The following is a 57,671-nucleotide window of genomic DNA, read 5'->3' on the forward strand; positions in this document are numbered from 1 at the left end:
GTCGAGATCTCCATCTCCGTAGGGTAAATGGAAATCTCATCGAGGTCATGGTGCTAATTCAGGGGAAAGGTCAACCGGAGAAAGTACGAGCGCATATCGAGCGCTTCGAAAAGCACATCGAACACTATCTTGCTCGGCTCGACCAAGCCGATGCCGCAGATTTTTACCGGGAAGACGAAGTCACTGTCGCTCAAAAGATTTCATGGATGAAACAGCGCATATCCGAACTAAGGATCATCGAAGATCAAGTCAATCGACACCCAGAAAAGCAGGTCTCAACGACAGACCCAGATTCTCGTCTACTGAAGACTGAAGGTATGACCCGACAGGTGTGTTACAACGTTCAGAGTGCCGTTGATACCAAGCATCATCTCATCGTCGCCCATGAGGTCACAAACACCAATGACCGAGGCCAACTCCCATGGCTGGCCCAATCGGCTCTTGCCAACAATGAAATTACAGTGATTGCCAACAAAGGTTATTACAGCCGCCAAGATATCAAAGAGGCTCAGGATACGGGCGTCAGCGCCCTGGTTCCCAAAGGGGATACTTCCGGGGCAGAGAAAAATGGCATTTTTAATAAATCGCTGTTCTGCTATGAACAGGAGCGGGATCTCTATATCTGCCCGGCGGGCCAGGAACTACAGTAGCGTTTCGAGTCCCTTGAAAAGGGACAGGCTTTGAAAGTGTATTTCAACAGCGCAGCGTGCGGGGACTGCTCGATCTGGGCCAAGTGCACACACTCAAAGAAAGAGCCGCGGAAAATGCGTCACTGGGCCCATGAAGATGAAATGGAGAGCATGAAGCGACGGCTTCAAGCGGCACCTGACACCATGTTGATACGAAAGAGTACCGTTGAGCACCCCTTCGGCACCATCAAGGTCTGGATGGGATCAACCCACTTCCTGACCAGACGATTTAAAAATGTCAGTACAGAGATGGGCGTGCACGTACTCGCGTATAACCTGAAGCGAATGCTCTCCATACTGGGACCGAAAAACTTGTTGATAGCGCTGAAAGAATAGCCGTTTCACCGGCTGTATAAGCGACGGGATGCCTCCAGGTACCATCTAACAGAACAAAGTAGATGCTAGCGGTATGTCATCTGCCGCATGAGACAGCAGCTATCGTGTCACACCGGCACTATCAGTCCCTTGCAGATGTGTTGTTTTCACACAGCCTGTGCGCTTGGTAGACCCTGCCCGATGTGTATTTGGTGACCTCTCTGTCTGATTTGGCAGCATCTGCGATGTTATGACCTACCACTACCTTTAACCGCTATCGAACGTCACTGGCATAGACGCTTGCAAAGGTTCAGTATCGAATGATTCAGGTATGTAAAAAACCATCCGGATCTAAAGTGTGCTCGATCAACTGAAAAAACGTGCGCGGCAACTTAAGTCTGAGACGTTTGCGCTTTACCTCGCCGCGCGCGACCCGAGAACACCCTGGTATACCAAACTGCTGGTGGCCAGTATCGTGGCCTACGCTCTCAGCCCGATTGACCTCATTCCCGACTTTATCCCCGTCATCGGATATGTCGATGATCTCTTCTTGTTACCTTTAGGTATCGCCTTGGCCATAAAACTGATCCCAAGCACGATATTGGAGGAGTGTCGCATGCAGGCACACTCAGCCTTCCAAAATGGAAAGCCTGTCAGCTGGATCGCGGGAGCGGTCGTTGCCATTATATGGCTGGTACTGACAGCCTTTTGCGCCATGTGGATATTTAAGGTGTTGGCGCGCAGCCCGTAAGCCTATCCAACATTTCCGACTCATATAGACAGTTGGACAAACCGCTTCAGGTTATGTCCGCCGCGCAGCCATTGTTGCGGCTTGCCCAAGGATCAACACGCCCGCGCCTCCGATAATGCCGGCAGCGATGCGGTTAAGCCTCACAAGCGTTCCGGATTGTGACATCAGACCCTGTGCCTTATAAGCGAGGATCGCATAGGGTGCGAGGGTCGCAAAGATCACGGTGATCGTGAGCAAGCACAGTGCCGACCATTGCGATAACCCAACAGCCGTCAAATCAAGTACCGTTGGCAGCAGTGCAAGATAGAACACCACGGTTTTCGGGTTGCCTAGTGTGACAGCAAAACCTGCCAGAAACGCCTTCAAGCCCCTACGGTTCTTCACATCATTCACACGGGTCAAACCTGCCTCGCTTGTCCAAAACTTGTAGGCGAGGTAGATGAGGTAGAGCCCACCAAGAACCTTCACGATAAGAAACGCGCCAGCAAAGAGTTGGGCTATCGCCGCGAGGCCTGCCACTGCTAACGAGAGATAAACAAGATCGCCTAAGGCTATCCCGGCCAAAAAGAACATTGATGCGCGCAACCCCGCCCCGAGGGATTGCCCGACCAGTGCAGCGATACCGGGGCCCGGGATGACAGCTGCAATGGATAGAGCGGCGGCATAAGCTAAAAGCGGTGAAATGGCGTCCATGTCAGTAATCTCGTAAGTAGGTCGATGTACATTTGGAATGCAAAAGGCAGTATACAGTTAACAACGCTGGATGATTCAAACGGGAGCCGCTATGAAAGTCATGATTGATCTCTGTGTAATACCGCTTGGCGTGGGTGTGTCGGTATCGGATTACGTCACCGCCTGCCAGCGGGTGCTTGAGGACGCAGGCCTTGAACATCAGATGCATGCCTACGGTACAAACATCGAGGGCGACTGGGATGAGGTGATGGCCGCCGTGAAGCGCTGTCACGAAGTGGTGCATGAGATGGGGGCGCCGCGCATCAGCTCCTCCATGCGCCTGGGTACCCGCACCGATCGGGAACAGAGCATGGACGATAAGATTCAGAGCGTTACAGCCAAGCTGGCCGCTGATTGAGGTATCGCACAATGGCTGTATCATGGCCGGCCCCGACTGATTCGGGCCTTTATGTAACAGCTGCCTTTTTAACCAAGCCGGACAGACGCGATGACTCAACAACAGCCCAACAACCCGCTACACGGTCTCACACTTGAGTCCATCCTGACGCGACTGGTCGAGCACTATGGCTGGGACGGCCTCTACGACAGGATCAATATCAATTGCTTTCACAATGATCCGTCGATCAAGTCGTCACTGAAGTTTCTGCGCAAAACCCAATGGGCAAGAGACAAGGTGGAAGCCTTGTATATCAAGACATTCGCCTGAGTGCCCGTCGGCTTGCGACATTACGCCTTGAGCCGATCCAGCAGTGCCTGACACTTGCCCGCCTGCACCTCCATGCCGGGCAGTGTCTCCAGCGCCTGTTTCATCAACGTGTAGGCATCCACCAGCCGTCCGTAGTCAGGAAACTGTTTGTGCAGGCCGCTGAGCAGTTGCACCGCTGTCTTGGCATCGCCACCACCGAAATACTCGTTGGCCAGATGGTATCGAATGTGCGGATACTCCGGCATGTAGTCCGGCAGCAACGTTTGCAGCCTGCGTGCATCCTTTAGCATGCGAAAGGTCTGCCCGCTCTCCAGCAGGTGGTGAAAGTATCGATCGGCGAGTTTGCGCAGGGTCGGTTTGTTTTCCAGCTTGCACAACACATCGAAGTATCGCTGCCACAGGCGGGTGTTTTTCGGATCACTCGCAACCGCGTGATGCAGAATACTGAACACCCGCGAGTACTCCCCCGCTTTCAGGCAGAGATTCACATGCGCCAGCGCCACACTCGCAGGGGTTGCAGCCCTTAGCAGCTTGTCCTCGGCATCGTGGGACGACAACCCTAAGCGCTCCTGATGCTGGTACAGCAGGTAGCCCATAAGATGAAACTCCACCATCGAGTAGTAGGAGGAGATGGAGGATTGCACGATAGCCGAGAGCGCATGCTGCTCATCACCGATGACGGCACTGAGCAGCGACACCGAGCTCACCATAATGAACAGGAAGATGATCAGCACCCAATAGCGCAGGCCCGTGGCTTTGATCAGGCCGAAAAAGTTAGCGGGATTGAGCGCCTCAACAAGGTTATCGGTCATAGCGAAGCTCATCAGGATGGCCGGCAGCACGACGATCAACGTCATGATCACCAGTATCGCCGCAATCGGGCCCAAAACACCGCCAAGCAGACTAAGACCAATACCGATCAACACGAACATGGCAAACAATCGGATCAGGATACTGAACGAGCCCTCCACCGCCTCACTCAGCGTCGGGGGCTCCATATGCCCCACCGATGTAGCCTTGAGGCAGAGGAAGCTGTAGTTCACGGCCACGCCGCTGCAAAACATCAAGGCGATGAACTGCAACAAGCCGCCAATCGGCAAGATCGACAGCACAGTCGTGATAACGCTCAAGCCGATGATAAAGCCGATAGCATTGCGATTAAGCGGGTAGATAAACGCCTTCTTAAGCCGTTTGGAGAGGGGCTCAACGCTGTCCGCCGGTATCCGGACTCTAAGCAGCCCGCCACACTGAAAGCAGCGCGCCTCACCCTCTACCGAGTGGTCGACACACTGGGTACAGAAATCATCCACACAGGCATCGCAGCGGAAGTTCGGCGATGTATCGGGGTGGTATTTACATGACTCCATTGTGACCATCCTTAGTCAGCTGGCTTGCATACTGCTGGTACTTCTGGGCGTTGCCCTTGTCGCGCAGCTCACCATATCGCGTCGCCAGACGCTGGCACAGCAGCAGAACTTCATTGGGCTTGTACCCGCTCTGGTACAGGTGCTCGGCAATGCTCGCAGCGCCCTTGAGATCATCCAACGTGGTGAAACGGAACGCCAGCTCAAGCTGATCAGCAGCCGGAAGCAGCTCACTGGCCTGCTCTTCCTGCTGCCATACATGGTTAAGATCACCAATCTCCGGCTGCGTGAGCCCTTTCTGCGTCATCAGTGCACAGAAGCTGGGAATGAACGGCTCGCCCCGTTTGATTTTGTCCAGGTTGTATCGAATGCGGGCTAGTAAGTAGTCCACACCCTCACGCTCGATAAGGCTGGCGAGCTGCTTATGGGCATCGTCAAAGCGTAGCAACTCGATCGCGCGGTAGATCTCCGCCAGTGTTTTGTTCCTGTGCGTCAGATCCTGATCCTGTTCGATATAGGCTTCGTTTACGGCGTTTTTGTTGAATAGCATCGCCAGCCCAATCAACACCGCGCCCGCTACAAAACCGCCGGCATGGGCCATGTAGGCCACGTTCGAGCCGTCCATGGAATAGTATTGATAGATCTCCTTGCCGATATACAACGGCAAGATCAGTAGCGCAGGGGCGCGGAAGTAACCGACAAAAAACAGCACCCAGTAGAAAAACTCGATGCGTCTGAGTCGAAAGATCGCCAGATACATCGCCATAACGCCCGAGATTGCGCCCGATGCACCGATCAGCGGGGCATCACTGCCCAATGTAAAGACCACCTGTGTGAGACCGGCCAAAGCGCCACCAATCAGGTAGAAAATCAGAAACCGCAGATGACCGAGCGCCGCTTCTACCGCAAAACCGAACAGCAGCAGAAACAGCATGTTGCCGAAGATATGGGCAAAGCTGCCGTGCAGAAACTGGTGGGTGATTAAAGTGACCGGCGACAGATCGGACGATCGCAGGCCATAGGCAAAGCTGCTGATGGAGTCGAAGGTGTTCTGGATCTCGGGCCGCACCTGTTGCCATCGCTCGTATAGGTCAGGCTCGAAAGCGTACGGTGCCTTGTTGGATATATGGCGGTAATAGCCGGTATCCATCAGCATCTGTTGCGCAATGCTGTACTGATCCCCCGCTTCTCTCGCCTGCTGCAACTCGCTCAGTTCGGCGTCGCGGTCTTCAAGCTCCATATAGCGCTTGAAGATCGGCCATTCATCGTCGATGTAGTGAGACTCGACAAAACCGCCGATCGCCTCCACCGCCTTGCGCTCATCGCCACTTTGATACAACAGGAACACCAGCAGATTCGCGATCAGAATCGCGATCAGCACAATCGGCGCGTTCTTCCATTCAAGCCGCTTCTCGGTGGGGACGATGATCATCGTTTTTAGCCCTTTTAAGTCCTTTTAGTGAGCATCACATCCATTTTTGCCAGCACCATCATGCAATTCCCACACGTTTGGGTCGAGCACTGACGGATACTTTCTTGACTCAGGCAGCGTTAACGCCGTTTAAACCTTACCAATTATGAACCAAGATCACCTGCGCCCAATGGAATGAAAGTTGCTTTGATTGAATTCAAAGCAAGGAATGTTTTCATAGGATATGGGTCATGATTCACAACATCTCATCCGGCACAGCCACAACACCTAGCAAATCCGGGCCCTCCAGAGCCCAGGGCGACAGTTTCCAGCAGTTGCTGGAGAAAGCGACCAGTCAAAGACAACCGGACGAGAACGTCCATCAGCGGCAAGACATTGCCACCGCTCAATCGGGCGACGATCAGAACGGCCAATCGGATACCGTCCAGTACAAGACGATCAACGGTATTGATGTGATTGTGGCGGGACACTCACTCGATAGTGACAAGACCGGAGGCTTAAGCTGGGACATCGACATGTCGGTACTAGCAGATCAGGAGGCACTGGAGCGCCAGCTCGCCGAACACCCTGAGTACAGCCAATACCGGTTAACCCAAATCTCGGTTGAACCGCTGGACGGCCCATTGGAGCGCTTGCGCTCAGTCGGCATGAGTGACGGCCTGTTCACTCTGCCTAGTGATGTATTTGAAAGGTCTATGCATTGGCAACGCACTATCGCAGAGCTTGCGGACCAGCTGGTGATTGAGCGTGAGCTTCAGCAAACCTATGGCGAGAAGGTGAAGCTGGCCTACAGCCAGGCAGAAGGTTCTTACATCATGCTTAAGCCAGGCGATGGTCGCTATGATGAGGTCACGACCGGGCAAGATGCGTTGGATAATCTGCGCGAAACACTCGCCCTCAGCGATACGAGCGAGCAGGACACACGCATGGTGCGCGAAATACTATCCGGCGCAGGTTTCTATCTTTAACCGCATCACTTTGGCCTGACGCACTCTTTTATATCGGCCTCGTTCACGTTCGATATGCTGCCGAGCGCTTCAAACTTTGCATCAGGATTGTTGGATCAATACGCGTCAGTGCATATAAGACCCTACATTGCACGAATTTGTTACTGAAAAAGCCTATTCAACGCCCCTGTTTAAATACTCCTGACCGATAACGTCAAACAGCTTGGCGATTCCTGTCATTGTCGAAATCCCGCCCTGCCCTAGACTTAGATCACCGGAACAACAAAAAACGGACGGCGTCTTCAATCGCCGCCCAACACTGCTACGGAGCCTGACCATGTTGATGGAAGGAAAAACGATTCACGTTGCAGCGGTAGAAGAGGGTTTGTATGAGCTGGTGTTCGCAAACGGTGAGCACAGCGTCAACACTCTGAACCGGGCTACTTTAGCCGAGCTGCAGGAGGCACTATCGGCCCTAAAAGCCGCACCGGATGTCACCGGGCTGCTGATTTCCAGTGCCAAGGAGAGCTTCATTGTCGGTGCCGATATCACCGAATTCATGGGCCTGTTCTCGGCCGGCGAGGCCGCCATCGTTGAGGGGCTTGGACAGATCAACACCCTGTTTACAGGCCTTGAGGAGCTTCCGTTCCCCACCGTAGCCGCAATCAATGGCCTTGCACTTGGCGGTGGCTTCGAGCTCTGCCTCACCTGTGATTACCGTGTCATGGCCCAAGGTGCCAAGGTTGGCTTGCCCGAAGTAAAGCTTGGGATCTATCCCGGCTGGGGCGGCACAGTGCGCCTGCCGCGACTGATCGGTGTGGATAATGCCAACGAGTGGATCTGCGGCGGTGCCGAAAACCGCGCCGACAAGGCATTGAAAGATGGTGCGGTGGATGCGGTTGTCGCCCCCGATCAGCTGCGAGACGCGGCACTGGACCTGCTGCGCCGTTGTGTTGAGAGCCAGTTCGACTACCGTGCCCGCCGAGCCGAAAAACGCAGCCCGATCAAGCTGAACCAGATCGAGATGATGATGGCATTCGAGTCTGCCAAGGGCGTCGTGGGTGCCAAGGCCGGCCCCCATTACCCGGCGCCGCTGGCGGCGATCAAGACGATGCAGAGCCACGCCACCAAAGGGCTCGATGAGGCACTGGCAATAGAATCCAAGGGCTTTGCCAAGCTGGCAACGAATGATGTTACACCGGCGCTGGTCGGGCTATTTCTGAAAGATCAGCAGATCAAGCGCATAAGCAAGAAGTACGAGGGTGACACGGCGCCGGTGAAACAGGCGGCCGTGCTCGGCGCAGGCATTATGGGCGGCGGTATCGCTTACCAGAGCGCATCACGCGGTACGCCGATTCTGATGAAAGATATCAATGAACAGGCGATCCAGCTCGGCCTTGATGAAGCGGCCAAGCTGCTCAACAAGCAGGTTGAACGCGGCAAGATCGATGCACCCAAGATGGCCAAGGCGCTTGGCCATATTCGCCCGACGCTGAGTTACGGTGACTTCGGCGCAGTCGATCTGGTAGTTGAAGCGGTGGTCGAAAATCCGAAGGTGAAGAAAGCAGTACTGGCCGAGGTGGAAGCAACACTGCCAGAGGGTGCGATTCTCGCATCCAACACCTCCACGATCTCGATCACCGAGCTGGCCACGGCGCTGAAAAAGCCAGAAAACTTCTGCGGCATGCACTTTTTCAACCCGGTGCACCGGATGCCGCTGGTCGAGGTTATCCGTGGTGAAAAAACGTCCGACGAAGCAGTGGCACGTACCGTTTCATATGCCAAGGCGCTGGGCAAGACCCCTATCGTGGTCAACGACTGCCCGGGCTTCCTGGTGAACCGCGTGCTCTTCCCCTACTTTGCCGGGTTCTCAGCCCTGCTGCGCGATGGCGCCGACTATCAGCAGATCGACAAGGTGATGGAGGGCTTCGGCTGGCCGATGGGCCCTGCTTATCTGCTTGATGTGGTGGGCATGGATACCGCCTGCCATGCCGATGGTGTGATGGCAGCGGGTTTCCCCGATCGTATGGCGCACGAGGGCGAAACGGCCATCGAGCGGCTGTACAGCCTTAACCGTCTGGGCCAGAAGAACGGCCAGGGCTTCTACCGCTACGAGGTGGACCGCAAGGGCAAGCCCAAAAAGCTGGTGGACGAGGATCTTGCGAAACTGCTCGAGGGTGCAGTAGGCGCACCGCGTGAATTCAGCAATGACGAGATCATCGCACGCATGATGATCCCGCTGTGTATTGAAACCGCCCGTTGCCTTGAAGAGGGCATCATCGGCTCGGCCGCCGAAGCGGATATGGCGCTGGTATACGGCATAGGCTTCCCGCCGTTCCGTGGCGGTGCGCTCTACTACATCGACCAGATGGGGCTGAGCGCGTTCTGCCAGCTTGCCGACCGCTTCAGCGCGTTGGGCAAGCTGTACCAACCCACCGACACCATGCGTGAGATGGCCGCCAACGGCCAGACCTATTTCGGATAAGGAGTGCAGAGCATGAGCCTGAAACCAACAGATGTCGTCATCGTTGATGGCGTACGTACCCCGATGGGGCGCTCGAAAGGCGGCTGCTTCCGTAATGTGCGCGCCGAAGAGCTCTCCGCCGCCACCATACGCGGTCTACTGGCCAGAAACCCGCAACTGGATCCGAATACAATTGAAGACGTAATCTGGGGCTGCGTAAACCAAACCCTCGAACAAGGCTTCAACGTGGCCAGAAACGCATCCCTTCTGGCAGGGCTACCCCACACGGTGGCCGGGCAGACCGTCAACCGCTTATGCGGCTCATCCATGTCGGCGTTGCATACCGCAGCGCAAGCGATTCAGACCGGCAACGGCGATATCTTCATCGTCGGCGGCGTCGAGCATATGGGTCATGTGGCGATGGATCACGGCGTGGATATCAACCCGTCCCTATCCAAACAGGTAGCCAAAGCGTCGATGATGATGGGCCTCACCGCCGAGATGCTCGGCAGAATGAACATGGTCTCCCGCGAGGAGCAGGACGCTTTCGGAGCCCGCTCACATCAATTGGCGCACAAAGCAGCATTGGAAGGCCGCTGGGCCAACGAGATACTCGCCGTCGAAGGACACGACGAACGCGGATTCAAGACACTGGTCGAGAGCGACGAGGTAATCCGCCCGGAAACCACCGTGGAAACCCTCTCCGCACTGAAGCCGGTGTTCGTGCCCAAGGTCGGCACCGTTACCGCCGGTACATCGTCTGCGATATCGGATGGCGCTTCAGCCATGCTGGTGATGTCGGCAGCCCGGGCCAATGAACTGGGGCTCAAGCCACGCGCCCGTATTCTGAGCATGGCGGTCGCTGGCTGTGATCCTTCGATCATGGGATACGGCCCGGTACCCGCCTCGCAGAAGGCACTGCAACGCGCAGGGCTGAGCGTCGCGGATCTGGATGTGGTTGAACTGAACGAAGCATTCGCCGCACAGGCGATCTCGGTGCTCAAGGGGCTTCGCCTGCTTGATGAGCTCGATACCAAAGTGAACCTGAACGGTGGTGCTATCGCGCTTGGTCACCCGCTTGGCTGCTCGGGTACACGTATCTCCACCACGTTGCTGAACGTGATGGAACAGCAAAAAGCCACCTTGGGTCTGGCCACCATGTGCATCGGCATGGGCCAGGGGATCGCCACTGTGTTTGAGCGTTTAAATTAATCCTCTCTGATTTGACTCTCACCCTTTTTAGCCGGGCCCATAAGCCCGGCTTTTTTATTCTGAGCGCCTTTCACGTCATTCGATTTCAATCGCACAAATTGTTGACTTAGCAAACGGTTGATTGGACCATTGTTTAGCACTATCTCAATATAATTGCGCAACCACGTCCTTGGTCAGCGCTTTATGCCGTTCAATGGGGCGGCTGGCCGAGACTGTATCCCTATAAATATAAATACTGAGGATCAGTACCATGGGTAACCAACAACCCTTTAGCCATCGACTCAGCAAAGTGAGTCTAGGCGCATTGCTGATAGCGGGCGCTTCTCAGTCTGCTTATGCCCAACTCTCCTGCAGTAACGTCAATACCGACACACTCGGCATTCCGGGTGTTCGGGTAGAATCCAGTCAACCGGTCGCCGAGAGCGCCAGCCTGCCGGCGCATTGCCAGATCAGAGCGGTCACAGCTGAGCGTGTAGGACAGGACGGGCACGACTATGCCATCCAGTTCGAGATGAACCTGCCCGACCAGTGGAATGGCAGTTTTGTACACCAGTTCAACGGCGGCAATGACGGCGAAGTCAAAGCCGCAACCGGGCCTCTACTAAGCGGAAACACCGACCGCACTGCACTTGGCGAGGGCTATGCTGTGCTCTCCTCCGATGCCGGTCACGATGGATCAACCTATCCCGAGGCGGGACTGGCAGGCGGATCACGCTTTGGGCTCGATCCGGAGGCACGCCTCTACTATGGCTATAAAACTGTTGAGACCCTGACGCCGATCGCTAAGCAGATCATCCATAACTTCTATGATCAGGAGCCTGAGTACTCCTACGGTGTGGGCTGCTCCAATGGTGGGCGTCATGCGATGGTAGCCGCGTCCCGACTGGGCGATGCATATGACGGTTTTCTCGTCGGGGCGCCCGGCTTCAACCTGCCAAAAGCGGCGGTTCAGCACGCGCTCGATGTTCAGCAGCTCAGCGCCATAAATGGCGATGTACGCACCTCGCTGACTGACGAAGACCGTGTGCTCGTCGCATCCGCAGTCATTCAGGCCTGCGATGCGCTTGATGGGCTGGAGGATCAGATGGTATCGGATATCGCGGCCTGTCAGGCCACGTTCGATATCGATAACTACGTATGCGCCGAAGGTCAGTCGGACGCCTGCATAGCACCTGCGAAAGCACAGGCACTCAAGACTATCTATGCTGGCCCCAAAGACCGTAAAGGTAACGCACTGTATAGCGACTGGGCCTGGGATCCGGGTATTGCCGGCGGGAACTGGAAGTTCTGGAAGATATCAAGCGGCATACCGCCCTGGGATAACCTTCCGCTCATCGGTGTGATGGGCTCGTCGTCTCTCGCGCAGATATTTACCACCCCGCCAACCGAGATCGCGGGCGATCCGGCCACACTTAATCAATTTCTGCTCGATTTCGATATCGCCAACGATGGTGACATGATCTATGCACGACGCGGCAAGTTCCATGAGTCAGCCATGTCGTTCATGACGCCGCCTGATGTGGATAACCCCAAGCTGAAGAAATTCAACCGCAGCGGTGGCAAGATGATTATCTTCCACGGGGTATCGGATCCGGTCTTCTCGTATCTGGATACCGAAAACTGGTACAAGCGGCTATCCGACAACTACCACGGCAAAGCGGACCGCTTCGTCAAACTCTATCCGGTTCCGGGCATGAACCACTGCTCAGGCGGCATGACCACCGACGATTTCAACCTGTTTGAGCAACTGGTGAACTGGGTTGAAAATGGCGAAGAGCCCGAGGCTGTAATGGCTAGCCACCGGGCCGGTGCCGAGAAGTTCTCAGGCTGGTCAGAGACGCGCACACGCAAACTCTGCCCCTACCCTCAGACCGCCAAATACACAGGTGGCGATCCTGAAAGCGCCGAGAGTTTCACCTGTGAATAACCGATAATCCGCTAGAGAAAGCCGGGCCTGATGGCCCGGCTTTTTTCGGTGTGTCAGTGGTCTGAATGCAGATCGATGGTATGTGCAGCCCCCCGCTCGAGACGGGCGGCCTCGATGCTCTTGCGCACCAGTGGCGCTATTGTCAGCCCCTGTACCACAATCGAGAAGATCACCACGGTATAGGTGATGACCAGCAGCAGGTTGTGAATATCGGTGCCATTCACCCACACCAAGCCACTGGGGATCGATGCGGCCATGGCCAGCGCCAGACCGCCCCGCAATCCGCCCCAGGTCAGTATTCTGACCGAGTTCACATCGTATCGGCGATAGCGCCTGAATACGCTGAACGGAATAGCGACACTGACCAATCGTGCAAGCAGCACCAGCGGCACAACAAGCAGCCCGATACCGATCTCGGCGAGGGTCACCGGCATACTCACCAGCATCAAGCCGATCAGCAGGAACAGTAAGGCGTTAAGGAAGCTGTCGGTTGCGTGCCAAAAGCTGTTCACATAGTAAGACCCCATCGGATCATCAGGGTTGGCCACCTTGGCGCGGGTGACGTTGCCAATGAAGATTCCGGCCACGACCATCGCCAGTGCGCCGGAGATCTCCATCATGTTGGCCAGCGCATAGCCCGCTGAGGGGATAGTCAGGGTAATCAGCAGGCGAAGGTGCGCGTCATCTTTAGAGTTGCACAGCAGAAAGTGGCCGAATAGCGCCAATACAAAGCCGAACAGGATACCGCCAACGGCATCACTCAGAAATAGCTCGGCCACACCGGACAGAGTCGGATCGGTGCCTGCAAACGCCACGGCAAAGATTGTGGTAAACACCACCAGACCAACACCGTCATTGAACAGCGATTCGCCCTCCACCTGTATGGAGATCCCTTTAGGCGCACGCATCTGCTTGATGATCGCCAGCACCGCTATCGGGTCGGTAGGGCTGATCAGTGCACCGAACAGCAGGCAGTAGATCAGCGGAACCGACCAGCCCAGCGCGGCCAGCAGCCAATACGACAGGTAGCCGACCATAAAGGTCGATGCGAGTGTCGAAAACAGCACCAGCACCGTAATCTCCCAACGCTGCTTTCGCAGCGCATGAAGATCGATCTCGAGGGCACCGGCAAACAGCAGAAACCCCAACATCCCCTTGAGGAGAAGTTGGTTGAAATCCAAAGCGCCAATCACCTCGGTAATACCCTTTGCCGTCTCGTCGTCCAGTAGCTTGACGGCCAGCATCAGCACCAGCGAGATCACTACGGAACCGGTTGTGATCGCGATGGTGGTTTGAAGCCGGAGGATATATTGGTTGGTGAAGGCTATCAGTATGGCAAGCGCCGATAAAAAGCAGAGCAGGTACCACGCGTTCATGGGTCACGTCCTGAGCATCAATTTAAAAACCGGTTCAGCGATAACGCTCCGGTCCGGAATCGACACGTGACCGGCAGACGCATTGACTGAGCACGTTCGCCGGACGGCGAAACGTATTGAAATCGGGGGTATGCGCTGTGATGAGATGTTGCCCTGAGCAGGCTTCAGCGCATTCATTTGATGGGCGTCAATGTTATCACGAAGGCCCCTATTCCTGAGTCGCGCACTCGGACTAATCAGGCAACAGAGAGTCTCGGAATTCGACCATGTCGGTCAGGGGCGGTTGGCATGATTACCGCCCCGGCAGGGTTAACGCAGTTGGCTGTCTTTGCTGCCTCGCCGGTTGTAGAGCGCATCCGATCTCTCGGTCTGCTCCAGCGCCGACTGACACTTGATGCACAGCCGAACGCCGGGAATCGCCACTCGACGCTTTTCCGGAATCGGGGCATCGCACTCTTCGCAATGGGTCAGACTCTCGCCCTTGGGTATACGACTTTGCGCGCGCTGAACCGCCGACTCTACCGTCGCATCAATCTGATCCTGTACGGCGCCATCTTGCGCCCAGCCACTTGCCATCTAGCAACCTCACGTAACCGCATTACCCTTTAACTTTACGCCTGATTGGCTATATGACATAGCCGTGAATGCGACATTCAAGGTTGCTCTTTACGCACAGCACTCAGCTCTGTGTTACCGCGTTCTTGTAAGGCGCGCGGACCGGGTTGAGCAGACAGGTCAGCGCCGGCAGCAAAATGAGCGCGCCGAGCATGTTCCACAGGAACATGAAGGTAAGCAGCAGCCCCATATCGGCCTGGAACCGTATCGGTGAAAACACCCAGAGCACGACGCCAATGGCCAGCGTCAGTCCGGTAAACGCCACCGATTTCCCCGTGCTGCGCAGAGTTTCGAAATAGGCCTGCGGCAGCGCCATCCCCTGCTTGAGGAAGGTGTTCAGCCGGGAATAGATATAGATACCGTAATCCACCCCTATACCGACACCGAGCGCAATCACCGGCAGTGTTGCGACCTTCACGCCGATGGAGAGTTGCGCCATCAGCGCCTGACACAGCAAAGAGGTCAGCGCCAGCGGCGTGATAATGCAGATGACGGTTCTGATCGAGCGGAACGTCAGCAGACACAGCAGGCTGACGACGCCATACACCCAGATCAGCATCTTGTACTGGGCATCGGCGATCACTTCGTTGGTCGCCGCCTCAAACCCGGCATTACCCGCCGCCATCAGGAACTGAACGTCATCGCTGCTGTAGTCGCTCGCAAAGCGCTCCACCGCCGATGCCAGACGTGTCAGCGTTTCGGCGCGATGATCCTCAAGGAACACGATCACCGGCATCAACGAGCAGTCATCATTCATCAGTCCCTGAGGGATATAGCGCAGCGATGAGTTGATCACATACTGATTGCGGCTGACGCTGCGCCACTTGGGGTTGCCTTCGTTAAGCCCTGCGGTAACCCGCTCGGCCACATCCACCAGCGACACGCTGCTCTGCACACCCGCTACATTGCCAAGGTAATACTGAAAACGATCCACCCGCTGAAGCGTCTCAAAGCTGCTGCACTGCTCGGCGGGCGTTTTCACCATCACCACAAATACATCGCTGGAGTTGGCATAGTGAGCGGTGATGTAGGCGTTATCCAGATTGTAACGGGAGTTTGCGCGCAGCTCGGGCGCGCCGGCGCTGAGATCGCCTATCTTCAGCGACTGCCCCGCCTGAACGCCAACTAGCGCCAGCCCCACGGCACAGGCGACGGCGACTAGCGCTCCCCGCGGGCGTGCAAAGCGCGTCAGTGCACGCCAGATGACTGCACTGTGCTCCTTGCCGTGCCTGGCCTTGTGAATCGCGCGCTTACCAACGCCGGTCCATGAGATCAACAGCGGCAGCAGAAACAGGTTGGTCAGTACGATGACCATCACGCCGAGCGCGGCCGCCACGGCGAGATCGCGAATCACCTGAATATCGATCACCATCAGGGTGACAAACCCCAGACCGTCCGACAGCAATGCGGTCACCCCGGCGATATAGATCGAGCGAAAGGCGTTGCGCGCCGCGGTGAATTTGCACGCACCGGCGGCAGCCTCCAGACGCACGGTATTGATGATCTGCACGCCATGACTCACCGCAATGGCAAACACCAGAAACGGCACCAGCATGGAGTACGGGTCAAGCCCGTAGCCCAGCAATCGCAGTAGACCCAGCTGCCAGATCACAGCCATCACCGAGCACAGCAGCGGAATCAGTGTGCCGGTGAGACTGTGTGAATAGAGATAGAGCAGCACCAGCGTTACCAACAGCGCAATACCAAAGAACAGCGCGACCTGCACCGCGCCGTCGATCAGATCGCCCACCACCTTGGCAAACCCGGTGATATGGATCTCGATTTTGTCGGAGCTGTACTTGTCGCGCACCAGCGCCTCAAGCTGCTCAGAGAAGTGCTGATAGTCGAGCCTGTTGCCGGTTTCCGGATCACGGTCCAGCAGCGGCACCTGTATCAGTGCCGAGCCGAAGTCGTTGGCCACCAGGCGTCCAAGCTGCCCCGAGCGCAGGATGTTAACCCTTAACGCTTCCAGCGACTGCGCCGAGCCGTCGTAGCCATCGGGAATCACCGGCCCACCGACAAAGCCCTCTTCGGTGACTTCGGTCCAGCGTACATTGGGCGTCCAGATCGACTGCAAGGCCGAGCGATCCACGCCGGAGATGAAAAACAGCTCGTCGGTCACCTCTTTGAGCGTCTGCTGGAAACGTTTATCCAGAATATCGCCCTCAGTGGGTGCCACGACAACTCGGATGCTGTTGCCAAGCCCGGCCAGATCATCCCGGTACTCCAGATAGTTCTGCACCCATGGGTGAGAGCTCGGGATCATTTTCACAAAGCTGGCATCGGGACGAATCTGCACCGCCTGCCAGCCCAGAAACAGCGTGACCAGCAGAAAGACACAGGCAACAGGCAATCGGTAGCCGAACAGCAGGGTTTCAAGTAACCGCTCGCTCGCCTTGATCGGCGCCAGCAGTGCGCTGTCGAGACGGCTCATTGCACACCTCCTGACAGTTCCACCTTGCTGACACCGCCCTCACCCACCAGCCAAAGACGATTGTCGAGCGCAACGCCCGCCGTGAACCCACGCCGTTGTGGCAACTTAATCCGCTCGAACTCATCCTGAGTGCGCGCCAGCAGCAGCCCACCCTGCCCTAAAACATACAGGGCATCGGGCGATGCGATTGCGCCGTTCAGTGTACCGTCTACATTCGTGTGCTCCGCCTGCCAGCTCACCCCGTCGCGAGAGCTGAAAAGATGCCCACGCAAGCCCATAAGGTAGACCTTGTCTCGTTCACTCAGGCCAAACAGAGAACCGGCGTAGGGCGACTGCGACGGCTGCCAGTGCTGCCCGTTGTCGTCGCTGTACACCAAAAACCCCGCCTCACCGGCAATCAGCAGGCGTCCTGTGCGGGTTATCAGTACCGCATTGAGGTGAAGCCGGTCGGGGTTGGGTAAGCGGTAGCCGATACTGCTCCACTGCTCGCCGCCGTTTTTTGTCTCAAACAGTGCGCCATAGGCACCCAGTGCAAAGCCGTGCCTATCATCAATGAACAGCACATCGAGCAGCACCGGCATCGCCTGATCGTCCAGGGCAAACTGCACATCATCAAGGCGATACTGCCACTCATCAAGCGCTTGCGCCGACGCGTCCGCCGGAGGGTTGTCGATCAGTTGCTGAAGGTCATCTCGCTGCTGCGCCACCAGCGCCATACCGGCGCGCTGAACCTGCCATGTTTCCCCGCCATCGGCGGTGTGCAAAATCGTGCCGTCATGCCCTACGGCCCAGCCCTGCCGGGCATCGGCAAAACTCAGTGCGGTCAGCAGTACCGACACTGGCGACTGAGCGTGCTGCCAGCTGCTGCCCCGATCATCGGAATACAGGATGACGCCCTGCTCTCCCGCCGTCACCAGACGCTCTGTGCCTGGTGGAATCTGTATATCCAGCAGCAACCCCGAAGTGGCATTGGATGAGACCAGGGCAGGTGCATCGAGTCGGTCGAACGACGTGGCGCTGGCCGGACTGGCCAACAGGGCCAGACAGAGCCATACGAAATAAAGCGAGGGCTGTTTAGGCATGAAATCCCCGGTTCTTATCATCATTATCGGGAGAGCTTACCAGCGGTGTGGATCAGCTTGTTACACCGTGCCCGAACGTGCATCGCAAGGGCCTGGCCAGCATCGCCAGCCAAGCCCGAAACAGCAATGGCAAAACGACGCTCAGTCACTGACATTTTCCGTCACCCACGCAGAAAACCCCAGCCTACCGCTCATCGGCTGTGCATCAGTTGCTGCTGGTAGGCGTCACTGCGCCGGTATTCACCCGGCGTCATCCCTGTCCAGCGTTTAAACGAGCGGAAAAACGCCGAGGGCTCGTCAAACCCCATCAGTTCAGCCACATCGTTAATCGACAGCTGAGGCGAGCTCATGTAGTGCAGCGCGGCGGCGCGGCGGCACTCATCCTTGATCGCCTGATACGAGGTGTCTTCATCAAGCAAACGACGACGCAGGGTGGATACCGACAGGTTGAGCGCCTTGGCCACCTCTTCGGCACCGGGTAGCTCGCGGCTGAAATCCTTGCCGATTAGCGCCACCACCTGCGACTTCAGTGACGGATCGTCATTGACCATCGCAATCAGCTGAAACGGTGCAGTCTTGACGAAGTTGCGCAAGCTCTCCTCGGTCTGCACCAGCGGTTGATCGAGGTAACGCGCCGGAAACACAAACGCATTCTCGTGCTGTTCGAACTTCAGTTCAGACTGGAAAAGCTTGTGGTACACCTCAAGATCGGCCGGTTGCGCAAAGGTGAAGTAAGCGGCTTTCAGTTCAATGCGTGTGCCCAACAGCCAGCTGATAAAGTGATGCCACATGGACAGCGAGGTGCGAATGCGTTCCGGCGGTTCATTGGCAAGAAAACTGTCGAAATCGAAATCGGCATTATCAATGGCAGAAAAGGTCACCTTGGCATAGCGACCCTTGCGCACCAGTACCGGTTTGATCTCCGCTCCGCGGCAGATCTCGTGAAAGGCGCTGGCCCGATAGATCGCTTTCTCCAGCGTTTTGCAGTGGATGATGGCGTGGCACATCATGCGAAAGGTGCCGTTGGGCACTTTGCCGCCGGCCAACATGCCGAAATACTCATCCTGAGCGATATACATGACGCGCTGGTATAGCGCCCCAAAGCGCTCGGCACTGAACTCGGTTTGCGCTTCTATCTCTTTTGGGTCTATACCCACCGCCTGCAGCAGCTCCCCGGTATCAAAGCCCTGCGCCTGCGCCTGCTGCAACAGATTGCGTACATAGCCAGTCGGCACCGTTACAGTACGATTCATCTCACTTGCCACCGTCTTTATCGTTATTTTTCTTTCAATTTAATTCAGTCGGATCGCTTTTGTCAGTCAATCTGCACATGAATGTCATTGTGAAGCACTGAACGGATCAGGAATATGATCATTAGCTGGGACTATGCGCAAACCTGCAATCGGGATAAAAACATAACATTATCTGATGGTTAGATAACCGATACTGCGCACAACCCCACCAAGCTTATAAAAATAACAATCCCTGGTGAACGAAAATGGAAACAAAAAACGGCATTCACACGCCGCAAGGCCGCAGACCTTTTCTTGTTCCACCCACAACACTGGCATTATTGATCAGTGCCGCCCTTGCCCCAACAGCGCAGGCGGTCCAGTTCAACTTAGGCGATATAGAGGGTCGGTTCGACTCTCAACTGTCGGTGGGTGCCAGTTGGCGGCTGAGTGATCAGGACGCTGACCTGATATCGGTGCCCAATGGCGGTCGCAGCAACGGCTCGGGCAGTTACGACGACGGCGACCTGAACTTCGAGCAGGGCGATATCTTCTCGCGCACCTTCAAAGGTGTTCACGAACTGGACCTGCGCCGTGACAACATCGGCCTGTTCATGCGCGGCAAGTACTGGTTCGATTTCGCGCTTGAAGATGACGACCACCCGCACGGCAACACCGCTAACGGCTACGCGCCGAATAGCGAACTGAGCGACTCAGGCTTTAACGATTACGCCCGCTTCACCGGTGCCGAGCTGCTCGATGCCTACCTTTACGGCAGTTTCGACCTTGGCTCAGAAGACCAGTACCCGCTCGATGTGAGACTCGGGCGCCAGGTGGTCAACTGGGGCGAAAGCGCCTTCATTCAGGGCGGGCTCAACAGCATCAGCCCGCTTGATGTCAGTGCAATCCGTCGACCCGGCGCCGAGATCAAGGATGCCCTGCTGCCGACCAACCAGCTATTTGCATCCCTGGGGCTCACCTACAACCTCAGTGTCGAGGGTTTTTACCAGCTATCCTGGGAGCCTACGGCCATCGACGGATGCGGCACTTACTTCTCGACCAATGACTTTGCCGCTCAGGGGTGTAACGGTATCCGTGTGCCCTTAGGGCTCACCGATGAGCAGTATTTCAATACCGCCTTTACCGGCATGGCCCTTGGGTTCGACCCGGTGGTGTACCGTAACGAGGATGGTTACCGTCCGGCCGATGATGACGGTCAGTTCGGTGTCGCGCTGCGCTACTTTGCCGAAAACCTCAACAGCACCGAGTTCGGTTTTTACCTGACCCGCTACCACAGCCGCCTGCCGATCAGCAGTGGCGTCAACACGCCGGTTTCGGCATCCGACCTCAGTGCCATCGGCACTGCGGCTGCAACCCAGTACATCATCGACAATGCGGCCAACCCGCTGGCTCCGACACCCGCCGAGCTGGCAGCGGCTCAATCCGCGGGCGTTTCGGCTGCCACCGCTGCCGGAACCGCGGCCGTGTTCAAGAGCACCTATTTCAGCGAGTATCCCGAGGATATCGCGATGCTCGGGTTAAGCTTTAATACCAACTTGGGCGATGTTGCCTGGTCCGGTGAGGTCTCCTTTAAGCATGACCAGCCAATACAGATCAACGGCCCGTTGCTGGTCACCGCTATCCTGACCCAATTCTCCGGGGGCAGCGGCAACAGTGCGGCCGACCAGCGTGTTGCCGATGCGGGCCCCGGCGGCACCGTCAGCGGCTATGACCGCTTCGACGTTACCCAGGTACAAACCAGCTTCGTCAAATTCTACGACCGCGTGCTCGGCGCCAGCCGTCTGGCGCTGATCGGCGAGCTGGGGTGGACCCATGTTCACGGTCTGGATGAAGGCAAAAACGCCCTCAAATACGGTCGTCCTGGTGCTTACGGCTACACCGCAGGCGATGACGAAGGGTTCGTCACAGCCGATTCATTCGGTTATGTTGCGCGCGCCGCGCTTACCTATCCCAACGCGCTGGCCGGTTTTAACCTGACGCCACAGGTCAGCTTGAAACATGGTCTCAAGGGTTATGGGCCGGAGCCCGGTTCACCTTTCCGCGAGGGCGAGAAGGCACTGGGTCTGACACTCACGGCCGATTACCTGAACCGCTACCAGTTCCAGGCCGGTTACACCACCTACTTCGGCGGCGACTACAACGCACTGGCCGATCGCGATTACTTCTCACTCAGCGCATCTGTCTCATTCTGAGCGTACGGAGCAGGAGACCCAACATGACGACACACACCCTTCAAGGCAAGATGAAACGTCCGGCGATTAGCCTTGCGCTCTCGCTCTCGATCCTCTCCGGCGCCAGCTTCGCTGCGGTTTCCGATCAACAGGCGGCGGCACTGGGCAAGGAGCTCACCCCGCTTGGCGCTGAGCGAGCCGGTAACAGCGACGGCACCATCCCCGAGTGGACAGGTGGTCTTGGCCAAAGCGATGACCGATACACCGATCCCTTTGCCAACGAAGCGCCGCTGTTTACCATTACCGCAGCTAATGTCGAGCAGTATGCCGACAAGCTCAGCCCCGGACAGATCGCCATGATCAAGCGCTATCCGGACAGCTTCCGTATACCGGTCTATCCCACGCACCGCACCGCGGCATACCCCGAGCAGCTCTACGATCTGGTGAAATGGAACGCAACCCATACGGAGCTGACCGAGAATGGCAACGGACTGACCACCTTCCGAGAAGCCGTGCCCTTCCCGATTCCGCAAAATGCGCTGGAGGTGATCTGGAACCACTTGACCCGCTATAGAGGCGGTGCCTTCGAGCGCACATTCGTGCAGGTACCGGTTCAAGCCAATGGTGACTTCACGCCGGTCAAGATCAATGAAAGGGTGAGCTGGCCGGAATACCTTAAAGACAGCCCGGACAACGGCCAAACCTCGAACATACTGTCGTTCTTCGTTCAGGAAGTGCTTGCACCGGCCCGACTGACCGGCGATGTACTGCTGATTCACGAAACACTCAATCAGGTCACCCAGCCACGACAGGCCTGGACCTACAATACCGGACAGCGCCGCGTACGGCGTGCACCGCAGATCGCCTACGATGCGCCGGGTACCGCCTCTGACGGACTGCGTACCACCGATAATCTGGATCTGTTTAACGGTGCGCCGGATCGCTACGAGTGGAAGCTGGTCGGCAAACGGGAGCTCTATATCCCATACAACAGCTTCAAACTCGCAAGCCGCGACCTGAGCTACAACCAGATACTCACCCGCGGACACATCAACCCCGACTACACCCGCTATGAACTGCATCGCGTCTGGCAGGTGGAAGCCACCCTCAAACCCGGCGAGCGCCACGTGTACAGCAAACGCGTGTTCTTTATCGATGAGGACAGCTGGCAGATCGCCATTGCCGATCACTACGACGGCCGCGGAGAGCTGTGGCGTGTTGCCGAAGCGCACGCCTTCCCCTACCGCGATGCGCAGGTGCCCTGGCTTACCGCAGAGACACTGTACGATCTTCAATCAGGTCGCTATCTCGTCGGCAGCCTAACCAATGAAGAGGGTAAGGGGTTCGACTTCACCCAACGTTTCGACTACAAGGATTTCACCCCGCAGGCGATCAGGCGTTTGGGCCGCTAATACCGTCACCGTGCAGGCGGCCCGCTGTGGCCGCCCGCTTACCACTAAATCTGTCCCCTTTCTGAAACAACACCATTCATCTGTCATCCCTGCCTTGGTATGCTTGAGCGAATTTGGGCTCAATCGGCACGCACGTCGGCGTTATGGACAATGCCCCTGTGCGCAGGGTTAATGACATGGCATTTGCAACACGCTCGCAGGCTTCGCAAAAACGCCGCCGCTCTCCCTCCCCGCGGCCAGGATCGGCACTGACAGTACTTGCGGCGCTGTTTATCTCACCTATGGCACAGGCCTTGGAGTTCTCGGTGGGTGATGTGGAGGGGCGTTTCGACTCGCAGATATCCGCGGGCGCCAGCTGGCGGCTGGAAAAGCGCGATGCCAACCTGATCTCCGTACCCAACGGCGGCAGTAGCAAGGGCTCCGGCAGCTATGATGACGGCGACCTGAACTTCGATCGCGGCGATACCTTCTCGCGCACCCTCAAGGGCGTGCATGAACTGGACCTGCAGCGGGATAATCTCGGCCTGTTCATGCGCGGCAAGTACTGGATCGACTTTGCCCTCGAAAACGACAGCCACCCCCACGGCAACACCCTCAATGCCTACCAACCCGATGCAGAACTCAGCGACGAAGCGTTCAGCGATTACGCCAAGTTCTCCGGCGCCGAGCTGCTCGATGCCTTTGTCTACGCAGGTTTCGATCTGGGCGGTCAAGCGCAGCACACGCTGGATGTTCGAATCGGCCGTCAGGTGGTCAACTGGGGGGAAAGTGCTTTTATTCCGGGCGGCATGAACAGCTTCAACCCGGTGGACGTCAGTGCCATTCGACGTCCCGGTGCGCAAGTAAAGGATGCCCTGCTCCCGACCAATCAGGCCTTCGCCTCGCTGGGTCTTACCGACTCTTTGAGTGTCGAGGGGTTCTACCAGTTTGAGTGGACGCCCACCGCCCTCGATGGCTGCGGCACCTTTTTCTCGACCAGCGACTTTGCGGCCAAAGGGTGTAACGGCGTACGGATACCGCTAGCCCTGACCGACCAGCAGTATTTCGATACCACGCTTACCGCTCTGGCACTGGGCTTTGACCCCGTGGTGTACCGACACAGCGATGGTAACCGTGTCGCCGACGATAACGGCCAGTTTGGTCTCGCCCTGCGCTATTTCGCCGACCAACTCAACGGCACCGAATTCGGACTCTACTTTGCGCGCTACCACAGCCGCCTGCCGATCAGCAGCGGCGCCAATACCGACAGCCTGAACGTATTCGACAGCACCTACTTCATCGAATACCCCGAAGATATCGACGTGGTCGGATTGAGCTTCAACAGCAATATCGGCGATATCGCCTGGTCCGGTGAGATCTCCCACCGGCACAACCTGCCTCTTCAGGTAAACGGCCCACTTCTGGTCGGCGCCGTGCTCACCCAGTACTCCGGTGGTATAGGCAATGCGTCGGCGGATCAGCGCGTAGCAGAGGCCGGTATGGGCGGTGAGATTCGTGGCTATGACCGCTTCGATGTCACTCAGGTACAAAGCTCTCTGGTGAAGTTTTACCATCAGGTGCTCGGCGCAAGCCGCCTGTCACTGGTCGGGGAAGCAGCATGGACCCATGTCCACGGCCTTGATGAGGGTGCCGATGCAATCAAATATGGTCGGGCCGGTGCATGGGGCTATACCGCCGGTGATACCGACGGTTTTGTCACCCCTGACTCCTTCGGCTATGTCGCCCGAGCGACACTGGCCTATCCCAACGTTTTCGCCGGTACCAACCTGACACCCCAGATCAGTTTCAAGCATGGCCTTTACGGCAATGGGCCAGAGCCGGGGGCCGCCTTTCGCGAAGGCGAGAAATCGCTCGGACTGACACTGAATGCCGAGTATCTGCATCAGTATCAGTTCCAGATCGGCTACACCCGCTATTTCGGGGGTGACTACAACGCCTTGGCCGACCGCGACTTTCTTTCCCTTAGCACCTCGGTATCCTTCTGACACAACCCCATTGCGTAAAGCGCACAGGAGACTGCACCGTGTTCCAACCTCTACACGCGAAACGCCTCAATACGGCCCTCCTGTTGCTTACGCTGTGCACACTGGCGAGCACAGCCTCGGCGGCGGTGGATGAGGAACAAGCGGCGGCGCTTGGCGCAAGGCTTACACCCGTGGGTGCCGAACAGGCCGGCAGTCAGGACAGGCGAATTCCGCCGTGGCAAGGCGGCTTGAGCCAAAGCGATGACCGATACAGCGACCCCTTCGCGCAAGAGCAGCCTCTATTCACTATTACAGCCGACAATCTCGATCAGTATGCCGACCAGTTGAGTCCTGGGCAGCGCGCGCTGTTCAAACGGTATCCAGACAGTTTTCGGATGCCTGTTTACCCAAGCCACCGTACCGTGGCTTACCCCGAGCACGTGTATGAGCGGGCGAAGTGGAATGCAACCCGTGCCCAGCTAAGCGATGGCGGTAACGGTTTGAAAGATTTTCGTGAAGTGTTCCCCTTCCCTATCCCCCAGAACGGTCTCGAAGCGATCTGGAATCACATTACCCGCTATCGCGGCGAAGCCCTCGAGCGCACCTTCGTACAGATTGCGGTACAGGCCAACGGCGACTTCACGCCGGTCAAGATTAACGAAAAGGTTACCTGGCCTGCCTATCTGGCGGATACGCCCGACGCTGAGAAGACGGCTAATCTGATGTCGCTGTTCATTCAGCAGGTTCAAGCCCCCGCCCGCCTGACCGGCGACGTACTGCTGATCCATGACACCCTTAATCAGGTTCAACAGCCACGACAGGCATGGGTCTACAACACCGGGCAGCGACGCGTTAGGCGCGCCCCGCAGATCGCTTACGACGCCCCGGGCACCGCATCGGACGGCCTTCGCACCACCGATAATCTGGATATGTTCAACGGTGCCCCCGACCGCTACGACTGGACATTGGTGGGCAAACGCGAGCTGTATATCCCCTACAACAGCTTCAGGCTCGCCAGTCGCGATCTCAAGTACCGCGATATTATCGCCAAGGGACACCTGAACCCCGAGCACACCCGCTATGAGCTGCATAGGGTATGGCAGGTTGAAGCAACGCTTAAGCCCGGGGAACGGCACGTCTACAGCAAGCGGGTTTTCTTTATTGACGAAGATAGCTGGCAGATAGCGATTGCCGATCACTATGACGGTCGCGGCGAACTCTGGCGGGTCGCCGAGGCCCATGAGTTCAGCTACCGCGACGCGCTGGTGCCCTGGCTGACGGCCGAAGTGCTGTATGACCTGCAATCCGGGCGTTATCTGGTCAGCGGCCTGACCAACGAAGAGGGTCAGGGGTATGACTTCACCCCGCGGTACAACTACAAGGACTTCACCCCCCAGGCGATCAGGCGGCTGGGTCATTAAGGCGCTCGGGCGGGCTCGAATCACGCCCCCACCGGATTACGCCGAATACAGGGTGCGTGTCCGCCGCCTCGCGCGTTGGGAGGCACCGTTTCGAATAGCCCAACGAAGCGTTGAGGCTAGCGTACGCATGGAGGTGCGGATCAACAGCTTTTGCCCGCCACTGAGCGTAACTCCGGCCTTTTGCTGAGCCCAGTCCGGCAGCAGATCCATGCTGGCCCTCGCCATGATATAACCGACCGGTCGGGTTAGCCGGTTCGGTGCCGGCGCACTGAGCAGCAACTCCAGCACCTGTGCCGTACGCTGGTCAAAGGTCAGCTCGGGGCGCATCCGTTCAATATAGGCTTCAACTTCAAACCGGCTGCGGGGCACCTCAACTGCACCAAGCGCCAGAGCGATGCGCGCCACCTCATCGAAGTACTGATCCTGCTCGGCAACACTCAGCCCCGGTGCCTTATACCGCATATAGGAATCGAGAAAGCATTTAACCTCAGCGACGTGAACCCAGGTCAGAAGATCAGGGTCATCCGCGGCATAGCCTCGCCCGTCAGGCGCAACGCCTTTAACACGGCTATGGATAAGTCTGACACGCTCGATAAGACGATGGGCATCGGAGGTAGAAGCGAACGTGGTGGCGGCAATAAACTGACTGGTGCGCCTTAAACGCCCCAGCATATCCTGACGAAAGTTGGAGTGATCCCACACCCCGGCCAGCGCCAGAGGATGCATCATCTGTAGCATCAACGCACCGATACCGCCGCAGAGCATCGAGGGGAAATCGCTGTGCACGCGCCAGCAGATGCTCTGAGGCCCAAACAGCCCCGGGTCACCCGGAGGGTTTTCGTAATCGATGTCATTGAGCGCCAGCCCGGTAAGACTGAAAACCTGCTGTTCTATCCGGCGGCGTATTACGTCCATATCACGTTCCCAAGAGCCCAACTGTTCGCATTGTATCGTCAGTGTAACCTGACAGGTGCAGAGACTCTCTATCCGGGTGATATCGGGATCGGTCATAGAACGCTTCCCTCAATACGCACTTTGGATTACAACTGGACAAATAGAACCGGATATCGGACAGCTCAGCCCAGAGTTAGATGAGGTAAAACGCTCAGACTCAGGAGCAGTAAACGCGGGTTAGGAGTTGCCCGGCAGTGATGGAACGCTGGTACAACCGCAGGGAGGGTGAGGATGATGCGAACACCGAACAAGACGGACGATGAAAAGCTAAAACAACGCCAAGAACGACAGAACGAGATCAAGCGCTGGAAGCAAACAGACTGGCGTCAAGATGCACTCGTTCCACCCTCAAAGCGCAAGGAGTCAGCGTGGGATCAAGCAGTAAAACCTAAACCTCTATCCGTTCGCTACGTGAGTGCAAGCTTGCCTTGGTTATTGGCAACATCTCTTATATTGAATGTGATACTGTTAATCGAACTGTTGATTAAATAAGTTTATAAAAATATCGCTCATAAATAATTTAGCCTAATATATAGTGGTGTTATATGGATATCGAAAAAGAAATAAACGATAGAGTCGGTGAGGTTAGAACCGACACATTGGATTTAAGTTTTGGTGAAATAGTTAATCTCCATGTAAATAATGAACTGATCATACAACCAGAATATCAAAGACTATTTAGGTGGAGTGATCAGCAGAAGTCGCATTTGATTGAGTCAGTTTTGCTAGAGTTACCCATTCCGCAAATATTCGTTATCGAAAATGAAGACGGTGTATTCGAACTAATTGATGGTCTACAAAGAGTAAGTACAATACTTCAATTTGTAGAACCACAGTCAATAGAAAAAGAACCGTTGAAACTGCAAGGATGCACACTAATATCAGGTTTGAATAATTATTATTTTCATGACATGCCTCTTAGTTTAAGACTCCGATTGAAAAGGACTTCTATAAGAACAGTCGTGATAAAAAAACAAAGTAAAGGTTTCTTGCGTTACGAGATGTTCAAACGTTTAAATACTGGAGGCGCTAACTTAGAACCTCAAGAAGTTCGAAACTGCTCAGCTAGGATGCTAGGAGAGGAAGGCGTTAAATTTTACACATTTATTACTAATCTATCAAAGAGATCATATTTTTCGGAGTGCACCAAAAGCCTACCAGATGCAGAAAAGGAAAAGAAAGGGCTAGAAGAGCTAGTTCTTAGATTCTTTGCTACAAAAAATTATAGAGATAAATTTAAAGGAAGTGTTAGAGATTGGCTTGATGATTATATGGAGGCTATTCTTCTCGATAAAATTGATTTTGATTATGATAAAGAAGAATTGGACTTCGAAAATGTTTTCAAAATTTCATATCTTAAATTAACAGAGAATGCGTTTTTAAGATACCGTTCTGGAAACCCTGTTGGATCATTACCTCCAGCATATTTCGAAGCCATATCTATGGGTGTCTTTAACACTCTAGACGTAATTGAGAGCAAGAGTAAAAAGGATCTCCGCAATAAAATTACTGAAATTGTTCAATCTGCAGATTTTAGAGCAGTTACAGGCCCAGGGGCTAACTCTAGAGAAAAACTACAAAAAAGAATAGACATAGTTGAGAAAGGAATCCTCTCAATATGAGTAGCTATGCTGAAACTTTAGAAAATGATCTGAGTTGGAGAGAAGCGGAGCTCGTTTCTCTAAAAAGGCTCACAATAAACAATGACAACAATGAAGTTGTTTATAGAGCAATGTTGAGAGCATGCTGGGCTTTACTTTACGCTCATTTCGAGGGTTTTACCAAGTTCACATGGGATTTGCTATTAGATCATATTCAAGAAAGAAATATAAAAATATGTAATTTATCTGAAAAATTTAAAATTTTGGCGCTGACAGAAGCTTTTAACGGTATCAGACAAAATTCCAGTTCTGAAAACATTATGTCTTTTATTAACTCAGTACTACCTACATTAATGGAGAAGGCTGCCCGTTTTGATAACGCAAAATTAGAAACCAGTAGCAATCTATGGCCCAATGTATTTAGAGAAGAGTGTGAGAAAATTGGCATTAGGTCTGAAGAACTTGAAAACAACACCGTTAGAATAAAAGCTCTTGTAAGCCGAAGAAACGATATCGCTCATGGTAAAAAAATGATAATTAGATCAATCAATGAGTATAATGAATATGAGAGGGCAACTTTACTTGTCATGCATGACTTGGCTGTAAATATTATAGAAATAATTGAAAGCTCTAAATTCAAAATATAGATATCTATATATTTAAACACAAGCCAATTATAAACTTTATTTACGGTTTATAAAGTAATAAATCCGCAATAAGCTATTGATATAATTCTCATTAAAAATCTATATAAACCAATAGAGCACAGGACTCATAAGCGCACGAAAGGACACATGAATAGGATTCGGAATACACTATATGAGGATAATCTACTCGATATTAGCAATAGTTTTTACCCTATCAGTAACAAGGATGAGATATAATCAATCTGTTAAAATAAGTAAAAAATTCCTCAAAGAATCGAATTATAACGTTCAACAAGGCCTTGAAAGCATCAGGTATCGTATTGCTGAAAGGACAGCGGACTAATGTTCTACGCCATACCTTTGCAAGTCACTTCATCATGAACGGGGAAATGTGCTGACACTTCAGAAGATCCTCGGCCACCAGTCAATACCGGTGACGATGCGTTACGCGCATTTATCTCCAGAGCATCTGCAGCTTTAACCAACTTTAAGTAAAACTGATTCGCTCAGGTGTTCAGGTGGTCGCTTGTGCCGACTGCTGTTGATCTCTGTATCCGATTCGAAAACCTCAAGGTCGACAGGTAGCATGGGCTGAAGCAGATCGGTTAGGTCTTTACCTTCGATCTCAGGGTCCAACCAACGATTTAAGGCGTCGTAGGGCAACATGACCGGTTGCCGATTGTGGATCTGGCGAAACGCGGGAACCGCGTCAGTTGTAATTATCGCGCAGCTATAGAAGCTTTCAGCCCCCTTTCCCCACCTGTCCCAGAGGCCCGCAAAGGCAAAAGCACTGTCCTTGGGTTGTATATCGTAAGGGATCTTATGACCCTCTTCGACCATCCACTCGATAAACGACGAGGCGGGTACTATACAGCGCTGATGCTTGAATGGGCCTCTAAACGCCCGGCTGGATCCGAGTGTCTCAGCTCTGGCATTGAACATCGAGTACTGAGTGCTAGGCTCCTTTACCCAGCTTGGGACCAACCACCAGCGCATATGCCTAAGTCTGGGTATGCCGTCTTCAATGAGGATGACTTGAACGTCTTCAGTCGGCGCGATGTTGTAGTGTGTTTCCAGCCGGGTACTGATGCCGAGGACGTCGAGAAGTCCCTGGGTATGTGGGTCATCAATGACGTTATAGCGCCCGCACATGATCGGTCTCTGTTTTAGACAGCCTATATAGAGGTTAGCGGATAGCGATAGGGTCGCCAACGAGGCGATCAACTATGTTTAGAGCTGCGTGGACAAGCAAGAAAACGAGACGCACAAAGCATTTTAGGGCTGTACAGCACAGGCTGGTTAGCCTTCGAAGATGAGCAAAAAAACGGCGTAGCCGGCTAAAAATATAGGAAAATGGAAATTTTATAGGAATCGCTAACAACGAAGCGCCTGTAAGACATTGATTAATGGTGCCGCTGAGAGGAATCGAACCTCCGACCTACTGATTACGAATCAGTTGCTCTACCGACTGAGCTACAGCGGCGGGATGGACGCGTAGAGATGCGTCCGCGGATGCAACGGATATTAGCAATCACCTAAGTGGCCCGACAAGCTTCCTGCTTGAGCTGAAGACTATAACCTTCTACTTTATAAGGATTCATGAATACACCGCTGTAGAATCCAATCCGCAACAATAATAAGACTGGGGTAAGGCGTAATGGGGACACCGGGGTTTCTGCCAATAGAGCGGTTTCAATCGCTGATCGATACCTTGACCGATGACGGCTTCAGGTGCGTTGCCCCTCAAGTACGTGACGGCGCCATACTGTACGACACCCTCACCGGCGTACAGCAGCTGCCCAAAGGCGTACATCAAGAGCAGTCCAACGGGCGTTACCGCCTGCACAACACAGACTCTCCTCGTTACTTTTCATGGGCCAACGGCCCGCAGGCCATCAAGCCGCTGACATTCGCGCCACGCGAAGACCTTTGGTATGCCGAGGTTAACAGCGACGGAAACCTTAAGTTTTATCAGGCTCCCACCGAATCGGAACCTGTCGCCGTAATCGGTGTGCGCGCCTGCGATCTGGCGGCGCTGGCGCTTCAGGACAAACACTTTCTAAACGCCTTTCCCGATCCCTACTATGAAGCGCGACGCAAGCGTCTGCTGCTGATTGCCGTTAACTGCACCCATGCCGCTGATACCTGCTTTTGTGCCGATACCGGCGATGGGCCTGAGGTGCAATCCGGCTATGACTTGTCGCTGCATGAAACCGACAGCGGCTATTTCGTAACAGCGGGCACGCTGGCCGGCGAGATGCTGATGCACCGCTTGCCGCTGGAGCCCGGGGATGACGCCCTCTATAGCGATGCACGCAACGAGGTAAGCCATGCCGGCGAGAGCCAGCGCCGACGCCTGCCACAGCAGGATATTCAAGAGCTGCTGTTCAGCAACCTTGACCATCCACAGTGGCAAGCTGTAGCGGAGCGCTGCCTGAGTTGCGGAAACTGCACCCAGGTCTGCCCCACCTGTTTCTGCCACAGCGAGAACGAAGTGCCGTCCACGTCAGGCCAGAGCACTGCACACCAACGCCAGTGGGACTCCTGTTTTACGCCGGGCCACAGCTATATCCATGGCATCACGCTACGAAAGGATACCGCCAGTCGCTACCGCCAGTGGCTCACGCACAAGTTCGGCAGCTGGCAGTCGCAATATGATCGCAGCGGCTGCGTCGGTTGCGGCCGATGCATCAGCTGGTGCCCGGTCGGTATCGACCCCACCGAAGAGATTCTGCAGATCAGCCAGTCCCCTACCGGAGAGCAGGCATGATCAACCCTTACCTCCCTCTCGAAGCGGAAGTGGTCGAACGGATCCAGGAGACGCCAACAATCGTGACCTTGCGCCTGCGATTGACCGACCCGGATGCTCGCCACCGATTTTACTGTGCCCCGGGGCAGTTCAATATGCTCTATCTGTATGGCGTGGGCGAGGTGCCGATCTCCATCAAATCGGGGCCCCAGAGTTTTCTCGATCAGACACTGCTACTGGACCACACCATTCGCGCCGTTGGCAGGGTGACCCGCGCACTGGTCAAGCTTGAGCCCGGCGACAAACTCGGGGTACGCGGACCCTACGGCCGGGGCTGGCCGCTGAATCAGGCAGGCGGCAAGGACGTCCATATCATCACGGGGGGCCTTGGCTGCGCACCGGCTGTGTCCGTTGTACATGAACTGCTTCGCCAACGAAGCCTCTATGGCCGAATCTCCATCGTTCAGGGCGTTAAACATTCCGACGATCTTATTTGGCGAGACCAGTACGAGCACTGGGCCAAGCAACCTGACACACATGTCCTGCTCGCCGCCGACCAGGCCGATGCGAGCTGGCGTTGGCATACCGGCATGGTGACCGGGCTGCTCGATCAGCTGGCGCTCGATACAACTCGATCGCTGGCGATGCTCTGCGGCCCTGAGCCGATGATGAGAGCCTCGGCGGAGCGGCTGATAGAGCTCGGTCTCGCGCCTGAGCAGATCTGGCTCAGCATGGAGCGTAATATGCAGTGTGCCATCGGCCATTGCGGGCATTGCCAGTTCGGAGCCGCTTTCGTGTGCAAGGATGGCCCGGTATTCAACTATCCAGCTGTTCGGGCGCTGCTCGGTACCCGGGGGTTCTGATGAGTACGACGGTTAAACCGCGAATAGCGGTGCACAAGTTCAGCTCCTGCGACGGCTGCCAACTCGCCTTCCTGAACCTTGGCGGCGAGTTGATAGAGCTGACGAGGCGTGTCGACATAAGGCACTTTCTGGAGGCGGGCCTCGATGACCCCGACGCCGACGTCGATATCGCCTTTGTCGAGGGCAGTCTGTCGACGCAGGATGAGATCGAACGCATTCACAGGGTGCGCAAGCATAGCCGCTACCTGATCAGCATCGGCGCCTGCGCCACATCCGGCGGGCTGCAAGCGCTACGCAACCTTGATAACCAGCACGACCAATGGCGAGATGCCATCTACGCCAAGCCCGAGTTCATCAAAACGCTAAACCATGCCCGCCCCATCGCCGATGAGGTGAGAGTCGATTTCGAGCTTTGGGGGTGCCCTATCAACAGCCGCCAGCTGCTTGCCGCCGTCAACTCGCTCCTGTTTGGCGTTCCGCCAATCGAGGAGCGGGACAAGGTGTGTATGGAGTGCAAACGCCAGCAGCGCGTTTGCGTGATGGTCACCGACAACAAACCCTGCCTCGGCCCTGTTACGCGCACCGGATGCGGAGCACTCTGCCCAAGCTTCGGCCGGGACTGTTACGGTTGCTATGGCCCCTCGGACAACCCCAACACTGAGAGTCTCAGTAAGCGATTTGCTGGGCTCGGATTGATGCCGGACGCGGTGGCACGACGCTTTCTGATGATCAACAGCGCAGCGCCAGCATTTCACGATGCCGGGCTGATCGCCCGGAGTACAGACACGGGAGACGGTGACAATGGCTGAGTCACGCCGGATTCGCATCGACGTTCCCGCCCTCACCCGCGTCGAGGGCGAGGGCTCGTTAAAGCTCAGCATTGAACAAGGGCAGATAACACAGCTGCAACTCTCGATATTCGAGCCCCCGCGCTACTTCGAGAAGTTTCTCGAAGGCCGGGCGTATCATGAAGTGCCTGACATCGTGGCCCGTATCTGCGGTATCTGCCCGGTGGCCTATCAGATGACCGCCGTGCAGGCCCTCGAACAAGCCTTTGATTTCACCCCGTCGGACTGGGTTCGACGCATGCGCCGACTGTTTTACTGCGGCGAATGGATTCAAAGCCACGCGCTGCACATCCACCTTTTGGCCCTGCCCGATTACCTCGGCTTTGACAGCGCCATCGCAATGGCGGAACAGTATCCGGCGCAGGTCCAAAGAGGGCTGGAACTGCAGGCGCTCGGCAACACGATCATCAAGCTGTTTGGTGGCCGCTCGGTGCACCCCGTCGGCGCTCGGGTTGGCGGGTTTCATCATGCACCGACGGATGCCGACATCAAACGGCTGAACACGCAATTGGAAAAGGCCCGGGACAGTGCCCGCGCGCTGACAAACTGGTGCGCGCAACTGCCGGTCCCGCAGGATGATGACAGCTTCATCAACGTCGCGCTCAAACACGAAAGCGAATATCCGCTATATGAGGGCACACTGGCCGGCTCGGATGGCTTGTCCATCACGGCACAGGAGTGGGAGCAGTACTTCGAAGAGACCCATGCGCCACACTCAACTGCGCTGTGGTCACTCTATCAGGGAGCGCCCTATCTGGTCGGGCCATTGGCGCGGCTCAACCTGAACCGGGAGAGATTACCCGCCGAAATCGCCGACAACCTGAACAACACCGGCATCGCCTTTCCAAGTCGCAACATGTTCCACAGCATGCTTGCCCGCGCCGTGGAGATTGAACTGGCGATACACGAAGCACTGGAACTCACAGCAGCCTACAGCGTGCCAGAGCGCCCCTTTGACGACGTTATACCTCGGGCAGGTATCGGTTTCGGCGCGACAGAAGCCCCTCGCGGGCTGCTTTGGCATCGCTATGAAACAGACGAAAACGGGCTGATCAAGCATGCGCGCATCGTCCCTCCCACGAGCCAGAACCAGGCAAGAATAGAACAGGACCTGCACAACTCACTGCAGGCGTTTGGCCTTGAGCATCCGGACGATGCACTGCGCCTGCACTGTGAAAAGGTCATACGCAACTACGACCCCTGCATCTCGTGCGCGACTCACTTCCTGCAACTGGAGCTGGAGCGCCAGCCGTGAAGCACGACCGACTGCAGATTATCGGGCTGGGCTCACCCGCGGGTGACGACCGATTAGGCTGGGAGGTGATTGAACGCTTGGAGGCGATACTGCCCGAAACAGCCGAATGCGACCTGACAGCGTACGACCGTCCCGGAGCAGGACTGATCAAACATCTGGCCGAATATAAGCATTGCTGGCTGGTAGATGCACTATGGAGTGCGGATGACGAGCCGGGCGTCTACACCCGGCCTGATCTGGAAACTCTCAAACACGCGCGCACGGGCGTGGCGGGCTCACACGGCTTCGGCGTGGCCGATACTCTGATGCTTGCGAGCCGTCTGGGTGCGCTGCCTGATAGTCTCGAACTCCATTGCCTGACGATCAATTCGGCGGACCGTCTCGGTGAGCATCTGAGCCCGGCGATTGACGCAGGCGTTGACGGACTGGTGAAGCGCCTTTACCAGCGCCTTATACAAAGCGTGGACCATTCGGTTTAAACCTCGGAGGTGACATACATTGTGGAAAACAGCAGAGGCGGACAGGAATGCCTTCTGAGTTACGCTAAATCCTGGGGAATACCTCTATGCGAGGCTAGGATGGCGTGCATTTTAGTCACTCATCACGAATTTACGAGTGAATAATTTGCAGGTAGATCTCTCACTACTTGAACAGTTTTTGCACGGTGTACAACCTGAGCCTCTAAACTGCTAGACTCCGATCAACGACGTTTTCTTCCCAGGCCGGTGAATGGCATTTTTGCCTCTCCGGCCATTTTTCTCTTTATCTTGCGGCCCCTTTAAGAAAGATCTCCACGCCTTGCGCCAGACTCTTGTTGGGTAGCTCCGGATCATACTCTAGACCCAACAATGCCTCGAAGTGCCAAGGCTGCTTGATCATCTCGACAAACTGAGCAGCGGCTATCGTGCAGCAGGCTATATTCAGACGCCCTTCGCTTTTCTGTCGCTTCAGGTACTCGGTCAGCAGCTTGCGTACACGATCAGGGCCTGCGGTATAGAACAGCGTCTTGATCTGCTCACTCTCGTTACTGTTGTTCGACAACACCAAACGATGCATGGCGATCGCCTGCGGCGTACTGATCATCTCAATAAAGCGCTGGCCAAACAGATAGAGTGTCGTGGCAGGATCATCACTCCACACCTTGTGTTCATCGAAACTGGCAAACAGGTCATCGCAGGACTGTTGCATCATCGCTTCGAACAAGCCGAGCTTGTTGCCAAAGCAACGATACAGCGTGGTCATGGATCCGCCCGCCCGCTTCATGATGTCGCTTACCGATGCATTCTCGAAGCCCTGTTCAAGAAATACCTCTTTGGCCGCGTTGAGAATGCGCCGTCTGCGCTCCTCTCCTTTTGCCGTCAGCCCCTTGTCCAAGCACTCATGCTCAAGTGAATGGCTCATCGACCCTCTACCCAATCTGCTGTTACTGAATACCTGTCCGACACGCAATTTCGGCGTGCAGAACGTCCGGGGTTGGACCCATACTTATAATGTAATGTATATTACACTATATTTTTTCATTCTCTCCCGCACGAACATCACCACCCTGGCCCGTTCCAGGTAACCATAGCGGCGTGAACAACTGCCAATATGTAGTGTGGAGAGTTTTTGACCCTGTTCCTGACCTGAAGTCTTGACCTGCCGACTGAGTGCCTAAACAAGCTGACTCAGTGTATTCGGCGTTAACGGAGCGACACCTTATATGGAATCCAAAGCCCTTACCAATAATACAGGTCTAGCCATTCCTGGATTCGTCTTTCTATTGGCGGCCCTGACGGCACTGGCGCCGCTTGCCACTGACGCCTATCTGCCGGCAATCCCCACAATAGCGAAGGCCCTCGGCCGCCCGATTCCTGATGTTGAGCTTTCGATCAGTTTCTTTCTGGCCGGTTTTTCACTCGGACAGCTTTTCGGCGGCCCCTTCTCCGATCATTTTGGCCGCCGTATCGGCATATTCTTTGGCTTGAGCCTGTTCATCACCGGCTCGCTGGCAATCACCTTTACACCATCAATCGAGTGGCTCTGGTTTTTTAGGGTGATACAAGCACTAGGCGGCGGGATAACCGTGGTCAATACACCGGCGATCGTACGTGACCTCTCAAGTGGGAGCGAGAGTGCCCGCACCATGTCCCAGATGGCGGTGATCCTGATGCTGGCGCCACTGCTGGCCCCCGTACTCGGCAGTTTGATTCTGCAGATTCTGAACTGGCAGATGATCTTTGGATTACTGCTGGTCTACAGCTGCGTTCTCGCTATTGTCATCTACCGCGTACTGCCGGAGACCCGCCAGATTCAAACCAACAGGCCCAGCGCCTTGCGCCGTTACTGGATGGTACTGCGCAACCGTCACGCACTGGGCTATCTGTTCTCGGCCTGTTTCGGTTATGGCAGCCTGTTCGCGTTCATTACCGGCTCACCATCGGTCTATATGGGATATTTCGAACTGAGCGAATCCACCTATCCACTGGCGTTCGGCGTCAATGTGATCGCCCTGGTGCTAATGAATAAGGTCAATATCCAGCTTTTAGGTAGCCACAATCCACGTTCACTGCTATTGGCCGGACAACTGATTCAGGCCGCGGCCGGCGCAGTGCTGTTCGGTTACGTATTCCTGTCTGAGACGATACAGCTCCAGTTTTTTATACCGTTGGTCATATTGTTCTTTGGCTGCCACGGATTGGTAAACGCCAACTCCATGGCCGGCATTACCGATCTGTTTCCCACCAACAGTGCGACGGCAACCGCGCTGATGGGGGCGTGCGGCTTCGCGTTTGGTGCATTTTCCGGTTCGCTTGTCGGTACGCTGTATGACGGCACCCCACTGCCGATGGCGCTGGTGATGTTTGCCTGCGCGTTACTGGCTCCAGCGCTGCGCCTGCTGCTACAGCTGGGCCCGCAGCCCGAATCGGCCGCGCGCAATTAAGACTTCTTTAAGCAAATCGAGTTAGACTGACGCATCGTTTCATGGATGCTTTAAGCGATGAAGGCACTGCTCGTTGAAGATGATCCCCTGCTCGGTCAGGGGCTGCATAACGCACTTAAACAACACAAGGTTCCAGCGGAGTGGGTCACCACCGCTGCCGAGGCGCAGGCAGCACTTCGCAGCTCGGACTTTGACGTTTTAGTTTTGGACCTCGGCCTGCCTGATCAGGACGGCATCGAACTGCTCAGAACCCTACGCAATAACGGCCAGCAGCTCCCAGTGCTGATTCTGACAGCGCGAGACGGCATCAGCGAACGGGTAAAGGGCCTCGACACCGGTGCCGACGACTTCCTCGCCAAGCCCTTTGATATCGACGAACTGATGGCCCGCCTGCGCGCGCTCGTCCGGCGTAGCAGCGGCATTGCGACGCCGACTATTACACTTGGCAACATTGAGATCATCCCCAGCCATCATCGTGTCGAGCTCTCTGGTCAGGAGGTGCCGCTCAATCGCCATGAGTATCAACTGCTGACGCTGCTCGCTTCCAGCCCCGGCAGGGTCTTCAGCCGCGAAGCGATCATCGATCACCTCTACAGCTGGGATGAGGAGATCGAGAGCAACACCATTGAGGTACATGTGCACCACCTGCGCCGTAAATTCGGCCGCGAACTGATCGGCACCGTGCGCGGCATCGGCTACCGTCTGGTGACGCCGGAGAGTCGATAAGATGAAACGCTCCATCGCCCAGTACCTGATTATTGCCCTGACACTTGCGACGACGCTGCTGCTCAGTGGCGGCTATCTGGCGAGTTACCTGGACATTCTCTACGAAACGGAAGAGGTCTACGACGCCGAGCTTGCTCAGGCTGCGCGTGTCATGGAGTCGCTGTTTATTAATCAGGATGAAGATGACACGGCGCTGCGCATTCACCTGCCGGAACAGGTGGCCACCCAGCAAACAGAAAGCAGCGATCTGGGCCACCGTTACGAGAAGAAGCTCGCATTTCAGATATGGGACGACAAGGGCCGACCACTGCTGGGCAACAGCGACGATAGCGCGGTACTGAACTGGGATAACCGTCCAGGCTATGGCTATGAACATGATCGCCGCTGGCGCACCTTCATGCTGCACTCCGACAGCGGGCTGTGGATCAAGGTCGGTCAGGATATGGAGATCCGCGAGGAGATCGCCGAGGAGATCAACAAGCACAATATACAGCCGTTGCTGCTGATCATTCCGTTGCTTTGGATCCTGATCTGGCTGATCGTACGCCGGGGGCTCAAGCCTCTTGGCCGGGTATCGAGTGAGCTCTACCGCCGGGGCCCTGAATATCTGGACCCGATCGATATCAGCTCTGCCCCCAAAGAGATCGTCGGTGTCGTCTACTCGATTAACCGACTGATGAAAGCCCTGGAGCGTTCGCTTCAGCAACAAAAACGCTTTACCAGTAATGCCGCGCACGAGTTGCGCACGCCTCTGGCCGGCATCCGCATTCAGGCCCAGAATCTGCTTTTGAACGATGCGGACAACCTGGTCACTCAGCAGCAGATTATCAGCGGCGTAGACCGCCTCAGTCACATGGTTAATCAGCTGCTGACGCTCAGTCGACTGGAGAGCGGTGAGCGTCAGAGCCACTTCGAGCTAGTGGATATGCATGCAGCGCTTGACGGGCTTCTTCAGGACCAGCGCAGGATGATCCGTGCACGCAAACTGGAGGTCAGCCTGAGTCCGGCCCACCCCATACATGCCCGCGTAACCCCAGATTGCGTCGATATACTGCTGCGCAACCTCCTTGATAACGCGTTGCGCTATACCCCGGACGGCGGCCGGGTACAGATCGAAGTTGTACAGCAGAAAGGCGATCTGCACGTACGTATCTGTGATACGGGCCCCGGCCTCGACGACGAACAAAAGCTACGTGTATTCGACCGTTTCTATCGCGCAGCCGGACAAGACAGCGACGGTTGCGGCATCGGCCTGTCGATCGTTCAAGAGATCTGCGAACGGACCGGTTATCGCGTCGAGCTCAGCGACACACCCCTCGCGCCCCAAGGGCTGTGTGCCGAGCTGATCTGTCCAGGAGCAGCCGCCGCTGCCGCTGACTAAGCGCTAAAACATGATGCTCAAGCCAGTTCGAGCGCATCGGCAACAGGTTCGGCACGCGATTGATCAACATACCGCGCGTTGGCGATAAACTCCTCCCCCCAGCGGCGAATATCGTAATAGCTGACAATATCGAACAATTCACGCATACGCGTTGACGCCTCGTTGGGCGGCATAATCAACGCCTGATAGCAGCGCTCCACCAGATCCTGAGTATCATGCGGGTTGGTCAGCAAGGCCCCATGCAGCTCCGCCGCCGCTCCGGTGAACTCGGAGAGCACCAGACGCCCCATGCAATGACTCAACCCCTGAGTGGCCACATACTCCTTGGCCACCAGATTGAGCCCATCACGCAGGGGCGTGATCCACATGACATCGGCACGCTCATAAAAGCTGACAAGCTGCTGAAGCGGGAAGCCGCGATAGTAGTAATTGACCGGCGTCCACCCCACCTGCGCAAAGCGCCCGTTTATGCGCCCCACCGCCTGCTCTATATCGGCAATCAGGTCGCGGTAGACCTTTATTTCACGCGCGGCCGGTACACAGATAATAACCAGCGTGACATCGTTATGCAGCTCCGGATGCTGCTCCAGCAGACGCTCGTAGGCGACCAGCTTCTGCAACACCCCCTTGGTATAATCGAGCCGCTCGACCGACAGTATCACCCGTCGCTCACTACCCAGTTCATCTTGCAACAGACGGGTCTGCTTCTGGGCCGCCCGCGAAGCAAGGGCCTGTTTCATGCGCTCGATATCCAGCCCAACCGGATTGGCCCCCAGACGAATGGTGCGCTGATCAGTCTCGATCTCGACCGTCATCTCACCGAGGCCCGCCGCACAGCCATAGGTCAGAAAACGCGGCGCACAGTTCTGCCGCTCCTGAACCTTAAACGGCACAACACCGCGTACCACATCAACAAAGTTCTCGACCTGACGCGGAATATGAAAGCCCACGTAATCGCACTGCAACAGGCTGCCGACGATTTCACGTCGCCAGGGCACCACGTTAAAGATGTCGGCTGACGGAAAGTGGGTATGGTGGAAGAATGCGATTCGCAGATCGGGGCGGCGCTCACGTAGATACGCCGGCACCATCCAGAGGTTGTAATCGTGAATCCAGACCAGAGCCCCATGCGCCGCTTCCTCGGCCGCCTTCTCGGCAAATTTGCGGTTCACATCGCAGAACACCTCCCAGTGCTCCTCCCTGAACTCGGCACGCTCCCAAAAGGTGTGGAGCATCGGCCAGAACGCTTCTTTTGAAAAACGCTTGTAGAAGATATCCACGTCGTCCTTGCTCAGGGCCACACGTGAGCAGATCAGATTAGGATAGGCCGCGTTATCGACACTGGTATGGGTGACAAACGGCTCTTCCGTGCCATCATCAATGCTCCAGGCGATCCAGGCGCCGCGGGTGCCGTCGGCAAAAAAGCTGAGCAGTGTCGGCAGTATGCCATTGGGTGAGCTATGCGGCTGACGACGCACCTTGCCCCGCTCTCTTACCTCTTCATACGGTAAACGGTGGTAGACCATCACAAGATCGGATGTACCCGGCTTGGCACTGTCCTGCCCCTCATGGGCGACACCTCTCGGGCCGAGAAAGCCAAAATGGCTCATCGCCTCAAGAATGCCGCCACAGCCCGGCTCCTCTGCATGCAATACGCGCGCGCTCTTATTCGTGGCCTCCAGCAGCCCCCCTTCCGAGTCGCCCACGCAGACGCCCTTGAAGCGCCCATCCAGCATCGACAGATCATTCAGCGTATCGCCAGCGGTCAGCACATCGTCGATATGCTCGCCCATATAGTCGATCAACCGTGCCAGCGTTGCGCCTTTGTTGGTGCCCTTGGGGAGAAAATCCAGGTAGTAGCCAGCCGAGTACAGCAGATCGCACCCCAGCTCATCCGCCACCTTGCGTATCTCATCGGTCACGGCATCGGGGTCGCAATACCAGGAGCAACGTCGGGCCTGAGGCACCTCCTGCCGTTTGATCGTCTCGAAACGCGCCATCGCTTCAACAATAGCGATTTCGCCAGGCCACAGCTCCTCGATCTCTTCGAGCAATTCAGACACCGGCTGCAAGGTGCTGCCATCGACAACCGTCGCACCGACATCGCAAATGATAAATTCAGGCTCGGGAATGCTGGGATCGGACAACAACGGCATGACTGCCTCAAGCCCGCGTCCGGTAACAAAGACAAGCCGTATTCCCGGGTGGGCGTTGATCAGTTGATAAAGGCGAGATCGGTTCTCAGCACTGCCGCCAAGAAAGGTACCGTCAAGGTCGGTGGCTAGAATCATGGTTTTGGCTCCTGTTTCGGCAAGCTCAATTCTGCGTTTGAACACCAACGGCGATGTATCAGCCGGCACTGGCTCTCAAACGCGGGCGTGTCAGATCTGCATGCACCAACACTGTGCACAGAGACAACACATTGAGATTTTGCAAAGCGGATTAAAGAGAGGAGAAGTATCAGGTATGAAGCGCGGGGATCAGGTCTAGTGGGGACTACCGGCCAAGCCAGTATAGGTAGGGAACGCTTGAATAAAATATTATTTATAAACAAACACATAACATGATTGCGTACCGACCGTCCGACAACGACCAGCCGCGTTCATCCCGGTTGATGCATGCATATCCGCCCTGATGGGGGAATGCCATGACAACCGCTGAAGTCGCCTCCTGATTTGCTCAGGCACACACGAGAGGTGTATGCACTACTCAATATTAAGCAATTATCAGACCAGCGCCCGAAAGGCGTTAACCTTTCGGGCGCTGTAGAGACGGGTCAATCCTGTGGCTTTCAGGCGCTACGTGCTCGCTCTGACTCGCGCATTCTCAGACGGTATCCATTCGCCACCATCTTCCAGCTGGGCAGGTACTGCTTGGCATCGATACGTTCGATGTAGCTGTCGCTCAGCGTAGCAGTCAGATCCAGCTCGAACTCGTTTTCGATACTGGGCAACAGAGAATCCGCGATATGAACAGCACTGAGCGGTGTGAAGGTATTGCCTACGGATTCATCAGGCTCATGGTGCATCAGTACCGCTTCGACAACCTGCGGAGCAAGATTCCACATGTTGAGCAAATACGCACCGAGTTCTGCATGTGTAACCCCATACGCCATGCGCTCAACCACATGCAGTGGCAGCTTCTTGCGCGCAGCGTATTTGATTACCTTCAGATAGCCCTGCCCCTGTTCCGCCGCCAACATCAGCATACCAATATCAAGCAGTAATCCGGCGAGAAACGCCTGATCCTTGAGCGCCTGCCCTTTGCCGTAGGGGCTGCAAATCTCCTGAGCCAGACGCGCAACGCTCAGAGCACGCTGGTTCATTTGGTCGAATGAAAACACCTTCCATGCTGAGGCTTCCGGATAGTGCGCATTGAGGTGTCCTGCCAGTGCAAGACCACGCACCGTGCGCACGCCTAACAGGGTGACGGCTTCGTTCAGGTTGGAGATATGGCGAGTCAAACCAAAGTAGCTTGAGTTCACCAGGCGAATGATACGCGCGGCCAGGGCAGGATCACGCTCGACAATCGCACTGATATCGCGAGTGCTGGTACGGTCACTGCTGAGGGCGCGGCTCAGCTCATGATAAATAGCTGGGGGAGAGGGAAGCTGGCGGAAGGCGGCAAATGAGCGCACCACCTTATCGCGATACAGCTGACGGGTTACGCTGACCGTCTGCTCGACAGAATGCACGATCTCTTCGATGCTGCTGCCCTGAAAGATATTACGGTGAACGACATCCAGTGCCTTGGCAAGGTTCGCGGCACTGAGCGGCGGAGACAGCAGAATACGGGCCGTTTTGGGTTTGGCCGATGCAACCTGCCGCAGAATACCGATCTCCCGCTCGAAACTGCTCAGCGCAGCAACAATAACGGCATCGTAACCGGTTTGCTCAAGCATGCTTAACGCAGCTCTTGCATCATCCGTCCGATCAACCTTCCAGTTGCAGCCATACTGCACCAGACCACTGGCCCAGGTGACGAATGCGGAATGCGGATCGATAAATAGAATTTTCAGCGGGTCGGACTTTGCAGGTCCGCCTGAGTCTGCCCTGTTCATAATGCGCCTGTCTTTTTATTCCGTGGCGTTTTAAACAATGCCACACCGGTAATCAAAAGACGCTCAGAGCGAATAGAAGTTCTGAGCGCCGCCTGTGCAATACGGCATACTCAAGATCCTCAGAAGTCGTGGACTTGCAAGCTCACTCTCCTTCGACGGCCCAGCCATCCCTCGCGGGATCTGTGGCTTTGCGTCCCCCAATTACTCGGGGTTTGCCATTATCGAGAAAGGATCTTAAAAACGTAACAAACTGGGCCATAAGCCCTATCGGTTGAACTATAGCATAACGTTGTATGAATTATAGACAATCCTTGCTCTGGATGTGACGGCTGTCAAGTATTTACCGGCGGTAAGAAGGTTATTATGCGCCCGCATAAAGCCACAATATAAAACCGTCACCAATAGACGACGCTTAATTACAAAAAACGACCTATTATCTGAACTGTTATATAACTATCACAACACCGTAATTTAACTGTTCTTTAACTGCAAAACATTGATTCGAGACTGTCCTCTGGCCCCCATCCCCTCTGCTGCCGGGCCTTATCCGTGTACCCCTACCCACGAATACGAGGACTCGAAACATGTCGAAAAAACGCATCTTCGCCGGAGCAGCTTTGGCGCTCATCGGCCCGTTCTGCACATCTGCACTTGCCGGTAACGATAGCACTACAGGTCCCTTCGGTTTCAAACCGATTAGCGGTTCTGCTTACAACACCACTAACGATCCACAAGCGCCCTGGCTTATCCCCCAAGGCTTCGAGCAATACCTGGTATCGGGCGAGAAGAGCGATATGTGGGGCGGTAACGGCCTGAATATCTACGACGACGGCGAAGACGACTGGCACGACATGAATACCGTGAATGAAAATGGCCCACACGCCGGTCGATTCCTGTTTCGTACTCATGAAGTCCGTGGCCACGAAGATGGCGGTGCCCTGTCGATGGTGGATCTGAAAACCGGGCAGCAGATCGTGCTCGCGCAGAAGGCCGATAATCCTGATACCGTCGGTTACGATGGTTACACAGCTCTCGACGGTATTCGCTGGACACCTTGGGGCACCCTGCTGTTCGCGGAAGAAACCACGGGCGGGCGACTCTTTGAAGTAGTCTTCGACTATAACGATGAAGGCCTGCCAACCCAGGCAACAATCTTTGATCGCCCTGAAGTCGGACGACTGGCCCATGAGGGTATCGAAGTCGATGAAGAGGGTAACATCTACGTTGTCGATGAATACCGTGGTCAGCGCGATGGCGAAGGCGGTGGCATCTACAAATTTGTCCCCGATACCTATGGCGATTTGAGCTCAGGCAACCTGTATGTCCTTAAGGTGGACAGCGTAGATGACGAGTTCCTCGGTCAGGCTGAATGGGCTGGCCCTATCGACCCGATGATGGCACGCCGCGATGGCACCGCTGTCGGAGGCGCCCGCTATAACCGTCCGGAAGATCTGCAGATCATCGGTACCACACTGTATGCCGCGATCACCGAAGGCACCTACACTAACGGTTCGCAAAACTACGACGGACGTGTTGTCGCGGTAAACCTGGACAGCATGAGGGTGACCGACTTCGTAAAACCCGGCGTCAATGTCGATGTTGAAAGCGGCTCAGCGACCGGATTCGATAATCCGGACAATCTGGCGAAAACACCGGACGGTAAACTGGTCATCATCGAAGACAACAGCCCGTCTGATATCTGGATCGCTCAGCCTGGGCGTAAAGGCTCTGGCGCGGCGGATTGGGTCAAGCTGTTCGCATCTCTGACCGATGATAAGGCCGAAGGCACCGGCATCTACTTTGGGCAGGACCCGGATACACTGTTCGTCAACATTCAGCACTCAAAGCATGAAGACGGCGACGGTACCTGGGCTATCAAGAAAGTAAGCAAGGGCAACAAGCACTGAAGGGTTGACCGGGTCCGACAATGTCCCCTGACGATTGAGAGCCCCCTTCAAACTCTACAAACCGCTGATTGGTGACCGAGACCTTGGCACCAATCAGCGGCAATCGACAGGGCGACGCCGTCAGACCCGGAATTCTTTTACACCGTTAAAAGGCACCGCTCATGGGCGGTGCCTTTCTATCGGTTGAATCAGTTAGCGCTACCTTCGGCTTCAGGCGCTGCTTCGCTTTTTTCCAGTACCGGTTCGAAAGCGCTGAACTCAGCACGGTCAATGGTACCGCTCTTATCAGCATCAACGACCGACAGATTCTCGCTCAGCTGCGGGTGGCTACTCACCTCTTCTGCGCTCAGCTGACCATCCTGGTTCTGATCCAGCACATCGAAAGTAGACGTTTCTGTTTCTGCCGCGAACGCCAAACCGGATACCATCATGGACGTTGCGAGACCTGCTGCAGCGACAAAATTCAGTTTTTTCATGACACTCTCCTGTGATCAATAAAATTGTGTATGCACCCCGAATAAAGCAGGTCACGTGCCAACCATAAAAAACCAGTTAATAATCAAACACATAAAAACAAATCCGCATCAAAGCCCGCCGGACATCAACCTCCCCCTGTCGCCTCACGGCGACGCGATACCCAGCAATAAACATAAGTCATTGTTTTATAAGATCAAAAGCTGTCGCCCCACAACAACAGGGCCAAAATACAATGACGAGAACTCATCTGCGACAGGGAACCTATCCCCGAGTTGAGGTTCTGTAAGCAAAACCGATTCGCGTCGAACCTATTCCTGCGTTATGGACAACATCACCTCATGAAGCTGCCGTTCTCCCTTCCCCCCTCCTTTTCCGCACTGCTGCTGTTCGGTTTCGTGCTTGTAGCCCTTCCCCTCTTGGGTGGCATCGTCGGCATGACCCGAGCACTTGAACAGATGGCGCTGGAGGGGCGCCGCTCAGTCAATGTAAGCGCGGATATTACCCAGGCGAGCCGACAGTTGGGTGAAGTTGAAATGGCACTTAAACGCGCCGCCGGGCAATTCTTTGTACTCGAAGACCCCACGTTGAAAGAGAGGCTCTTGCGGGCTCACAACCGGTTTCAGGAGACATTGGCCCTGCTTGAACCTATGCCCTGGAGCGAGAGCCAGCAACAGCAGCTGACCGAGCTCGGTGCACTGGAGCGAGCACTGTATGCGCGATTGGAAAATGCCCCGGCAACCGATGTGTTTGAATCCTACAAACACGACTTCGAACAGCTGGACGCCGCGACAGCCAGCCTTAGCGATGCCGCGACGCAGGTCATCCGTGAGCAGGTAACCGGCATGAACCAGACGGCCGACCGCATTCAAGCCACGATGATCACGCTGGCACTGGCGATGATACTACTCTCGCTCATGCTCTCTGGCGCTCTTTCATGGCTGCTCAGCCGCCCCGTACGGCAGTTGGCCGCCACTATCCGTCGCCTTGGGCAGAACGACCTCGATACCCCCAGCACCGTCCGCGGCCCTAAAGATCTCGTCTATCTTGGTGAGCAGCTGGACTGGCTGCGACACCGCCTGCAAGAGCTCGAAGAGCACAAGCTCAGCTTCTTCAGAGAGGTGTCCCACGAACTCAAGACCCCCCTGACCAGCCTGATGGAAGCGGTTGCGCTGCTCCGAGATGAAGTGACCGGGTCTTTGAACGGTCAGCAGCGGGAAGTCGTGGAGATCATGCACGGGAGCACCCGGGATCTGCGCCAGCGCATTGAGGATCTGCTTAGGTATAATGAAGCGGTCAGCGCCCCGAGCCTGTCCACCAGTCGCTTCGATCTACAGGACCTGATTGATGAGGTCTGTGCCCGTTTCGATCTTCCGATCCGCAGCAAATCCCTCAACTGTATTCAGCAGATCCCGGCTCTTCAGATAGACGCCGACCGCAGCCGACTCGCCATTGCGCTGGAGAACCTTCTGGGCAACGCGATCCGATTCAGTCCGGACAACGGCACCGTCGAGATACGGGTGACCCAAGCGCCAGGTTATGTCGAGATTGATGTCTGCGATCAGGGGCCGGGCATACCGGATGATCAGGCCGCGCAGCTGTTCCAGCCCTTTTTCAAGGGAACCCAGCAGCCCCGAGGCGCTCTTAAGAGCAGCGGTTTGGGTCTGGCCATCGCAAAGGCCCACATTGAACAGCAGGATGGGCAGCTTACGCTGGTGCCGACATACAACGACGGTGCCTGTTTCCGCGTCAGGCTGCCCTATGCACAGGAGGGCTCACACCGTGATTAAACGTTTTATGCCACTGCTCATGCTTTTGATGCTGGGCGGTTGCACCTACCCCGCCGTTAAGCAGTCGGCGGTACCCGATGCGATTCCCTCAGACAATCCGACTGTAGAAGAGATGCTCGGCTGTCTGGCGGCAAATGACCACTTAAGCGCGCAGCAGTTGCGGCACAAGCAACAGGCGTTGGAAAAACAACCGGCCAGAGCTCTGCGCAGTCGATTCGAGCGGGCGTGCTTGCTCGGGCGCAGCAACGCCAGCGATGCAGAACTGGTGCAAGCGCAGCAGATACTGGAAACACTGGAACAGGAACAGCGTCTGGACATCCAGCACAAGCAGTTAATCGGGCTCTATACCGAGCATCTCAGGCTGGTCCAACGCCTACGTCAACAACAGCGTGAGACCCGCGAATACAAAACCAAAATCGAGTTACTTAAAGGTCTGGAAGAAGAGTTGGAACCGGGAGCGGTAAAACAGGAGCAAACGCCATGAACAGTGCACGACGCTCGGTACTGCTGGTCGACGATGACAGCAGCCTGTTGCAGCTGCTCTCCATCCGCCTGCGCGCGGCCGGTTATCTGGTCGAAACCGCCGGTAGCGCCGAACAAGCACTGGCACGTATCGCCGTTAGCCGTCCGGGGGCGATCGTGACCGATCTGCGCATGCACGGCATGGACGGTATGGAACTGTTTGAGCAGATACATCATCAGGACCCGACTCTGCCGGTTATCCTGCTCACCGCGCACGGCACGATCCCCGATGCCGTAAAAGCCACTCAGCGCGGACTGTTCGGGTATCTGACCAAACCCTTCGACGACAAGGCCCTGCTGGAGCTGCTAGAGCGCGCCCTGAATGCTCCGGGCAGTGACGAGCACGCAACCGAAAGCAATACGAACGCCCCCTGGCGAGCCGGTATCATCACCGCAAGTCAAACCATGGAGGCACTGTTGGCTGAGGCCGAGCTGGTGGCAGCCAGCGAAGCCAGTGTATTGATTCAGGGCCCATCGGGCACCGGCAAAGAGGTGCTGGCCCGTGCACTGCATATGGCAAGCCCCAGACATACAAAACCTCTGGTGGCGATAAACTGTGCTGCCATCCCCGAACAGCTGCTCGAATCCGAGTTATTTGGGCATGCCAAGGGGGCCTTTACCGGTGCCACATCAGCCCATAAAGGGCTATTCCAGACCGGTTCCGGCGGTACCGTATTTCTCGACGAAATTGGCGACATGCCCTTAGCGCTGCAGGCGAAACTTCTGCGTGTGCTTCAGGACCGGGAGATAAGACCAGTGGGGGCGAGCCAGTCAATTCCCGTGGACGTTCGTATTGTCTCGGCGACTCACCGTAACCTTGAAACGGCCATTGCCGCCGGCGACTTCCGAGAAGATCTCTACTACCGGCTGAATGTGGTCACGCTGACCCTCCCGCCGTTGCGCCAACGCCCGGAAGATATCCCCTTGCTGGCACGCCACTTCCTCGGCCAGCTACGTGAAAAACACCCCCACCGCGCCCAGGACTTCACGCCGGAAGCGCTTGAAAGACTGGTGGGCTATGAATGGCCCGGCAACGTGCGCCAACTGCTTAACGTGGTGGAGCAATGCTGCGTGCTATGTACCACGGCGCTGGTGCCCGCCTCTCTGGTATCGCGTGCACTGCATGAGAAACCAACCGGCATCCATACCTATGCCGAAGCCAAGCAACAGTTTGAACGTGACTATCTGGTACAGCTGCTGAAGATTACCAATGGACAGGTCACAGAAGCGGCACGCCTTGCCGGGCGCAACCGTACCGAGTTCTATCGTTTATTACAGCGTAATCACCTGACACCGGGTATGTTCAAGCAGGTAGAGGAAAGCTGAGAGAAGGGCAAGCCAACCGCCGTGCCGTGCGGTTGGCTTTGGCATAGGGTGCGTTACTGGGGGCGCACTTCGAACGCGGAAAATTCACTGATTGGGTGATCGGTAGGCTCAACCGGTATATATCGCTCTTTCACATACTCGCGGCGCATCTCGAGCTCACCTGAGGTAATAGCCATATGCAGCGCGTCGTTCTCAAGCGTAAGCTCATCCAACTGCACAGCATATTCCGATGAACCTATACCTAAAAAGCCGCCCCGCGTGAGAACAGCGTAAACACGGCCGCTGGCACGCCCGCTGACAATATTGTCGATTTTGCCTAACGGCTCTCCCTCAAGACCGATGACAGGCCGTTCGATCAACTCTTCTGGACTATGGTTGTACAGCTTCAACACTTCAGGTGTGGCCAGAGCCGTTTGCGGGGAGGTCGGCTGCGGCTTGGTCTCCGGCATCGGAGCCGGTGCCACCTCTTCCACGACCACCGGCTCACTCTGATATTGACCGCTCTCCTTCGGCGTTGTCGCCTGCTCGACGGCACCGCTCTGCGCCGCCATGAGCCCGGCAACGACACCGGTTAGAATCGCGCGAAAATATTCCTTCTTCATACGAACCTCCAATAAACAGATGTGTTTGTGGCCCCGGAAACAAGTCGCGTCTACGGGGATGGTTCGCTAATCGCAATTACTGGGCCAGACGTGTAAAAAATTCTGAAAAACACCCCAAATAATCGCATATCATTTTGATAAATAAGGGAATATTCTTCAGCACCGTGCGAGTACTGAGAACCAAACTCACAAGCGGAAACGCAGACACCTGGATTCACTGTCGGGATCCGGCGACGCCGCTTCGCTACTCAGCGTCAGCGGACAACAGACCGGTTTGCGGGCACTGCTTGAGCAACAGCTCAGGAGGATCGAACGAGAAGGTAAAAGCCCCCACTTGCCTAAGGGCACTGAGGCCTAGGATCTGGCGATCAGTACCGGGAAACACGGCAGCGTCCACCTGCGCCAGCCGACACCCGCCAACCTCCAGACTGGACAGGGTATAGACCGGCACCCGAATCTCTGAACCGTTTGCCAAAATCCCGATCAGGTCCTGCTTGTACGTCGCCAAGTCCTGGCGTTGTAGATCGACCAGCGTCTGTTCATTGATCGTGGTAAAGCCTGAGCCGGTATCCACCATAAAAGCCATGGGCGCCAATCCCCCCACCGAGGCCTGAATATAAAAGGTGGTCGCGGCCCCCTCCTTCAACGCAACACGGGTGCCAGCCTCAGCGCCCTGTGTATTGGGCGAGAGTGGAGCCACTGCGACACACAGCAAGATCGCGGCCAGAGGGTATTTCGTCATGGGCAGGGCTCCCGTTTTGCATGGCTGACTCGACCTCAGGGCGAAAAACCTGAAAGGCGACTCGTTCGTTATGCGCGGTGTGGCCTGAATGCGCACTTAATGCGAACGGGAGGGTCTTGTGTAGGAAGGTGCCCAACCCACCACGACTGTCGACCTAACGCTTATGATGGGCTCCGCCCCCCAATCTGAAAAGACAAAACAACCGTCAGTACAGCGGCAAAAGCAGCCAACAGGGCAGCCGCTAGATACAGGTCGGAAAAACCAGCTCGGTAGCTATCAAGAGCCACGTCCTTGCCTAACACACCTAAAAATTGATCTGCCCCCAGACCCAGAGCAGCATTGAGAGACTGGAGCAGTTGACGCCCGCCCATCGAACACATATGAGCCGCTGGGCCCTGATCGCCTCATCCTGCAGACGAAATCGATGCCCGATGGTGGATAACGCGGACGTCTGTCTGGTGGGCTTACTGCTTGAAGGTGTCCAGCAGCACACCTTGCAGCGCCTCTGCGGCCACGGAAAGGCCATGTCTCGCCCGCGTCAGAATCCCGACCTGACGCGAAATGGTGGGCTCCACCAGTCTCGAGCAATGCGCCCCCAGCTCCTCCATCTGCTGCCGGCAGAGGGCGGGCACTGCACCAACACCCAGCCCTGTTGCAACCATGCGACCAACGGTGGCCAACTGGTGAGCGTCAAACGTAACGCGAAGCGACATTCCCCGTTGCGCCAGCTGAGTTTCGATCAGTTGACGCACCGTCGAAGGGCGCTGGAGTGTGATGAAATCGTAGCTGAGCAGTTGCGTCCAGCTGATCTCGGACGCCCCCGCATCGGGATGGTCGGCAGGCAATACCGCGATAAACTCGTCATTGAACAGCGGCTGAAACCTCAGGTCCTCATGCGGGCCCGGATCGAAGGTGATGCCGATCTCGATCCGGCCCTCGCGCACCATATCCACCACCCGCTCTGCGATCACGTCGTGTACCTCGACACGAATATTGGGGTACTGGGCGCGGTAGGCGAGCAGCGCGCTGGGCAACAGACTGCCCGCGAATGAGGGCATAGCGGCCAACGCTACCTTGCCCCGCTGCAGGGAAAAACGTTGCTGCAGCTCTTCCTCTGTATTGTCCCAGTCCGCCAGCAAGCGCTGCCCAATCTCATAAAGGGCTTGCCCCTCCGGCGTCAGCGCTACCGTTCGGGTGGTTCGTGTCAGCAGCGGCCCGCCGAGGGATTCCTCCAGCTTTTTGATCGCCAGGCTCAAGGCGGGTTGCGATAGAAACACCTGCTGTCCCGCTTCGGCGAAACTCTTGGTACGCGCTACTGCCAGGAAAGCGCGCAGCTGCTTGATCGTCATATTTATTTTCCAAATCAATACGAACAAAAAACAAATTTAATAAATATAAAGAGATCCGGCAAACTCAGTCGCCAGTCACAAAGATTTTCACCTCGCTGATAACGCTAACTAAAAGCAGGAGTGTTGTATGGCCGGATTTGACAAGGTCGTAGGCTGTTATGAAGAAGCCATGGCAGGACTGGAAGACGGCATGACCGTCATCGCCGGGGGCTTCGGTCTGTGCGGTATCCCGGAAAACCTGATCGCCCAGATCAAGCGGATGCGGGTCCGCGACCTGACCATCGTCTCCAACAACTGTGGCATCGACGGCTTCGGCCTCGGCATTCTGCTTGAGGACAAGCAGATCCGCAAAATGATCTCCTCTTACGTTGGCGAGAACGCCCTGTTCGAGAAGCAGCTGCTCGAAGGCGAGCTTGAAGTCGAGCTGACCCCGCAGGGCACCCTGGCCGAGAAGATGCGCGCCGGCGGCGCCGGTATCCCCGCCTTCTACACCGCCACCGGCTACGGCACTCCGATCGCCGAGGGCAAGGAGGTGCGCGAGTTCAATGGCCGCCCGCACATCCTGGAACAATCCATTCGTGGCGACTTTGCCATCGTCAAAGGCTGGAAAGCCGACCGCTACGGCAACGTGGTCTACCGCCATACCGCACAGAACTTCAACCCGATGGCCGCCACCGCCGGCAAGATCACCGTGGTCGAGGTCGAGGAGATCGTCGAACCGGGAGAGCTGGATCCAACCCAGATCCACACCCCCGGCATCTATGTCGATCGCCTGATACAGGGCAGCTTCGAGAAGCGTATCGAACAGCGCACTATTCGTAGCGCCTGAGCCCAACGACCTTAACACTCAACGCCGGAGCCGAGGCGACGGCGGAACGATGATGGAGAGACCACAATGGCCCTTTCTCGTGAACAGATTGCAAAGCGCGTGGCGCGCGAACTGAAAGACGGTTACTACGTCAACCTGGGGATTGGCATCCCCACGCTGGTAGCGAACTACGTCCCGGAGGGTATGGAGGTGATGCTGCAGTCGGAAAACGGCCTGCTCGGCATGGGCCCCTTCCCCACCGAAGAGGAACTTGATGCGGATATGATCAACGCCGGCAAGCAGACGGTGACCACCCTGCCCGGCGCGTCGATCTTCTCCTCTGCGGAGTCCTTCGCCATGATCCGTGGCGGCCATGTGGATTTGACCGTACTCGGCGCATTCGAGGTCGATGTTCAGGGCAATATCGCCTCCTGGATGATCCCGGGAAAGCTGGTCAAAGGGATGGGCGGCGCCATGGACCTGGTCGCGGGTGCCGACAACATCATCGTCACCATGACCCACGCCTCCAAGAACGGCGAGTCCAAGCTGCTGGAGCAGTGCACCCTGCCGCTGACTGGCGCCGGATGCATCAAGAAAGTCCTGACCGACCTGGCCTGGCTGGAGATTGAGGACAGCGCCTTCGTGCTGAAGGAGCGGGCCCCCGGCGTATCGGTCGAAGAGATCGTGGCCAAAACCGCTGGCCGTCTGGTGGTACCCGATCACGTCCCCGAAATGACTTTCTGAGCGTTAAACACCTAGTCTTGCACCTCCGTTGTTGTAACCTTGCTCAGACCCAATCCGTTCTCCTTCGGGTTGGGTATTTTTTATCTGAATGCGGCAGAGCCTAAAACGACCAAGCCCCGCTTATCGATCAGCAGGTCTTTTGAATAGGATGACGGTCGGGGAGAGTTTCAGTGATGAAATTAAGATTCAGTTACTTACCCGCCAATCATTAGCCCTCAATGCCGCTGGATATCAACACACCTGCTCGACCGAAATCGATGACTACCGGATACTGCCCCAGAAGCACCTGCCAGGTTCCCGTCCTCTAATTGACAAACTGACCGTTAACAGCGCGGCTAATATGGCCACTATGGCGGCAGCCAAAAACAGACCCGCGAAGCCCTCCCGATAGCTGGCCAGAGCAGCCCCCTTCTCCAGCACACCCAAAGACGGATGGTCGGTTATAAATCGCCCGGTTACTACCCACTCCAAGGCGTCCGGCAATGCCTCGCAACGACCGCTACCTGAACTGCAAAATGCGTCCTGCAGCCTGCTCTTTACTCCGGACGCCAACACCGACGAGAGGCTTGCGTACCCTACCAGCATGGCGAAAAACCTCGCCGTCGTGCTGATGCCTGACGCCATGCCCGTTCGCTCTTTCGGTACGGTGCCAAGAATCGCTTTCTGGGTCTCGCCGTTTATCAGACCACCACCGGCGCCTAGAATCGACATGCCGATAAAGAACCAGATCGGGTTGCTGCTTGTTGCGGCCAATGCCAGCCAGATATTCCCGACCGAGATGATCGCCAACCCGACTCCGAGCAGCTGATAAGATTGAAGCCGGTTCGAAAGTCGTCGCCCTATGGTTGGGAACATAAACATCGTGACCGCAAACGGCAGCAACGCACAGCCGGTCCAAAGAAAGGAGACGCCCATGCCCCGTTGGAGGTAGAGCGGCAATAGCGCCGCCATCACCTGGGCAGCGCCAGCGTACCCCAGCATGGCGATTACGGCCCCGACAAAGCGGCCGGACCTGAACAGCCTCAGGTGGAGCATGGGGTTGATCTGACGCAACTCGATGGCCACGAATGCTGCCAAGGTGATCATCCCGAGCGTAAACACGATCACCGACTGAGGGCTCGTCCAGCCGGCTTGAGGACCATTGATAAGCCCCCAGACCCAAAGCAGCATTGAGAGACTGAAGCAGATGGCGCCCGCCCAATCGAACGCATGTGCGCCGTTCGGTCTGTCTGCGTCGATAGTGCGCGGCACCGCAATAATCAGCGTCACACAGATCGGTACAAAGATAAAAAACGCCCAGCGCCAGCCTAGCAGGTAGCCAGCCAGGCTGCTTAACAAGGGGGCGATTACCATGGTCAGTCCCATGATGCTGCCCCAGGTGCTCCAGGCCCTGATCGCCTCATCCTGCAGACGAAATCGATGCCCGATAGTGGATAACGCGGGCGCCAGCAGCAGTGCCGCCCCAACGCCCTGTACCGCGCGTGCCCCAATCAATAGCGAGATATTGGGCGCAAGACTGCTGGCCAGTGCCGCACAGCCGAACAACCACAAGCCCACACACAGCACCCTGCGGCGTCCATAGCGATCAGCCATCGCGCCGGCAAACAGCAGCAGTGAGGCAAATGTGAGCAAGAAGCTGCTTTGCACCCACGCCATCTGCGAAAAATCAGCGCCAAGGTCGGACACCAGGCTCGGCAGTATCACCCCAACCAGATTGGTATCGAAAATGGTCAGGGCACAACTGGCCGACGCGGTGAGTAGCAAGCCATGCCCTTTCATGGGAAAGCCCTCTCTCGACTCATGACTTCGCGCTTCGACGTCTGAACAGCGGTTCGGGGTTTGTGACCGATCGAGCGTAAATCATATCGAAGCCAAACAGCCCCTTGAGTGCTTCTGATACCGATCTGTCTTCCCGTACGGCAAACGAACTGAAGCCACAATGGCGCATCAGTACCAGTTGATCGCGCAACACATCACCGATTGCACGCAGATCCCCCTTGTAGCCGTAACGGGTTCTGAGCAGATTGGCCTGGGTGTACGCCCGACCATCTCTGAAGCTTGGAAACTCCAAGGCGATCAGCGGCAACGTATCAAGCCAGGGCGCAATCGCTTCCGGATCGTCATCCGGCCCCAAGAGGACGCCGCATGAGATCTGACCCGCGCCCCCAGCTTCACGCAGGGTCTGCCAACGCGCAAAGGAGATAATCGGTGAGGAGATGCTGTCCAGCGGCTGATCGTCATCCACCAGACACCAGGGGTCCTCTTGCAGTACAACCGCCACCCCATTCACCAGGCCGATTGTATTGTTCATGCGCTTGCCTCCACCCTGGCGGTTTCACGTTGATAGACACCCTCCTTGAAAGGAGCAATACCGATGCGACGCACCGTATCTACAAACCGCTCCTCCACTTCGCGATAGCGTAGGTAGACGGATAGCAGTCGGTTGATCGCCTCGGGCACCTCTTCGGCCCTGAAAGCAGGCCCGATCACCTTGCCGATCGAACTATCCTTGCCCTGGGCTCCGCCAATCGTGATCTGGAAGAACTCCTCGCCGTTCTTATCGACCCCGAGTATACCGATGTTGCCGATATGGTGATGACCACACGCATTTACACACCCCGAAATATTGAGGCTCAACTCGCCCAGATCGTGCAGGAAATCAAGATTGTCAAAACGCGCCTGTATCGCCTTCGCCACTGGCAACGAGCGGGTACTGGCCAGCGAACAGTAGTCGCCTCCGGGGCAGGAGATCACGTCAGTCAGCAGGCCGATATTGGGCGTGGCCAAATTGTGAGTCCGCAGCGTTTTCCACAATGCATACAAATCGCGCTTGCGAATATCCGGCAGCACCAGGTTCTGCTCGTGAGCCACACGGATCTCGCCGAAGCCGTACTTCTGTGCAAGATCAGCCACGACGCGCATCTGCTCGGCCGTTACATCACCGGGAGGCGCAGACTCGCCTGGCTTGGTAGATAGGATGACCGAGCTGTATCCCGACACCTTGTGTGGACGCGTATTATTCTGCACCCAAACGGAAAACGCGGGATCTCGGGCCAACCAGGCACCGAAGTCAGGATCGATCGCATCAATACGCTCGTAATCCGGTGCCTGAAAATTGTGAGCAACGCGGGTGTACTCTTCGGAAGTCAGCTCCGCGACACCATCACGAATC

48 protein-coding genes, 1 tRNA gene, 1 pseudogene and 1 riboswitch (1 of these 51 running past the window's edge) are annotated in these 57,671 nt (G+C 56.0%); of the genes and pseudogenes, 29 read left to right on the forward strand and 21 right to left on the reverse strand.

The window, feature by feature from the left end; genetic code table 11:
• Window positions 1-74 precede the first annotated feature (74 nt).
• Together ADIMK_RS12590 and ADIMK_RS12595 are read left to right on the forward strand one after the other, a co-directional pair.
• Window positions 75-1,025 (forward strand): annotated as a pseudogene (locus ADIMK_RS12590) (transposase); the annotation flags it as partial.
• Window positions 1,026-1,362: 337 nt separating this feature from the next.
• Window positions 1,363-1,755 (forward strand): YkvA family protein, encoded by a 393-nt coding sequence (locus ADIMK_RS12595; RefSeq protein WP_036188703.1) that lies wholly within the window; start codon window positions 1,363-1,365, stop codon window positions 1,753-1,755.
• Between the two features lie 51 nt (window positions 1,756-1,806).
• Here ADIMK_RS12595 and ADIMK_RS12600 read toward each other — a convergent pair whose 3' ends face one another.
• Window positions 1,807-2,448 carry a LysE family translocator gene (locus ADIMK_RS12600; protein ID WP_036188705.1) on the reverse strand — a complete coding sequence of 214 codons (642 nt, stop codon included), beginning with the start codon at window positions 2,446-2,448 and terminating at the stop codon, window positions 1,807-1,809.
• A gap of 91 nt (window positions 2,449-2,539) precedes the next feature.
• On the opposite strand from ADIMK_RS12600, the gene ADIMK_RS12605 reads away from it, so the two are divergent.
• On the forward strand, window positions 2,540-2,845 hold the full coding sequence (locus tag ADIMK_RS12605; protein WP_036188707.1) for an MTH1187 family thiamine-binding protein: 306 nt from the start codon (window positions 2,540-2,542) through the stop codon (window positions 2,843-2,845).
• A gap of 90 nt (window positions 2,846-2,935) precedes the next feature.
• Window positions 2,936-3,154, forward strand: a complete 219-nt coding sequence (locus ADIMK_RS12610) for a VF530 family protein (RefSeq protein WP_036188709.1) — start codon at window positions 2,936-2,938, stop codon at window positions 3,152-3,154.
• A gap of 20 nt (window positions 3,155-3,174) precedes the next feature.
• Here the strand turns inward: ADIMK_RS12610 and ADIMK_RS12615 are convergent, their stop codons facing one another.
• Together ADIMK_RS12615 and ADIMK_RS21395 are read right to left on the reverse strand one after the other, a co-directional pair.
• A complete protein-coding gene (locus tag ADIMK_RS12615) occupies window positions 3,175-4,521 on the reverse strand; it encodes a hypothetical protein (protein WP_036188711.1) in 1,347 nt (448 codons plus the stop codon).
• Window positions 4,508-5,950, reverse strand: coding sequence for a rhomboid family intramembrane serine protease (locus ADIMK_RS21395; RefSeq protein WP_051692917.1), 1,443 nt, complete (start codon window positions 5,948-5,950; stop codon window positions 4,508-4,510). Before ADIMK_RS21395 ends, ADIMK_RS12615 begins: the two co-directional genes overlap by 14 nt.
• A gap of 230 nt (window positions 5,951-6,180) precedes the next feature.
• On the opposite strand from ADIMK_RS21395, the gene ADIMK_RS12625 reads away from it, so the two are divergent.
• The 4 genes from ADIMK_RS12625 to ADIMK_RS12640 all read left to right on the forward strand — a co-directional run bounded on the left by ADIMK_RS12625 (window position 6,181) and on the right by ADIMK_RS12640 (window position 12,500).
• Window positions 6,181-6,918, forward strand: a complete 738-nt coding sequence (locus ADIMK_RS12625; protein ID WP_036188713.1) for a hypothetical protein — start codon at window positions 6,181-6,183, stop codon at window positions 6,916-6,918.
• Window positions 6,919-7,234: 316 nt separating this feature from the next.
• The gene (fadB, locus tag ADIMK_RS12630; RefSeq protein ID WP_036188715.1) at window positions 7,235-9,382 is read left to right on the forward strand and encodes a fatty acid oxidation complex subunit alpha FadB; all 2,148 of its coding nucleotides are present in this window, start codon (window positions 7,235-7,237) and stop codon (window positions 9,380-9,382) included.
• 12 nt (window positions 9,383-9,394) lie between these two features.
• The gene (gene fadA, locus ADIMK_RS12635) at window positions 9,395-10,573 is read left to right on the forward strand and encodes an acetyl-CoA C-acyltransferase FadA (RefSeq protein WP_036188716.1); all 1,179 of its coding nucleotides are present in this window, start codon (window positions 9,395-9,397) and stop codon (window positions 10,571-10,573) included.
• A gap of 250 nt (window positions 10,574-10,823) precedes the next feature.
• Window positions 10,824-12,500: a tannase/feruloyl esterase family alpha/beta hydrolase gene (locus ADIMK_RS12640; RefSeq protein WP_051692918.1), complete on the forward strand. Its 1,677-nt coding sequence runs from the start codon at window positions 10,824-10,826 to the stop codon at window positions 12,498-12,500.
• A gap of 53 nt (window positions 12,501-12,553) precedes the next feature.
• On the opposite strand, the gene ADIMK_RS12645 is transcribed toward ADIMK_RS12640, so the two are convergent.
• From ADIMK_RS12645 to ADIMK_RS12665, 5 genes are all read right to left on the reverse strand, one after another.
• On the reverse strand, window positions 12,554-13,876 hold the full coding sequence (locus tag ADIMK_RS12645) for a cation:proton antiporter (protein ID WP_051692919.1): 1,323 nt from the start codon (window positions 13,874-13,876) through the stop codon (window positions 12,554-12,556).
• A gap of 309 nt (window positions 13,877-14,185) precedes the next feature.
• Window positions 14,186-14,452: a DksA/TraR family C4-type zinc finger protein gene (locus ADIMK_RS12650; RefSeq protein WP_036188717.1), complete on the reverse strand. Its 267-nt coding sequence runs from the start codon at window positions 14,450-14,452 to the stop codon at window positions 14,186-14,188.
• Window positions 14,453-14,555: 103 nt separating this feature from the next.
• On the reverse strand, window positions 14,556-16,925 hold the full coding sequence (locus ADIMK_RS12655; protein ID WP_051692920.1) for an efflux RND transporter permease subunit: 2,370 nt from the start codon (window positions 16,923-16,925) through the stop codon (window positions 14,556-14,558).
• Window positions 16,922-18,007 (reverse strand): WD40/YVTN/BNR-like repeat-containing protein, encoded by a 1,086-nt coding sequence (locus ADIMK_RS12660; protein ID WP_036188718.1) that lies wholly within the window; start codon window positions 18,005-18,007, stop codon window positions 16,922-16,924. The genes ADIMK_RS12655 and ADIMK_RS12660 overlap by 4 nt, the downstream gene beginning before the upstream one ends.
• A 191-nt stretch (window positions 18,008-18,198) precedes the next feature.
• The gene (locus tag ADIMK_RS12665; RefSeq protein ID WP_036188720.1) at window positions 18,199-19,260 is read right to left on the reverse strand and encodes an AraC family transcriptional regulator; all 1,062 of its coding nucleotides are present in this window, start codon (window positions 19,258-19,260) and stop codon (window positions 18,199-18,201) included.
• Window positions 19,261-19,505: 245 nt separating this feature from the next.
• Here ADIMK_RS12665 and ADIMK_RS12670 point away from each other — a divergent pair, with 245 nt between their 5' ends.
• The 4 genes from ADIMK_RS12670 to ADIMK_RS12685 all read left to right on the forward strand — a co-directional run bounded on the left by ADIMK_RS12670 (window position 19,506) and on the right by ADIMK_RS12685 (window position 26,228).
• Window positions 19,506-21,452: a DUF1302 domain-containing protein gene (locus tag ADIMK_RS12670; protein ID WP_051692921.1), complete on the forward strand. Its 1,947-nt coding sequence runs from the start codon at window positions 19,506-19,508 to the stop codon at window positions 21,450-21,452.
• A 23-nt stretch (window positions 21,453-21,475) separates the two neighbouring features.
• Window positions 21,476-22,843, forward strand: a complete 1,368-nt coding sequence (locus ADIMK_RS12675) for a DUF1329 domain-containing protein (protein ID WP_081849781.1) — start codon at window positions 21,476-21,478, stop codon at window positions 22,841-22,843.
• A gap of 176 nt (window positions 22,844-23,019) precedes the next feature.
• A complete protein-coding gene (locus ADIMK_RS12680; protein WP_036188722.1) occupies window positions 23,020-24,828 on the forward strand; it encodes a DUF1302 domain-containing protein in 1,809 nt (602 codons plus the stop codon).
• A 38-nt stretch (window positions 24,829-24,866) separates the two neighbouring features.
• The gene (locus ADIMK_RS12685) at window positions 24,867-26,228 is read left to right on the forward strand and encodes a DUF1329 domain-containing protein (RefSeq protein WP_036188724.1); all 1,362 of its coding nucleotides are present in this window, start codon (window positions 24,867-24,869) and stop codon (window positions 26,226-26,228) included.
• A gap of 36 nt (window positions 26,229-26,264) precedes the next feature.
• Here ADIMK_RS12685 and ADIMK_RS12690 read toward each other — a convergent pair whose 3' ends face one another.
• Complete coding sequence (locus ADIMK_RS12690) at window positions 26,265-27,239, reverse strand: oxygenase MpaB family protein (protein ID WP_231517051.1); 975 nt, start codon at window positions 27,237-27,239, stop codon at window positions 26,265-26,267.
• Window positions 27,240-27,413: 174 nt separating this feature from the next.
• On the opposite strand from ADIMK_RS12690, the gene ADIMK_RS12695 reads away from it, so the two are divergent.
• Genes ADIMK_RS12695 through ADIMK_RS12705 form a run of 3 tightly spaced genes read left to right on the forward strand, consistent with a single transcriptional unit; the run spans window position 27,414 to window position 29,430 of the window.
• Window positions 27,414-27,674, forward strand: coding sequence for a hypothetical protein (locus tag ADIMK_RS12695; RefSeq protein ID WP_036188727.1), 261 nt, complete (start codon window positions 27,414-27,416; stop codon window positions 27,672-27,674).
• A 53-nt stretch (window positions 27,675-27,727) separates the two neighbouring features.
• Window positions 27,728-28,804 carry a DUF262 domain-containing protein gene (locus tag ADIMK_RS12700; protein ID WP_036188730.1) on the forward strand — a complete coding sequence of 359 codons (1,077 nt, stop codon included), beginning with the start codon at window positions 27,728-27,730 and terminating at the stop codon, window positions 28,802-28,804.
• Window positions 28,801-29,430 (forward strand): MAE_28990/MAE_18760 family HEPN-like nuclease, encoded by a 630-nt coding sequence (locus ADIMK_RS12705; RefSeq protein ID WP_036188733.1) that lies wholly within the window; start codon window positions 28,801-28,803, stop codon window positions 29,428-29,430. The genes ADIMK_RS12700 and ADIMK_RS12705 overlap by 4 nt, the downstream gene beginning before the upstream one ends.
• Before the next feature lie 477 nt (window positions 29,431-29,907).
• Here ADIMK_RS12705 and ADIMK_RS12710 read toward each other — a convergent pair whose 3' ends face one another.
• Together ADIMK_RS12710 and ADIMK_RS12715 are read right to left on the reverse strand one after the other, a co-directional pair.
• On the reverse strand, window positions 29,908-30,582 hold the full coding sequence (locus tag ADIMK_RS12710; RefSeq protein WP_036188738.1) for an SOS response-associated peptidase: 675 nt from the start codon (window positions 30,580-30,582) through the stop codon (window positions 29,908-29,910).
• 255 nt (window positions 30,583-30,837) lie between these two features.
• Window positions 30,838-30,913: transfer RNA gene (locus ADIMK_RS12715), tRNA-Thr, on the reverse strand.
• A 174-nt stretch (window positions 30,914-31,087) separates the two neighbouring features.
• Here ADIMK_RS12715 and ADIMK_RS12720 point away from each other — a divergent pair.
• Genes ADIMK_RS12720 through ADIMK_RS12740 form a run of 5 tightly spaced genes read left to right on the forward strand, consistent with a single transcriptional unit; the run spans window position 31,088 to window position 35,624 of the window.
• Window positions 31,088-32,200, forward strand: coding sequence for a 4Fe-4S dicluster domain-containing protein (locus tag ADIMK_RS12720; RefSeq protein ID WP_036188741.1), 1,113 nt, complete (start codon window positions 31,088-31,090; stop codon window positions 32,198-32,200).
• Window positions 32,197-33,042, forward strand: coding sequence for an FAD/NAD(P)-binding protein (locus tag ADIMK_RS12725; protein WP_036188743.1), 846 nt, complete (start codon window positions 32,197-32,199; stop codon window positions 33,040-33,042). The genes ADIMK_RS12720 and ADIMK_RS12725 overlap by 4 nt, the downstream gene beginning before the upstream one ends.
• Window positions 33,042-33,851 carry an NADH-quinone oxidoreductase subunit B family protein gene (locus tag ADIMK_RS12730; protein WP_036188745.1) on the forward strand — a complete coding sequence of 270 codons (810 nt, stop codon included), beginning with the start codon at window positions 33,042-33,044 and terminating at the stop codon, window positions 33,849-33,851. The genes ADIMK_RS12725 and ADIMK_RS12730 overlap by 1 nt, the downstream gene beginning before the upstream one ends.
• On the forward strand, window positions 33,844-35,145 hold the full coding sequence (locus ADIMK_RS12735) for a Ni/Fe hydrogenase subunit alpha (RefSeq protein ID WP_036188748.1): 1,302 nt from the start codon (window positions 33,844-33,846) through the stop codon (window positions 35,143-35,145). Before ADIMK_RS12730 ends, ADIMK_RS12735 begins: the two co-directional genes overlap by 8 nt.
• The gene (locus ADIMK_RS12740) at window positions 35,142-35,624 is read left to right on the forward strand and encodes a hydrogenase maturation protease (RefSeq protein ID WP_051692922.1); all 483 of its coding nucleotides are present in this window, start codon (window positions 35,142-35,144) and stop codon (window positions 35,622-35,624) included. Before ADIMK_RS12735 ends, ADIMK_RS12740 begins: the two co-directional genes overlap by 4 nt.
• A gap of 283 nt (window positions 35,625-35,907) precedes the next feature.
• On the opposite strand, the gene ADIMK_RS12745 is transcribed toward ADIMK_RS12740, so the two are convergent.
• On the reverse strand, window positions 35,908-36,546 hold the full coding sequence (locus tag ADIMK_RS12745) for a TetR/AcrR family transcriptional regulator (RefSeq protein ID WP_051692923.1): 639 nt from the start codon (window positions 36,544-36,546) through the stop codon (window positions 35,908-35,910).
• A 301-nt stretch (window positions 36,547-36,847) separates the two neighbouring features.
• Here ADIMK_RS12745 and ADIMK_RS12750 point away from each other — a divergent pair, with 301 nt between their 5' ends.
• The 3 genes from ADIMK_RS12750 to ADIMK_RS12760 are packed head-to-tail and all read left to right on the forward strand — an operon-like array spanning window position 36,848 to window position 40,175.
• On the forward strand, window positions 36,848-38,068 hold the full coding sequence (locus ADIMK_RS12750) for a multidrug effflux MFS transporter (RefSeq protein WP_051692924.1): 1,221 nt from the start codon (window positions 36,848-36,850) through the stop codon (window positions 38,066-38,068).
• A gap of 57 nt (window positions 38,069-38,125) precedes the next feature.
• Window positions 38,126-38,794: a response regulator gene (locus ADIMK_RS12755; RefSeq protein ID WP_036188752.1), complete on the forward strand. Its 669-nt coding sequence runs from the start codon at window positions 38,126-38,128 to the stop codon at window positions 38,792-38,794.
• A 1-nt stretch (window position 38,795) separates the two neighbouring features.
• On the forward strand, window positions 38,796-40,175 hold the full coding sequence (locus tag ADIMK_RS12760) for a sensor histidine kinase (RefSeq protein WP_036188754.1): 1,380 nt from the start codon (window positions 38,796-38,798) through the stop codon (window positions 40,173-40,175).
• 17 nt (window positions 40,176-40,192) lie between these two features.
• On the opposite strand, the gene ggpS is transcribed toward ADIMK_RS12760, so the two are convergent.
• Window positions 40,193-42,466, reverse strand: a complete 2,274-nt coding sequence (ggpS, locus tag ADIMK_RS12765) for a glucosylglycerol-phosphate synthase (RefSeq protein WP_036188756.1) — start codon at window positions 42,464-42,466, stop codon at window positions 40,193-40,195.
• Between the two features lie 500 nt (window positions 42,467-42,966).
• Window positions 42,967-44,235 (reverse strand): HDOD domain-containing protein, encoded by a 1,269-nt coding sequence (locus ADIMK_RS12770; protein ID WP_036188758.1) that lies wholly within the window; start codon window positions 44,233-44,235, stop codon window positions 42,967-42,969.
• Window positions 44,236-44,386: 151 nt separating this feature from the next.
• Window positions 44,387-44,462: riboswitch (cyclic di-GMP riboswitch) on the reverse strand.
• A 357-nt stretch (window positions 44,463-44,819) separates the two neighbouring features.
• Here ADIMK_RS12770 and ADIMK_RS12775 point away from each other — a divergent pair.
• Entirely contained in the window at window positions 44,820-46,142 is a 1,323-nt protein-coding gene (locus ADIMK_RS12775; RefSeq protein ID WP_036188760.1) for an alkaline phosphatase PhoX, read from the forward strand.
• Between the two features lie 188 nt (window positions 46,143-46,330).
• On the opposite strand, the gene ADIMK_RS12780 is transcribed toward ADIMK_RS12775, so the two are convergent.
• On the reverse strand, window positions 46,331-46,618 hold the full coding sequence (locus ADIMK_RS12780; protein WP_036188762.1) for an EF-hand domain-containing protein: 288 nt from the start codon (window positions 46,616-46,618) through the stop codon (window positions 46,331-46,333).
• Between the two features lie 339 nt (window positions 46,619-46,957).
• On the opposite strand from ADIMK_RS12780, the gene ADIMK_RS12785 reads away from it, so the two are divergent.
• Genes ADIMK_RS12785 through ADIMK_RS12795 form a run of 3 tightly spaced genes read left to right on the forward strand, consistent with a single transcriptional unit; the run spans window position 46,958 to window position 50,254 of the window.
• A complete protein-coding gene (locus ADIMK_RS12785; protein WP_036188764.1) occupies window positions 46,958-48,406 on the forward strand; it encodes a sensor histidine kinase in 1,449 nt (482 codons plus the stop codon).
• Window positions 48,399-48,890: a hypothetical protein gene (locus tag ADIMK_RS12790; RefSeq protein ID WP_036188766.1), complete on the forward strand. Its 492-nt coding sequence runs from the start codon at window positions 48,399-48,401 to the stop codon at window positions 48,888-48,890. The genes ADIMK_RS12785 and ADIMK_RS12790 overlap by 8 nt, the downstream gene beginning before the upstream one ends.
• Window positions 48,887-50,254, forward strand: coding sequence for a sigma 54-interacting transcriptional regulator (locus ADIMK_RS12795; RefSeq protein WP_036188769.1), 1,368 nt, complete (start codon window positions 48,887-48,889; stop codon window positions 50,252-50,254). The genes ADIMK_RS12790 and ADIMK_RS12795 overlap by 4 nt, the downstream gene beginning before the upstream one ends.
• Before the next feature lie 53 nt (window positions 50,255-50,307).
• Here ADIMK_RS12795 and ADIMK_RS12800 read toward each other — a convergent pair whose 3' ends face one another.
• The 3 genes from ADIMK_RS12800 to ADIMK_RS12815 all read right to left on the reverse strand — a co-directional run bounded on the left by ADIMK_RS12800 (window position 50,308) and on the right by ADIMK_RS12815 (window position 52,947).
• Window positions 50,308-50,856 carry a PRC-barrel domain-containing protein gene (locus ADIMK_RS12800; protein ID WP_036188771.1) on the reverse strand — a complete coding sequence of 183 codons (549 nt, stop codon included), beginning with the start codon at window positions 50,854-50,856 and terminating at the stop codon, window positions 50,308-50,310.
• 244 nt (window positions 50,857-51,100) lie between these two features.
• Complete coding sequence (locus ADIMK_RS12805) at window positions 51,101-51,598, reverse strand: retropepsin-like aspartic protease family protein (RefSeq protein WP_036188774.1); 498 nt, start codon at window positions 51,596-51,598, stop codon at window positions 51,101-51,103.
• A gap of 464 nt (window positions 51,599-52,062) precedes the next feature.
• Window positions 52,063-52,947, reverse strand: a complete 885-nt coding sequence (locus tag ADIMK_RS12815; protein WP_036188780.1) for a LysR family transcriptional regulator — start codon at window positions 52,945-52,947, stop codon at window positions 52,063-52,065.
• 127 nt (window positions 52,948-53,074) lie between these two features.
• Between ADIMK_RS12815 and ADIMK_RS12820 the strand changes: the two genes are divergently transcribed.
• Window positions 53,075-53,776, forward strand: coding sequence for a CoA transferase subunit A (locus tag ADIMK_RS12820; protein ID WP_036188783.1), 702 nt, complete (start codon window positions 53,075-53,077; stop codon window positions 53,774-53,776).
• A gap of 66 nt (window positions 53,777-53,842) precedes the next feature.
• A complete protein-coding gene (locus tag ADIMK_RS12825) occupies window positions 53,843-54,499 on the forward strand; it encodes a CoA transferase subunit B (RefSeq protein WP_036188786.1) in 657 nt (218 codons plus the stop codon).
• Window positions 54,500-54,760: 261 nt separating this feature from the next.
• Here the strand turns inward: ADIMK_RS12825 and ADIMK_RS12830 are convergent, their stop codons facing one another.
• The 3 genes in view from ADIMK_RS12830 to ADIMK_RS12840 are tightly spaced (at most 19 nt apart) and all read right to left on the reverse strand, a layout consistent with a single transcriptional unit that may run on beyond the window.
• Window positions 54,761-56,278 carry an MFS transporter gene (locus ADIMK_RS12830; RefSeq protein WP_036188789.1) on the reverse strand — a complete coding sequence of 506 codons (1,518 nt, stop codon included), beginning with the start codon at window positions 56,276-56,278 and terminating at the stop codon, window positions 54,761-54,763.
• A gap of 19 nt (window positions 56,279-56,297) precedes the next feature.
• Entirely contained in the window at window positions 56,298-56,810 is a 513-nt protein-coding gene (locus ADIMK_RS12835; RefSeq protein WP_036188792.1) for a DUF934 domain-containing protein, read from the reverse strand.
• Window positions 56,807-57,671, reverse strand: the 3' portion of a protein-coding gene (locus tag ADIMK_RS12840) for a nitrite reductase NirA (RefSeq protein WP_036188795.1). 818 nt of this gene lie beyond the right edge of the window; 865 of the gene's 1,683 nt are visible here — the last part of the coding sequence; the start codon falls outside the window, past its right edge; its stop codon occupies window positions 56,807-56,809. The genes ADIMK_RS12835 and ADIMK_RS12840 overlap by 4 nt, the downstream gene beginning before the upstream one ends.

It is taken from the genome of Marinobacterium lacunae, from assembly GCF_000705555.1.
Classification (GTDB): Bacteria; Pseudomonadota; Gammaproteobacteria; order Pseudomonadales; family Balneatricaceae; genus Marinobacterium_D; species Marinobacterium_D lacunae.

Coding starts and splice junctions, on each gene's coding strand:
- ADIMK_RS12655 (WP_051692920.1), bottom strand. CDS start 16,925: ATGAGCCGTCTCGACAGCGCACTGCTGGCGCCGATCAAGGCGAGCGAG.
- ADIMK_RS12690 (WP_231517051.1), bottom strand. CDS start 27,239: ATGACCGATCCCGATATCACCCGGATAGAGAGTCTCTGCACCTGTCAG.
- ADIMK_RS12645 (WP_051692919.1), bottom strand. CDS start 13,876: ATGAACGCGTGGTACCTGCTCTGCTTTTTATCGGCGCTTGCCATACTG.
- ADIMK_RS12725 (WP_036188743.1), top strand. CDS start 32,197: ATGATCAACCCTTACCTCCCTCTCGAAGCGGAAGTGGTCGAACGGATC.
- ADIMK_RS12750 (WP_051692924.1), top strand. CDS start 36,848: ATGGAATCCAAAGCCCTTACCAATAATACAGGTCTAGCCATTCCTGGA.
- ADIMK_RS12830 (WP_036188789.1), bottom strand. CDS start 56,278: ATGAAAGGGCATGGCTTGCTACTCACCGCGTCGGCCAGTTGTGCCCTG.
- ADIMK_RS12760 (WP_036188754.1), top strand. CDS start 38,796: ATGAAACGCTCCATCGCCCAGTACCTGATTATTGCCCTGACACTTGCG.
- ADIMK_RS12705 (WP_036188733.1), top strand. CDS start 28,801: ATGAGTAGCTATGCTGAAACTTTAGAAAATGATCTGAGTTGGAGAGAA.
- ADIMK_RS12695 (WP_036188727.1), top strand. CDS start 27,414: ATGATGCGAACACCGAACAAGACGGACGATGAAAAGCTAAAACAACGC.
- ADIMK_RS12805 (WP_036188774.1), bottom strand. CDS start 51,598: ATGACGAAATACCCTCTGGCCGCGATCTTGCTGTGTGTCGCAGTGGCT.
- fadA (WP_036188716.1), top strand. CDS start 9,395: ATGAGCCTGAAACCAACAGATGTCGTCATCGTTGATGGCGTACGTACC.
- ADIMK_RS12730 (WP_036188745.1), top strand. CDS start 33,042: ATGAGTACGACGGTTAAACCGCGAATAGCGGTGCACAAGTTCAGCTCC.
- ADIMK_RS12600 (WP_036188705.1), bottom strand. CDS start 2,448: ATGGACGCCATTTCACCGCTTTTAGCTTATGCCGCCGCTCTATCCATT.
- ADIMK_RS12675 (WP_081849781.1), top strand. CDS start 21,476: ATGACGACACACACCCTTCAAGGCAAGATGAAACGTCCGGCGATTAGC.
- ADIMK_RS12755 (WP_036188752.1), top strand. CDS start 38,126: ATGAAGGCACTGCTCGTTGAAGATGATCCCCTGCTCGGTCAGGGGCTG.
- ADIMK_RS12640 (WP_051692918.1), top strand. CDS start 10,824: ATGGGTAACCAACAACCCTTTAGCCATCGACTCAGCAAAGTGAGTCTA.
- ADIMK_RS12770 (WP_036188758.1), bottom strand. CDS start 44,235: ATGAACAGGGCAGACTCAGGCGGACCTGCAAAGTCCGACCCGCTGAAA.
- ADIMK_RS12800 (WP_036188771.1), bottom strand. CDS start 50,856: ATGAAGAAGGAATATTTTCGCGCGATTCTAACCGGTGTCGTTGCCGGG.
- ADIMK_RS12775 (WP_036188760.1), top strand. CDS start 44,820: ATGTCGAAAAAACGCATCTTCGCCGGAGCAGCTTTGGCGCTCATCGGC.
- ADIMK_RS12735 (WP_036188748.1), top strand. CDS start 33,844: ATGGCTGAGTCACGCCGGATTCGCATCGACGTTCCCGCCCTCACCCGC.
- ADIMK_RS12700 (WP_036188730.1), top strand. CDS start 27,728: ATGGATATCGAAAAAGAAATAAACGATAGAGTCGGTGAGGTTAGAACC.
- ADIMK_RS12795 (WP_036188769.1), top strand. CDS start 48,887: ATGAACAGTGCACGACGCTCGGTACTGCTGGTCGACGATGACAGCAGC.
- ADIMK_RS12605 (WP_036188707.1), top strand. CDS start 2,540: ATGAAAGTCATGATTGATCTCTGTGTAATACCGCTTGGCGTGGGTGTG.
- ADIMK_RS12785 (WP_036188764.1), top strand. CDS start 46,958: ATGAAGCTGCCGTTCTCCCTTCCCCCCTCCTTTTCCGCACTGCTGCTG.
- ADIMK_RS12720 (WP_036188741.1), top strand. CDS start 31,088: ATGGGGACACCGGGGTTTCTGCCAATAGAGCGGTTTCAATCGCTGATC.
- fadB (WP_036188715.1), top strand. CDS start 7,235: ATGTTGATGGAAGGAAAAACGATTCACGTTGCAGCGGTAGAAGAGGGT.
- ADIMK_RS12670 (WP_051692921.1), top strand. CDS start 19,506: ATGGAAACAAAAAACGGCATTCACACGCCGCAAGGCCGCAGACCTTTT.
- ADIMK_RS12665 (WP_036188720.1), bottom strand. CDS start 19,260: ATGAATCGTACTGTAACGGTGCCGACTGGCTATGTACGCAATCTGTTG.
- ADIMK_RS12835 (WP_036188792.1), bottom strand. CDS start 56,810: ATGAACAATACAATCGGCCTGGTGAATGGGGTGGCGGTTGTACTGCAA.
- ADIMK_RS12615 (WP_036188711.1), bottom strand. CDS start 4,521: ATGGAGTCATGTAAATACCACCCCGATACATCGCCGAACTTCCGCTGC.
- ADIMK_RS12660 (WP_036188718.1), bottom strand. CDS start 18,007: ATGCCTAAACAGCCCTCGCTTTATTTCGTATGGCTCTGTCTGGCCCTG.
- ggpS (WP_036188756.1), bottom strand. CDS start 42,466: ATGATTCTAGCCACCGACCTTGACGGTACCTTTCTTGGCGGCAGTGCT.
- ADIMK_RS12610 (WP_036188709.1), top strand. CDS start 2,936: ATGACTCAACAACAGCCCAACAACCCGCTACACGGTCTCACACTTGAG.
- ADIMK_RS12745 (WP_051692923.1), bottom strand. CDS start 36,546: ATGAGCCATTCACTTGAGCATGAGTGCTTGGACAAGGGGCTGACGGCA.
- ADIMK_RS12650 (WP_036188717.1), bottom strand. CDS start 14,452: ATGGCAAGTGGCTGGGCGCAAGATGGCGCCGTACAGGATCAGATTGAT.
- ADIMK_RS12780 (WP_036188762.1), bottom strand. CDS start 46,618: ATGAAAAAACTGAATTTTGTCGCTGCAGCAGGTCTCGCAACGTCCATG.
- ADIMK_RS12825 (WP_036188786.1), top strand. CDS start 53,843: ATGGCCCTTTCTCGTGAACAGATTGCAAAGCGCGTGGCGCGCGAACTG.
- ADIMK_RS12625 (WP_036188713.1), top strand. CDS start 6,181: ATGATTCACAACATCTCATCCGGCACAGCCACAACACCTAGCAAATCC.
- ADIMK_RS12815 (WP_036188780.1), bottom strand. CDS start 52,947: ATGACGATCAAGCAGCTGCGCGCTTTCCTGGCAGTAGCGCGTACCAAG.
- ADIMK_RS21395 (WP_051692917.1), bottom strand. CDS start 5,950: ATGATCATCGTCCCCACCGAGAAGCGGCTTGAATGGAAGAACGCGCCG.
- ADIMK_RS12820 (WP_036188783.1), top strand. CDS start 53,075: ATGGCCGGATTTGACAAGGTCGTAGGCTGTTATGAAGAAGCCATGGCA.
- ADIMK_RS12710 (WP_036188738.1), bottom strand. CDS start 30,582: ATGTGCGGGCGCTATAACGTCATTGATGACCCACATACCCAGGGACTT.
- ADIMK_RS12680 (WP_036188722.1), top strand. CDS start 23,020: ATGGCATTTGCAACACGCTCGCAGGCTTCGCAAAAACGCCGCCGCTCT.